Genomic DNA, 51,494 nt, shown 5'->3' on the forward strand with positions numbered 1-51,494 from the left:
TGCGCATGGTCTCTCCGCGATTGGTCGGGCAACCCGCCTATTGTGACCGCAGATGCGCTCCGCGCGCCGCACGGATGGGCTAATCGAGGTAGATCGAGCCGTCCTCCGTGCGCCGCACCTGGGTGATGCCCGGCTCCTCCTGTTCAAGCTTGCGCACCTCGAGCTCCTGCGCCGACAGCGCCGGCGGCCGGCGCAGCCGCATCGCCTCGTCGTGGCGCGCGAACGCCTGCAGGAAGATCTTTTGCAGCTCCTCGCCTTCCCACGGCTTGGCGACATAGCGGAACACCTCGGCGCGGTTGATCGCGCTCGACACCTCGGCGAACTCGGTCGAGGCGCTCAGCATCAGCCGCACCGCCTCGGGCTGCACGCCCTTCACCAGCTGCAGGAAATCGGCGCCGGTCAGGCCCGGCATCCGGTAGTCCGACATCACGATGTCGAACGTGACCTCGGCGCAGCGCAGCAGCGCCTGCTCCGGATCGGTGAACGCCTCGAGCTCCGCATCGTGCTCCTGCAGGAACGGGCGCAGGGTGCGTTGCAGCGCGCTCAGTACGCGCGCCTCGTCGTCGACCAACAGTACGCGCCTCATGCCGCCTCCGCTTTCAATTTCACATACACCAGGAACGTCGCGCCGGACGTGCGTTCGAAGTCGCCGATCTGGCGGATCATCCGCTCGGTCAGCAGGTGGTCGGCCGACAGCAGCAGCGAGCCTTCCTTCGTCACCAGGTCGCGCGTGGTGCGCATCCCGGGCTTCAGTTTGGCCACCGGCAGCCCGGTGTCGCGCAGGGATTCGACAGGACTCCTGCCGGTGGTGACCTCTTCGAAGGCGGCCACCACGGACGGATCGTAGCGCTTGCCGCGGCTTTCGATGACGATCTGCGCCGCCTGGTCGGGCCGCAACTGGCGCTCGCTCAGGGTGCCGATCTGCAGGTTGTCGTAATCGCTGGCCAGCGCCAGGATGCGCGCGCCGATCGGGATGTCGAGGCCCGCCAGACGGTCCGGAAAGCCTTCGCCGTCGAAGCGCTCCTGGTGCGCGCGCACCAGCGTGGCCGCCTCGCGCAGGTCCTCCAGCGGCATCAACAGCTGCTCGCCGCGCGCCGGATAGCTGCGGTACAGCCCGAGCAGGTCGCCGTTCATGCGCGGCACCGCCATGTCCAGCAGGCTGTCGGAGAAGCCGATCTTGCCGATGTTGTGCAGCAGGCCGGCGATGAAGATCTGCTGGGTTTCGCGCGCGTCGAGCCCCATCCGCAGCGCGATCCGGCGCGCCAGGTCGGCCACCCGGCGCGAATGGCCGGCCAGGTTTTCGCCGCGCAGTTCGATCAGGCTGGAAAACACCTGGATCGAGGTCAGGAAATTGCGCTTAAGCTTATCGTTCGATCCGACCAGCTCCTCGGTGCGGCTGGCCACCTTGGCCTCCAGGCTCAGGTTCAATTCGCGCAGCTGCTCGTTCTGCTGGATGCTGAGCGCCTCGAGCCGGCGCCGGTCGCGTTCCAGGCCCTGGCGCTCGAGCGCGTGGCGCACCACCAGCGTCATTTCGTGGTCGTCCCACGGCTTGGTGATGTAGCGGTAGATTTCGCCGCGATTGACCGCGTCGAGGATCTGGCTCACGTCGGCGTGGCCGGTCAGCAGGACGCGCATGGTGTCGGGACTATGCTGGCGCGCCTGCTCGAGGAACGCGACGCCGTCCATTTCGGGCATGCGCATGTCCGAGATGATCAGGTCGACCTGGCGCGACGCCAGCACTTCCAGGCCGGCGCGCCCGCTGTCGGCGGTCACGACCTCGTAGCCCTGGGTGCGGAACAACCGCCGCAGCGCCGACAGGATGTGCGGTTCGTCGTCGACGCACAGGACCGCGCCGGTAACATTCGCTTGCATCAGGCCTCCTGCTGCGCCGCGCGGCGGATCGGCAAGACGATGCGGAAAGTGGTGCCGCAGCCCGGCGCGCTGCGCACGTCGATCTGGCCGCCGTGCTTCTGGATGATCCCGTACGACAGCGACAGGCCAAGGCCGGTACCGCTGCCGATCGGCTTGGTGGTGAAGAAAGGATCGAAGATGCGCGACTGGATCTCCAGCGGGATGCCGCTGCCGGTGTCGGCGATCTCGATCCAGACCTGGTGCTCGTCGCAGCCGGTGCGGATGGTGATTTTGCCGCGCTCGCCGCTGATCGCGTGGGCGCCGTTGATCACGATATTCATGATCACCTGGTTGATGTGCGACGGCTGGCACTCGATGTCCGGGATCTGGCCGTATTCCTTGACCACGTCGGCCTTGTATTTGACCTCGTTGCTGACGATGTTCAGGGTCGAGTCGATCCCCGCGTGCAGGTTGGCCCACTGCCATTCCTGGTTGGCGTCCACCCGCGAAAAATCCTTCAGGTCCTGGACGATCTTGCGCACCCGGGTGATGCCCTCGCGCGATTCGGACATCAGCACCGGGATGTCCTCGATCAGGAATTCCAGGTCGGCCGTCTCGCGCTCGGCGCGCAGCGCGGCGCGCACGGCCGGGTCGGCGATGCTGTGCTCGGCGTCCTGGTACAGCTTGAACATGGCCAGCATGCGCCCGATGTAGGTGCCGAGCGTCTCGAAATTCGAGAACACGTAGCCGATCGGGTTGTTGATCTCGTGGGCGACGCCGGCGGCCAGCTGGCCGATCGACGCCAGCTTCTCCTGCTGCATCAGCTGCTGCTGCGCCATCGACAGGCGCGCGTTCAGCTCCGTCAGCTCGTGGTTGCGGCGCATTAGCTCGGCCTCTGCCGCCTCGCACTTGCGGATGTCTGCTTCCAGCCGCTGCATGGTTTGCTCGGGCTGCGAGCCCAGGGAAATGTCGGTAGGTGTCATGATTTTCTCAGTGCGCCGCGATCAGGATCTGGCAGGCGTTGTCGAATTCGGATTCGGTGTCGGCGAACACGCTGCGCAGGCCGGCAGCGTCGAGGCGCAGGCTGTCCCACGCGTTCTGCATGATGGCCGGCACCCGCTCGTCGGCCGCGCCGGCCAGGTCGAGCGCGTGAACGATGGCGTCGGCCACGTGCACCACGCTGGCGATGTCGCCCAGGTCCTGCCCCGCCGGCGCGTGGTGATTGGCGATCGCGCGGCGGATCAGTTCGGGGAACTTCCAGTGCTCGGCCAGCGCGCGCCCGACCCCCGCGTGGTCCATCGACAGCACCGCCCGTTCGGCCGACAGCATTTCGCAATCGTGCGCGGCGCGATATGCGATCGCCTCGTCGTACTCTTTCGGGCAGATCGTCACCAGCACCAGCCGGCCGATGTCGTGCAGAAGACCCGAGACGAAGGCGAATTCCTGGTTGCGGCCGGTGAGCCGCGCCAGGCTCTTGGCGCACAGCGCCGTGCCGACCGCGTGGCGCCAGAAGCGGGCCAGGTCGAAGCCGCCCGACTCGGCGCCGCCGAAGGTGCCGATGATGCCGGCCGACGTCACCAGCGCGCGCACGCTGTCGAATCCCAGCACCGCGATCGCCTGGTCGATCGTGCGCACCTTGCATTGCAGCCCGTAGAACGAGGAATTGGCCAGCCGCAGCGTCTTGGCCGTCAGCGCCTGGTCCTTCGACACCTTGGCGGCCAGCTCGCTGGTGCTGACGTCGTCCTGGTCGAAGGTGGCGATCAGTTCGGTGACAATCAGCGGCAGGGTCGGCAAGTCGCGCACGTTAGCGACCACTTGCTGAAGGGTGATCTGGGTCATTTCAGGCTTTCCATGCGATAGGCGGTCAGCTCGGCCCGCAGCAGTCCATTGGCCTCGTTCTGCGCCGGATCCCGGAACAGCTTCGCCATGCGCGCGTCAACCCGCTCGCGCTCGCGCGCCAGGTCTTCGCTGGAGATAGCGTCGTCGACCACGCTGACGCTGTCGATCGCCCGGCGCCGCATCGAGGTCAGCAGCGCCTCGGTCAGCGGCGCCCCGGCCGGCAGCAGCACGCTGCCCTGGTGGTCGAGGACGTCGGCGGCCAGGACCATGCCTGCTTCGGCGTCGTCCAGGTCGAGTTGTTTGCACCTGCTGATCATGCTGCTTCCTTGCTGATGTCGGCCGCCAGCACGGCCTTGAAGATGACGAGGCGGCCGCGCGCGCGCGTCCCCCTGCCCATGCTGTGCGCGACCACTTCGTAGTCGGCGCCGTTCAGCCGCTCGAGGCAGGAACTGCCCTCGCCGGCCCGTTCGAGCGATTCCAGCAGGCCCGGAATGAACTGCGCGGCGGGGCTGCCGAGCATCATGCCGTGCTGGCGGAACAGCTGCAGCGCAGCCGAATTGGCGAATGCCACCACCTGCTCCTCGTCCAGCCCGATCACCGGCAGCGGCACGTGCTGCAGCGCCTCGCGCACGATGTCGAGCGAGATGCCGGTGCGGGCGATCTGCTCCTGCTGCTGGCGCAGCACTTCTTCGAGCTGGCGGTTGGCCTGGGCCAGTCCGGCGTTCGCGGTGCGCACTTCCAGGTCGAGGCGGCGATTTTCGTCGGCCATCTCCTTGTGCAGCATCGCTTCCTGGATGTGGCCGCGCAACTGGGTGTCGTCCCACGGCTTGGTCAGGAACTTGTAGATGGCGCCTTCGTTGACCGCGTCGGTGACCGACTGCAGCTCGGTGAAGCCGGACAGCACGATGCGCACGGTATCGGGGTGCGAGGTCTTCACCGCGCGCAGGAAATCGACCCCGGTCATGCCCGGCATGCGCTGGTCGGACACGATGACGTCGACCGCCTCGCGATCGAGCAGCGCCAGTCCCTCGGCGCCGCTGGCCGCGGTGATGATGCGCAGGCCGGCGCCGCGCAACTGGCGCTTGAGCGCGGACAGGATGTTCGGCTCGTCGTCGACCAGCAGCAGCGTGCGCTCGCGCTTGTGCATGCGCAGCAGGTGCGGCGGCAGGCGCCGATCCTCGGTCAGCATGGTGCGCAGCGCCGACGCTTCGAGCGCCGGCGCGAACAGCCGGCCCTGGATCTCGTCGCACATGATCCGGGCCAGGGATTCGCACTGTGCCTCGGTTTCGACGCCCTCGGCGATCACCCTCATGCCGAGGTTGTGCGCCAGCGCGATGATCGCGTCCGGAATCGCCTCGTCGCTGCGCTGGCCCGAGATTTCGCGCACGAACGACGGGTCGATCTTGAGCGCGTCGAGCGGATAGTTCTTCAGCTGCGCGAGGCTCGACAGGCCGGTGCCGAAATCGTCGACCGCCACCGTCACGCCCAGCGCGCGCAGGCCGGCCAACGTGGCCGCGGCGCGTTCGACGTCGGTCATCACCATCCGCTCGGTCAGCTCCAGCTCCAGGCAGTTCGGCGCCAGGCCGGTGTCGTCCAGCACCTGCGCCACCAGCGCCGGCAAGTCGGGCTGGTTGAATTCGCGCGTGGCCAGGTTCAGCGCCAGGCGCAGGCCAGGACTGCCATCGTGCTGCCAGGCGCACACCTGGCCGCAGGCGCGGCGCATCGCCCACATGCCGATCGGGACGATCAGGCCGGTGTCCTCGGCCAGCGCCAAGAAGCGCCCCGGCATCAGCAGGCCCAGCTCCGGGTGGCGCCAGCGCAGCAGCGCCTCGACGCCGACGATGCGGCCGCTGCGCAGGTCGAGCTGCGGCTGGTAATGCAGTTCGAATTCGTCGCGCTCCAGGGCGCCGCGCAGCGCGACCTCGAGGCGCATCCGTTCCTGCGCCCGCTGGTTCATCTCCGGCAGGTAGAACTGGTAGTTGTCGCGCCCGTGCTGCTTGGCGCAGTACATCGCCAGGTCGGCGTATTCGATCAGCGCCTCGGGATCGTCGCCGTCGCGCGGGTAGCTGGCCACGCCGAGGCTGCAGCTCAGGTAGAAGTCCTGGCTGCCGATGGTCACCGGGCGCGCCAGCGATTCCATGATACGGTCCAGCACCGAGGTGCTGAGGTGGCCCCGGCCGCGTTCGGCCAGCACCAGCATGAATTCGTCGCCGCCGAGGCGTCCGACGGTGTCTTCCGGACGCACCGCCGCCACCAGCCGCTGCGCGACCTCGCGCAGGCAATCGTCGCCGGCGCGGTGGCCAACGCTGTCGTTGACGAACTTGAAGCGGTCGAGGTCGACGAACAGCACCCACACCGACTGGCCGTTGCGCGCGGCGGCGGCGATTTCCTGGCCCAGCCGCTCGTGCAGCAGCTTGCGGTTGGCCAGCCCGGTCAGCGCGTCGTGCGCGGCCTGGTGAACTAGCTCCGCCTGATAGCGGCGCTTCTCGGTAACGTCGGCCAGCACCGCGACGAAATGGGTGACGGCGCCGCCGGCGTCGCGCACCGGAGAAATCGAAGCGTGGGTCCACAGCTCGCTGCCGTCCTGGCGCCACATGCGCAGTACCGCGCTGCCCTCGCGCTGCTCGCGTACCATCGCCGTCATCTCGCGCACGCCCGTCTGGTCGCCGTCGGCTTCGAACAGCTGGCTGGCATCCTGGCCGCACACGTCGGCGCGCGAATGGCCCGTCATTTTCTCGAAGGCCGGGTTGACATAGTCGATCGGATAGGACGGCTTGCGCGCGGCGATGATGACGATGCCGTCGAAGCAGGCGTCGACCGCCTGCCGCATCAGTTGCTGCGAGCGGTTCGCCTGGGTCAGCGCGGCCGTGCGCTCCTTCACCAGCCGGTGCACGCCGCGGGTACGCGCCGCCAGCGCGCCGACGTAGGCGGCCGCCAGCGCGCTGCCGATGCAGCCGCACACCAGCATCAGCAGCGATCCCAGCCCGCCGGGCAGCAGCGGCGCCGGGCCGGCGGCGATGGCGATGTGCCACGGCCGCCCCGCCAATTCGAAGGTGGCGCTGGCCTTGCGCGGCGCGCCGCCGAAACGCGCGAACAGCGCCGATGGCGCGCTGGCCGGCGCCGAGTCCTGGTGAAATACCAGCATGTCCGGCGCCGCCGCGCGGTCCTGGAACACCCGCACGTCGAATCCGGGTTCGGCCAGCAGGCGCGCACTCGCCAGGCTCTGCCCGAACAAGCCATCGCTGACCACGCCGACCACTGCGTAGCCGGCGACCTGGTCGCAGCCTTTGCCGCCGGGGCGGTATACCGGCATCATGATCATGAAGCCCGGCTGCATCCGGTTGCCCAGCAGGACGTTGTACTGTGGCGTCATCGACGGCAGGCCGGTCGCGCAAGCGCGGTCGCGCGCCGCCAGCGACTCCTTGCGCGAGTCGGCGTTCAAGCCGAACGCGGTCTCGTTACCGGCCAGCGGCACCAGGAAATCGACAACCCGGTAGGCGGGACTGTGCGGCGCCGTCACCGCATTGCCGCCGACGACGTTACGGATTTCGAAGCCGGGCAGCGTGCGGCGTCGCTCCGCTTCGAAGCCCGGACGTTCGGCATCGCTCACCATGCGCTGGTAGCCGATAAACTGGATTTGCGGATTGTCCTTCAACAGCGGCTCGGCGAAACTGACGAACTGGCTTGGGCCGACCGGCTGCATCGCCGCGAACACGCGCTCCACCGACGACAGCACGTCCACCGCGCGCTGCAAGCCCTCGTGGATGGCGGCGATGCGGGTATTGGCGCGCCGCTCGAAGTCGTCGCGCGCGCGGTGCTGTTCGCCCGCGCGGATCGCGCTCGCCAGACCGATGGTCAGCAGAAGGCCAGCGAGCAGCGCCAGGGTCGCCGGCTGTTCCATCAGGATTTGCACGGTGCGCGCGTTGCGCACCCAATTGCGCAGGCGGCTCATGGCCGCGCGCGCAGCAGCTTGTCGAGCGCCAGCGATTTGCCTTCGCCGAGCAGGAGAGCGCACGCGTCCGCCGCCACCGGCCGGCTGAAGAAGTAGCCCTGCATTTCGTCGCAGCCGTGTTCGGCCAGCAGCCCCAGCTGGTCGGCCGTTTCGACGCCCTCGGCGATCACGGTCAGTCCCAGCCCGTGGCCCATCGCGATCACCGCCTTGGCGATCGACAGGTCGTGCGGGTCGGTGGCGATTTCGCGCACAAACGACTGGTCCAGCTTGAGCTTGTCGACCGGGAAGCGCTTCAGGTAGCTCAGGTTCGAGTAGCCGGTGCCGAAATCGTCGATCGCCAGCTGCACGCCCATGTCTTTCAGCTGTCGCAGGATCTCGAAGGTCTTCTTCGGGTCTTCCATCGACGCGCTCTCGGTCAGCTCCAGTTCCAGCAGGTGCGGCGCCAGACCGGTTTCGGCCAGGATGCGCTCGACCGTGCCAATGATATTTTCAGAGAACTGGCGTGCCGACAGGTTGACCGAGACCGGCACCGCCGGCAGGCCATCGCGCTGCCATTCGCAGCTTTGCTGGCAGGCGCGCCGCAGCACCCAGTCGCCGATCGGCAGGATCAGTCCCGTCTCCTCGGCCAGGCCAATGAAGCGGCCCGGCGCGATCAGGCCCAGCTCCGGGTGCTGCCAGCGCACCAGCGCCTCGACGCCGATGATCTTGCCGGTCGCCAGGCTGGCCTGCGGCTGATAGTGCAGCACGAACTCGCCGCGCTCGATCGCGCGTCGCAGCGCGCTCTCCATGCGGAAGCGTTCCTGCGCGCCCTGGTTCAGTTCGGGGCGGTAGAACTCGTAGCGTTCTTCGGTGCCGGCCAGCGCGCGCCGCACGGCCGCCTCGCTGCCTTGCAGCAGGGTGTCGTAGTCGTCGCCGTCGTTCGGATAAACGGCAATGCCGATTGCCGGGTCGAGATGCAGCTCCTGCCCTTCGTGCATGAACGGCAGGCTCAGTTCGGCCAGCAGCTCGCGCGCCAGCGTCGACAGCTCCTCGGGAGACTTGCGCAGCGCCGCGATGGCGAAGGTACGTTCGCCGATCCGCGCCACGCTGGCGGTGCCGTTCTCCCAGCGGCCCAGGCGTCGCGCGACCTGGCGCAGCATCGCCTCCTCGGCCTCGATCCCCAGGCTCTCACCGATCAGGCGCAGGCGTTCCGGCTTGAGCATCAGGTAGCCGACCAGCTCGGACCCGCCGGCCGCCTGTTCCTGCAGCTGGCGCACTCGGTCGCGCATCAGGAGACGGTTCGGCAGGCCGGTCAGCGTGTCGAAGCTGCTCAGGTAGCGCACCTGCTCCTCGGCGCCGCGCAGTTCGGTGACGTCGACGCCAGTGCCGAGGAAGTACTCGATCTCGCCGTCGCCCTTGCGCAGCCAGGTGGTCGACCAGATGATCGCGCGCTTGCTGCCGTCGCGCGCGCGCCATTCGCCGCTGACCTGGCTGGGCCCCTTGTTCTCGGGCGGCTGCTCGAAGAACTGGCGCAGGCCGGAACTGCCGCTGGCCTTTTCGAACACTTCCCAGCATGGGCGGCCGATCGCCTCCTGCGCCGGCCAGCCCATCGCCTGCTCGCAGGCCGGGTTGAACAGCCGGATCACGCCGGCCGCGTCGACCATGCACACCAGCGCGCCGCTGGTGTTGACCACCGCCGACAGCAGCTTGCGCTCGGACTGCCAGGCGTCGGTGCGGTCCTTGACCTGCGCTTCCATGCTGCCGTACAGGCGCGCGCGCTCGACCGCCACGGCGATCTGGTTGCCGACCGTCTCGAGCACCTGCCACTGGTCGGCGGCCAGCTTGCTCTCGGTCGTCATCAGGCACAACACGCCGCGCGTGCCGGCGCCGGTCGCCAGCGGGATGCAGGCATGCGGCCGGTTCATCTGCTCGCAGGTCATGATGAACTGGGACTCCGTCAACTGGCCGGATTGCAGCTGTCGCTCACAGTGGCAGGTCGCGCAGGCGTCGCTGGCGTGGCTGTCGGTGGCGAAGTCGCGCGCGGCGACCAGGCGCAGCTTGCCGTCTGCGCCGAACAGCTTGATGCAGGCGCCCAGCACGCCGGGGAAATCGAGCAGGCGCTCGAGCGCCAGTTCGCCCACCGCCTGCTCGGTCAGCGCCGGATTGAGCGCCTCGGCGATGCGGAACAGGCCTTCGAGCGACTGGTAGTTGTGGGCGATGCGTTCCTGCTGCGCCTTGAGCTGCTCGGCCATCTGGATCGCTTCCTCGTAGGTCGAGATCAAGAGGTCGAAGATCTGCTGGCGCTCGGCCGTGATGAAGTGGGTCTGGCCTCCCAGGTTGACCTGCATGCCCAGCTGGACCCGCTCGGCGCCGCGCATGCCGCGGTTGGCCAGGATCACGCGGATCCGGCCCAGCAGGTAGTGGCCGTCGAACGGCTTGCGGATGAAATTGTCGGCGCCGCAGTCGAGGCCGCGGATCACGTCGTGCAGGCTGGTGAGCGAAGTCAGGAGAATGACCGGGATGTCGCGCAGGGCGGCGTCCTTCTTGATTTCGCGGCACATCGCGAAACCGTCCATGCGGGGCATCGCGATGTCGCTGACGATCAGCGCGGGCGCCTGCTCGCGCGCCGCGCACAGGCCGTCGCGGCCGTCGACGGCGATGCGCACACGGTAGCCGCCCGTTTCGCGCAGCATCTGCGCCAGGAATTCGGCCTGGGTGGGACTGTCTTCGACGACCAGGATCTCGATCGCCGGTTCAGGGGGGGTGGGCATCATTTTCATGGGCGGCCTTGCGCCGGACGGGCCGCCAGCGCGTCGAGCTGGCCGCACAGCGCCAGCGCCTGGTTGCGGATGCGGCCAGCCGGCTGGCCGATCAGTTGCGGCGCCAGCGCGAGCGCCGCGGCGATGGCCTCGCGCAGCAAGGGCGCGGCGCCGGGCGCGCGCGCGGCGCCGAACACGCGTTCCAGCGCGTGGCACAGGCATTCGAATTCGAGCAGCTCGACCGAGCGCGCGGCGCCGGCCAGCGTGTGCAGGGCGTCGAGGATCGTGCCCAGCGCCGCGCCGTCGGCACCCAGGTCCGGCGACGCCACGGCGGCCGCGATCCGGCCGAGGTGGCCAGCCGCCTCGGCGGCGAACAGGTCGAGCAGCGCGGCGTCGTCGGAAGCGGCGCGCATCATCGGGCGCACCCGCGCGCCGGGGCGTGACAAGCAATCAACGGAATTCCCTGAAGCATCTTGGCATTACCTTATCGATCAAATCGCGTGGAAATGTTTATTGCGCAACAGCAATAAATCACCCACCTCCATCGTACCGAAAATTCACAGCCGAGTTCGCTTGTCAAATGAACCGTGCGCAGGCCTCATGACACATATTTGCACGGACGATACGAAGGCAAGCCGTTGATTTTTAAAGGAACTTAGGTTTTAGGAAATAGTTCTTGCAAAGAAACGGTCACATATTTCGTTTAGGCTTGTCGCCAAATGAACGACAAGGAATGACCCTATAACGTTGCGTACAAATCACATGCCCGTAAGCAATTAACTAACCAGCCCGCTCTTCAGTGCGTATCGGATGACAGCCGCGTTCGACGACAGGCCCATCTTGCGGAAGATCCGGTTGCGGTAGGTGTTGACGGAACTGACACTGATTCCCAGTTCGGCGGCCACCTGCTTGACCTGCATGCCGGCGCCGATCAGGGCGACGATTTCGGCCTCGCGCGCGGTCAGGTTGTGGTGCGACGGCTGCGGGTCCGGTTCCAGCGCCTGGCGCGCCATCAGCTCGGCCAGCCGGGGCCCGATGTAGGTGCTGCCGGCCACCACCTGGCGGATCGCCTTGACCAGCTCCTCGGCGGCCATCGCCTTGGTGATGTAGCCGGCCGCGCCGGCGCGCAGCGCGCTCACCGCGTAGCGTTCTTCGGCGTACATGCTGAGCATGACCACCTTCTGTTCGGGGAACTGGCGGCGCAGTTCGGCCAGCCCTTCCAGCCCGTCGTGTTCGGGCAGGCTGATGTCGAGCACCACCACGTCGGGCCGGTGCTGCGTCACCAGCGCCAGCGTTCTGGTCATGTCGGCCGCCTCGCCGACGATGCGCAAGTCGGCGCTGGACCGGATGATTTTCTTGACGCCTTCGCGGATCAGCTCATGGTCGTCGGCGATAACGATGCGGATCATGCCAGTTCTCCTGGTTCGTTTTGTTTGTCGTCCATCGGGATCAGCGCCGACACCAGGGTGCCGCGCGGGCGCAGCGGCCCGACCCTCAGCCTGCCGTGCACCAGCGCGGCGCGTTCCTGCATGCCGGTGATGCCAAGCGAGCGCACCGCGCGCCCGTGCTCGCGCGCGATGCCTGCGCCGTCGTCGCGCACCCGCAGCAGCAGCGCGTCGCCGCGCCGCTCGACGCTGACCCAGATCCGGCTGGCGTGGGCGTGGCGCAGCACATTGGTCATCGCCTCCTGGAAAATGCGCAGCAGCGCTTCGGCCGCCGGGCGCGCCGGCTGCCGCAGGCCGGCCGGCAGTTCGACGCTGGTGGGAAGGCGCGTGCGCCGCTCGAAGTCGCGCGCGTGCCACTCGATCGCCGCGTACAGGCCCTGGCCGTCCAGCTCGGGCGTGCGCAGCTCGGTGGCGATCTCGCGCACCAGCTGCATCGCCCGGTCCAGCGTGGCGCAGGCCGAGTGCAGCTCGGGGATCACCTTGTCGGGCTCCAGCGCGGCGCCGTGCACGCCGATGTCGTGCTCCAGCAGTTTCAGGTCGATCTTGGCCGCCGACAGCGTCTGTCCCAGCTGGTCGTGCACTTCGCGCGCCAGCGCGTTGCGCTCGGATTCGCGAACCGTCTGCAGGCGTTCGTACAGCACGTTCAGTTCTTCCTGCGCGGCGCGGCGTTCCGCCTCAACGCGTTTGCGTTCGGTGATGTCCTTGGCGATGACGACGAAGTAGCGCGGCTGGCGCGCCTCGTCCTCAATCATCGAGATGAAGTTGTGGACCCAGATCACGCTGGCGTCGGCGCGCCGCGCGCGCGCCTCTATCTGGGCCAAAGCGACGGCGCCGTCGAGCACCGTGCGCAACTCCCATGCGGCAGCCGGAAAGTCCTCGGAGACGGTGACGTCGGCCAGGTTGCGCCCGGTCAGCTCGGCCTCGCTGTAGCCGACCAACTCCTGGTAGGCCGGGTTGGCGCGCACGAACACGCCGTTGATGTCGGTGATGGCGATGCCGCCGGGGGCACGGTCGAACACTGCCGCCAGCAGGCGGTTGGCCTGTCGCAGCTGCTCGGTGCGCAATTCGACGCGCCGTTCCAGGTCGATCTTGGCGCCGATCAGCATCTGCTCGGCCAATTTGACCTCGGTGATGTCGTTGGCCAGCACGAGCGCGCCGTGCGGGGCCGGGTAGCAGCGCACGTTGAACCAGCGGTCCGAGGTGCGCTGCAGGTATTCGACCGGCGCCGGGTGCTTGCCGGCGAGCGCGGCCCGCATCGCCTCCTCCAGCGCGCTGCCGGCGACGAACGGCGCGATCTCGAACACGGTGCGCCCCACCAGTTCCTGTTTCGGCGCGCCCAGGTTGGCCGCCGCGGTGTCGTTCGCCGCCACCACGCGCAGCCCGGCGTCGATGCCGATGAACGTGTCGCTGGTCGCTTCCAACACGCTGGCCAGGTCGCTGCGCACTTCGGCGATCTCGCGCTTGAGCGCCACTTCCTGTTCGAAAGCGGCGCGCCGTATGCGGGACATGCGCACGTGGGCGGCGACCCGCGCCACCAGTTCGCGGCCGCTGAACGGCTTGCCCATGTATTCGTCGGCGCCGGCGGCCAGCGCGTCGAGCCGGGCGTCGGCGCCGGCGCGCGCCGACAGCACGATGATCGACACGGTGCGGATCGCCGGGTCGGCGCGGATCGCGCGCACCAGGTCGAGGCCATCCTCGCCCGGCATCATCAGGTCGACCAGCACCAGTTCGGGATTGGTCGCGCGCACCGCGGCCAGCCCGCCGGCGGCGTCGCGCGCCGATTCGACGCTGCAGGAATCCTTCAGCAGGCGCTCGATGTAGTGCACGATGTCGGCGTTGTCGTCGACCACCACCACGCGCATCGGCTGAGCGCCCGGCGGCGGCGCCATCATGTGCCGCGCCGGCAAGGCCCCGGCCAGGTGCACCGGGCGCACCAGGCGCGCGGCCGGCGCGGGCCGCGGCGCGGCCGGGTCGGCCAGGCGCAGCGGCAAGGTCACGGTGAAGGTGCTGCCCTGGCCCGGCACGCTGGCGGCATCGATCCGCCCGCCCGACAGGCGTACCAGCTCCCGCACCAGCGCCAGGCCGATGCCGGTGCCTTCGACCGGCCGGCCGGCGCGGTTGCCGCTGCGGTAGAAGCGCTCGAACACGCGTTCCAGTTCGTCCTGCGCGATGCCGACGCCGGTGTCGCGCACCGCCAGGCGCAGCATGCCGCCGGCGCAATCGAGTTCCAGCGCGACTTCGCCAGCCAGCGTGAATTTGTAGGCATTCGACAGCAGGTTCGACACCACGGTCTCCCACATGTCGCGGTCGATCATGAGTTCGCCGGGAGGGAGTGCGTTGCGGATCGTCAGGCGCAGGCCCGCGGCCTCGATCGCAGAGCGGAACAGGCTGGCCACTTCGGCGGTCAGCGCACCCAGGTCGAGCGGTTCCAGCCGCAGCGGCAGCTGGCCGGCCTCGATGCTGGCGAAATCCATGATCGCGCTGACCAGCTTGTGCAGGCGCTGCGCGTTGCGGTGGGCCAGCTCGATGAAGTCGCGCACGCCCGGCGCCAGCACGGCGTCGGACTGCTCCAGCAGCTCCGACAGCGGGCCGAGGATCAGGGTCACCGGGGTGCGCAGCTCGTGGCTGGCGTTGGCGAAGAACTGCGACTTGGAGCGGTCCAGCTCCGCCATCGCCTCGCTGCGGCGCCGTTCCGCCGCGATCGCCTCGATGCCGGCGACGGCGGTGCCGACCAGGCCGGCGATGGTGTCGATGAAGTGGCGGTATTCCTGGTCGAGCGGCGCGCGCGGGTTGGCCGCGACCAGCAGGAAGCCATGCGGCGTGGCGTAGCCGGGCACCATGAACGGTACCGCAATGATCTGGCGCGGCGGCTCCGGCCACACGCCGCACTTGTCGCCGGGCGCGAGCAGATCGGCGGCGGCGTAGGTGCGCGGCTCGAACGAATGGGCCAGGCGCGACAGCGGGTGCGCGCCCCCGCCAGCGCCGGCGCCCGGCCAGGGAACGCGCTTGTCGATGCCGATGCAGTCTTCGTGCAGGCCGGCGCAGAACACCTGCGCCGCGTAGTCCTCGCCCGGCACCGCCAGGTACAGGGCGCACAGCGGCACGTCGAAGGGATTGTCGGCCAGCGCCGCGCGCACCAGCTCCAGGGTCCGCTCGTCGCCGCGGCGCAGCGCGACCTGGGTGGCCAGGTGATTCAGGGTACGCAGGCGCCGCTCGTTGATGAAGCGGCGGCTGGTCTCCATGGTCGCGACGAACACGCCGACGGCGCGGCCCTCGTCGTCGCACACAGGGCTGTAAGAGACCGAGAAATAGCATTCTTCCGAAAAGCCGCGGCGCTGGAGGATCAGCTGCCAGTCGTCCATCCGCACCGCGCGACCGGTGTCCATGACGGAAGTCAGCACCGGCCCGAGCGCGGCCCAGGCCTCCGGCCAGACGTCGGCCACGGTGCGGCCCAGCGCTCCCGGATGCTTGTCGCCGAAGATCGGCGCGGTGGCGTCGTTGTAGACGTAGACCAGCTCGCGCCCAACCAGCACACTGAGCTGGAAATCCGAATTCAGGCAGATGCTGACGGCGGCCCGGATGCAGGCCGGCCAGCCGGACACCGGTCCGATCGGCGTGGCGCTCCAGTCCATCGCATGCACCGCGCGCACCATCTCCCCTTCGCCAGGAAAGTAGGTTGCAGCGGAACGGGATTGTTGGTCATCCATGCATGCTCGCTTAAGAATGTGTGTAAATGTTAAACCAATGGCAAATTTTTGGGCGCGGGAAATGGATCCGGCGGCCTCTCGCAGAACGGAGCGGAATTCTACGAGCGCCCGCTCCCGGCGGCAAACGGGTCCCCAGCCCCCGTCGCGGCCATCCTTGCCCGGCCGATGCCATCCCTCCCATCCGCCCACACCCTGCGCAAAGGTTTTTACCGGCCCCATTGATGTCGCAGATTTAATGACGCCGCTGTCGCCATTTGCCTTACGCCCGGGAACGTGGAAGATTGTCAATAAGTACAACTAAACAGGCGTAAAAATTACCTCTTTATTCTTCGCAATAGAACCGTACCCTTATGCAAAAAACATGTATGGTGTGCCTTTCAGGCATATTTACGTACAGGACAACACAGAACAGGACAGCCATGAATCATCCCGATCCAGAAAACCATCCACGGGTGCGCGCCTTATGACTTCCTCCTCGCCGACCGAGGAGGCAAGATTGCGCGTCGGCGACGCTGCTGTACCCCATTTCGCCGGAATTGAAGTCGATCTGCCGACCCGCTCGACCTGGTGGTCGCGGCCGGCACTGGAACTGCTCGATCTGCCGGCGGGCGCCCGCCCCGGGGCGGACGACCTCATCGGCATGGCCGCGCCGGAATCACGCGCCATGGCGGGCGAGCTTTTCGAGCGCTGCGCGCGCGACGGCGCACCCTGGGACGCGAGGTTCGACATGATCACTGCCGATGGGCGCCGCGTCCGGGTGCAGTCGAGCGGCCGTGCGGTGCGCCTGCCGGACGGCTCGCTGACGCGCATCCAGCTCGCGCTGCGTGCAGCGGCGCAGGACGCGCACCACCACGACGACCCGGCCAAACTGGTGGCGCGCCTGGCCAATGCGCTCGACACCATGAGCGAAGCGTTCCTGACGATGGACACCGCGCTGCGCTTCACCTACCTCAATCCGGAAGCCGAGGCGCTGCTGCACCGCAGCCGCGGCGACTTGCTGGGCAAGCTGGCGTGGGAAGAATTCCCGGGCGCGATCGGCGGCCCGTCGTACCGCGAATACGGCCGCGCGCTGCGCGAACAGCGCGTCACCGCATTCGAAGAATACTTCCCGCCGCTGCGCACCTGGTTCGAAGTGCGCTGTTACCCGATCGACGACGGCCTGGCCGTGTACTTCCACGACATCACCGAGCGCAAGGAAGCGCGGCTGGCGCTGAAGCAGGCGCACCGCGCGCTGCAGATGCTCAGCCGCTGCAACCATCTGGTGGTGCACGCGGCGCGCGAGCCCGAACTGATCGCCGAGATCTGCCGCATCGCCGTCGACGTGGGCGGCTACCGCATGGCGTGGGTCGGCTATGCCGAGCACGACGCGGCCCAGTCGATTTCGATCGCGGCCCACGCCGGCAATCCGGACGACGTGTCCTGCCTGCGCGACCTCACGCTGGGCTGGTCCGACCATGCCGACAGCGGGCGCGGCCCGGCCGGCGTGGCGATCCGCAGCGGCGAGCCGGTGGTGGTCGAGGACATGGCCCAGGATTTCCGCTTCGCGCCCTGGCTCGCTTCCGAGGCGGCGTGCGGCTACGGCGGCGCCGTCTACCTGCCGCTCAAGGACGGCGCGCGCGCGTTCGGCGTGCTGGCGCTGTACACCCTGGAAGTGGAAGAAAGCGACACCGACGAAGCGCGCCTGCTGCAGGAGCTGGCCGACAACCTCGCGTTCGGCATCACGGCCGTGCGCCTGCGCCTAGAGCAGGAGCACCTGCAGGCGGCCTTCACCAAGATGGCTACCAGCGTGTCGACCGCCAGCGGCGAGCATTTCTTCGAGCAGCTGGCCACCACCATGGCCGAGGCGGTCGGCGCCGACGGCGGCGTGATCGCGCGCCTGCTGCCGGCCGAGCCCGGGATGGCGCGCACCGTGATCGCCGTGATCGACGGCGTGCGGGTGCCCGACTTCAAGTACGTGGTGGCCGCCGCCCCGTGCCAACTGGCGCTGAACAACGAACACATCTTCATCCCCGACGGCGCCGGAGAGCGGTTCCCGGGTTCGCCGCCGGACATCATCGGCGCCCGCGCTTACGGCGGCTGGCGCCTGCGCGACTCGGCCGGGAAGCTGCTCGGCATCGCCTTCGTGGTGTTCAGGCGGCCCATGAGCCGCTCGAGTTTCGTCACGTCGACCTTGCGCATCTTCGCCGCGCGCGCCGCGGCGGAGCTGGAACGCCAGGACGCCGACGCCAGCCTGCGCACGCAAGCGGCGCTGCTCGACAAGGCGCAGGACTCGATTATCGTGCGCGACCTCGACGACCGCATCCAGTACTGGAACAAGAGCTCCGAGCGAATGTACGGCTGGAGCCGCGACGAAGTGCTGGGCAAGAAGGTCGACCAGATACTGATCGACGACCCGGTAAAGTTCACCGCGGTGAAGGACATTTTGCTGCAGACCGGCCACTGGAACGGCGAGACCACGCGCCAGTGCAAAGACGGCACCAGGCTCGCAGTGCAGGTGGCGCTGTCCCTGATCGCCGACGACGACGGCAAGCCCGAGGGCATCCTGTCGATCAACACCGACATCACGGCGCGCAAAGCGGCCGAACGCGAAATCGAGCGACTGGCGTTCTACGACCCGGTCACCACCCTGCCGAACCGGCTGCTGCTGCTCGACCGGCTGCAGCATGCGGTGACGGTGTCCGCGCGTACCGGCGCCATCGGGGCCCTGCTGTTCATCGACCTCGATCACTTCAAGGCCATCAACGACACACTGGGGCACGAAAAGGGCGACCAGCTGCTGCTGCAGGTGGGGCAGCGCCTGCGCGAATGCGTGTTCGAGATCGATACCGTGGCGCGCTTCGGCGGCGACGAGTTCGTGATCCTGCTCGAAAATCTCAGCAAGCAGCCGGCCGAAGCGGCCACCATCGCGCGCCAGGTCTGCGAGCGCATCGCGCGCGCCTGCGCCGAGCCGGTGCGCTTCGACGGCTACGCGCGCCACACCACCGCCAGCATCGGCGTCACGCTGTTCCACAACCAGGAGTGCGCGCCCAACGAACTGCTCAAGCAGGCCGACCTGGCGATGTACGAAGTCAAGGCGGCCGGGCGCAACGGGGTGCGCTTCTTCGATCCTGCGATGCAGACCGTGGTCAGCGCGCGCGCCGCGCTCGAGGCCGACCTGCGCGACGGCCTGGAGAACGGCGAATTCCTGCTGCACTACCAGCCGCAGCTCGACCGCGCCGGCAAGGTGACCGGCGGCGAAGCGCTGATCCGCTGGCAAAGCCCGGGCCGCGGCATGGTTTCGCCGGTGGCCTTCATCCCGATCGCCGAGGAGACCGGCCTGATCCTGCCGATGGGGCGCTGGGTGCTGGAACAGGCGTGCGCGCAATTGGCGCGCTGGGCCGGCGACGCGCAGCTGGGGCAGCTGTCGATCTCGGTCAACGTCAGCGCGCGCCAGCTGCGCCAGCCGAACTTCGTCGACGAGGTGTTCGACGTGCTCGACAGCGCCGGCGCCCCGTCCGATCGGCTGAAGATCGAAATCACCGAGAGCCTGCTGGTCGACGACACCGAAACGACGATCGGCACCATGCACAAGCTGAAATCGCGCGGCGTGTGCTTCTCGCTCGACGATTTCGGCACCGGCTACTCTTCGCTCAGCTACCTCAAGCGGCTGCCGCTCAACCAGCTGAAAATCGACCGCTCCTTCATCAGCGACGTCATGACCGACGCCAGCGACGCGGCGATCACCCGCACCATTTTCGCGCTGGGCCGATGCCTCGACCTGAACGTCATCGCCGAAGGGGTGGAGACCGCGGCGCAGCACCGCTTCCTGATGGAGCAAGGGTGCGACGCCTTCCAGGGCTATTTGTTCAGCCGGCCTGTCCCTGTCGGAGAATTCGAAGCATTCGTGCGGCGCACCGCCGGCGCGGGGTATTGACGCGCGCACATCGTGCTTTACTTGCAGGCAACAACTCGCTATCCTCGCGGTATCGCTCCAGCTACCAATCGCATACCAGATGATTCGCCGAAACAACGCGTTCCTGCCCTTCCCGCTCACCCTGCTGTCCGCATCCCTGATCGCCGCCGTTCCGGCGTTCGCCCAGACCGAGCCGCCGCCGCCCGCCAAGCCGGCGGCCAAGGAAGCGCCGCCGGCCGAGGTTCCGGTGGCCACCGTCACCGTGCCCGCCAGCCGGCCGTCGAACCAGATCGACCGCCAGGTCTACGAGACCAAGTCCGACCTCGGCTCGTCGAACAATTCGGCCGCGGACGCGCTCAATAACGTGCCCTCGGTCACGGTCGACCCGGACGGCACGGTGCTGCTGCGCGGCAGCCCGAACGTGCAGATCCTGATCGACGGCAAGCCGTCGGCCATGCTGCAGGGCGATAACCGCGGCCCGACGCTCGCCTCGATGCCGGCCGAGGACATCGAATCGATCGAAGTGATCAACAACCCCGGCGCGCAATTCGGCAATGAGGCCGGCGGCGGGCCTATCCTCAACATCATCATGAAGCGCACCCGCAAGCCGGGCGGCTTCGGCACGCTGAACGCGAACATCGGCAGGGACGGCCGCTACAACGCATCGAGCGGCGGCAGCTACAACTCGGGCCGCTTCGGCGCCCAGGGCAGCGCCTACTACCGGCACGACGGCCGCAACAGCTGGAGCGACGCCGAGCGCCAGCGCATCGTGCCGTCGACCGGGGTCTTCAACCGCAGCCGCCAGTTGTCGCAATCGAGCGGACTGACCGGCGCCGCGGGCGTCAACGGCACGCTGCACTACAACTTGGGCGACAAGGACACGCTGGCCGCCAGCGCCGGGTATGCGCGCAACTCGAACGCCCTGGATGCGCTCGATCGCTACACCGCGTTCGGCACCGACGACATCGCCGACAGCGACTACCTGCGCACCACGCGCCGCGGCGGCGCCTCCGACAAATACACCTTGGGAGCGCGGGTCGACCACAAGGGCTTCCAGCCGGGCGAGTTGATCAAGTTCGACCTGCGCGTGTCGTCGGCCATCAACGCCAGCGAGAATGCGTACGCGAACGCGTACACGCTGCGGCCGGCGGGCGCGCGCGACAGCCAGGGGCGCCAGGCCAACCTCAACGAGATCCGCATCGTCGATTTCACCGCCGACCTCGAACAGCCGGGCGAGCATGGCATGCTCAAGGCCGGCTACAAGGTCGCGTCGAACAGGAGCAGCTTCGACACGCGCTACACCAACATCGATCCCTTGTCGCAGGTCGAGAGCCCGAACCTGCTGCGCACGAATCAGTACGAGCTCAATGAGACGACCCTGGCGTTGTACGGCTCCTGGCAGGTCCGGCTGAACGAGCGCTGGGGCGTGCTGGGCGGGCTGCGCGCCGAGTACACCGGCATGGACATCGCCCAGCGCACCAGCGGGATCGACGCCAGCAACCACTACCTGAACCTCATCCCGAGCGCCTTCGTCAGCTACAAGGCGTCCGAGGACACCAACATCCGCTTCAGCTACGCGCACCGGATCCGCCGTCCGGGCGCCGGCGACCTGAATCCCTTCGTGGTGTATCGCGACGAGTTCAACGTCTCCTCGGGCAATCCCGCGCTGAAGCCGACACAGACCGATTCGATCGAGTTGGGCTACGAGACCCGCTTCGGCAAGCTCGATACCAACCTGCGCGGCTACTTCCGGCGCGACGGCGGCCTGATCTCCGAGCGCAAGGTGTTCATCAGCGACACGGTGCTGCTGACCACGCGCGACAATGCCGGCAGCAACCACGCGGGCGGGCTCGAATTCACGGTCAGCGGCAAGCTGCTGCCTTCGCTCACTATCAACACCAGCGGCAACCTGGCGTACACCGAGCAGCGCATCGCCACGCTGGTGCCGGGCGTGTACAAGATGCGCAGCGCCGAGTCGCTGACGGCGCGGGCGCGCGTGAACTGGAGCATCACCGAGCAGGACAAGCTGCAGGTGGCGGTGACCGCGGTCGGACGGGCGCTGCTGGGACAGGGCTATCGCCAGCCGTATTCCAACACCACGCTCAATTACCGGCATGCGATTACGCCGATGCTCGATGTGGTGTTCAACGTGACCGACCTGTTCGAGACCAACCGGATCGAGACCGTGACGGACAACGACATCCTCAAAGAGACCACCGTCCGGCGATTTGACGGGCGGGTGATGTACCTCGGGCTGTCGTACCGGTTTGGCGGAGTGACGGGTGCAAGGCGCGGGCCGCCGGGCGGCATGGGTCCTGGAAGCCGTGGGAGCTAGAGCGAACCGCTACGCCCAGGTCTGACCCTGATGCCGTGAGGTTAAGGTGTCGTACCTGCGGTGGTGTTGAAGGCGCCAGCGTCAAGACATGGGGTGAGGTCCGCCGGACCTGACCCCGGGGTTGGCGCCGCAGCTTGTTTCACCGCCAACTTAACGGCATCAGGGCCTTCCCCGCCGCGACTAGGCGTCCCCGTCATACCCATCCTGCCTCCAGCGCCTGCCGATTCCAGCGGCCCAGGTCTGCGGCCGCTTCATAAGTCGACTGAAAGAAATCGAGCAGCACCGCATCGGGCGATGCGGCCGACCTGACCTCCTCGTAGGGCAGCACAAACTCGCCGAACGTCTCCTCGAAATACGCCTTCGCCGGCCGCACCATCGCATCCTTGAATCCAGGCGGCGCGGGATAGGCATAGGCATAAAACAGCGGCATCGGCAGCGCATCGTTGCCGGGCCAGAAACCGCAACTCGACACCTCATGCGAATACGCCTCGCGCGTCACCCAGTCCGGACAATTTGGGATGCCGCCCGGATGCTCTGGCGCTGGCGCGCCGGAGAAGCGCGTGACGGCCAGGTCGAAACTGCCCCAGAACAGATGGACCGGGCTGCACTTGCCGATGAAGCGCGCGCGGAATTGCTTCATCACCCGGTCGGCCTGCACCAGCAGCTGCCAGTAGCGCTGCGCGTACTCGGCGTCGTAGGACGCATGGATCTCGTCTTGCGCGAACGGCGTCGAATCGGGCAGTTCGTTGGGCGCGCCATGGATCTGGACTGGAAGGCCGAGGTCGTCGAGCTGCGCGAACAGCTCGCGGTGGAAGTCGGCGACTGAGCGCGGGCGCAGCTCGATCGAGCGCGTCATCGCGTCGCTGGTGCGTATGTGCAGGCGATGGTCGACGAAGTCGAATTCGATGTCGAAGCTGCGCTCGCCGTGCGGTATCGGCGAAGTCGTGATGCCGCGCGCTGTGACGTAGAAAGTGGCGTGCCAGGAGTGATTCAGCCAGGGCGCCTGGTGCAGGCGAACCTTGCCGACGACCTGGCTCCACCGGTGCAGCGTGGCGCACGTGTCTTTCCAGTCGTTGTACGGCAACTCGGGCCAAATCGCGTTCATACCCGTAAGTATAGGTATAAGCGCGCCGCGTTCAACTTCGGCCGAACACCTGGCGCAGGTAATGGCTCCACCGAATATCAAACGGGTCTGACCCCAATATTTTGATTGTATACCATTGGCTCTACCGAATATTAAACGGGTCTGACCCCAATATTTTGATTGTTTTCATTCGCTCCACCGAATATAAAGCGGGTCTGACCCCAATATTTTGGAAGCGGATGTGGGTGCTTTCCTGCTGCACTGCACGATAAATATTTGCGCGAACCGCACTCCGGTGTACTGAACTATTTGTTATCCTTCTGGCGCACATCACCTTACCAAGGGGAAGTAACATGAGCCAGAGTAAGCCTCTGACACTGCACGTTCCGGAGCCAACAGGGCGTCCCGGATGCAAGACCGATTTTTCGTACCTTCACGTCACCGCCGCCGGCGCGGTGCGGCGCCCTCCCATCGACGTGGCGCCGTCCGACACCGGCGACCTCGCCTCGACGCTGATCCGCGTGCTCGACGACGACGGCAACGCCGTCGGCCCGTGGGCGCAGGAGATCGACAGCGAGCTGCTGCGCTTCGGCCTGCGCACGATGATGAAGACCCGCATCTTCGACGCCCGCATGGTCATCGCCCAGCGCCAGAAGAAGATGTCCTTCTATATGACCTCGCTCGGCGAGGAAGCCATCGGCACCGCCCACGCGCTCGCGCTGCAGGACGGCGACATGAACTTCCCCACCTACCGCCAGCAAAGCCTGCTGATGGCCAAGGAGTTCTCGCTGGTCGAGATGATCTGCCAGCTGCTGTCGAACGAAAAAGACCCGCTCAAGGGCCGCCAGCTGCCGGTCATGTACTCCGTGCGCGACAAGGGCTTCTTCACCATCTCCGGCAACCTCGCGACCCAGTTCGTGCAGGCCGTCGGCTGGGCCATGGCCTCGGCGATCAAGGGCGACACAAAAATCGCGTCGGCCTGGATCGGCGACGGCGCCACCGCCGAATCGGACTTCAACACCGCCCTCACCTTCGCCCACGTGTACCAGGCGCCGGTGATCCTCAACGTCGTCAACAACCAGTGGGCCATCTCGACCTTCCAGGCGCTGGCCGGCGGCGAGAGCGTCACCTTCGCCGCGCGCGGCGTCGGCAGCGGCATCGCCTCGCTGCGGGTCGACGGCAACGACTTCCTCGCGGTCTACGCGGCCTCGCAATGGGCCGCCGAACGCGCGCGCAGCAACCTCGGACCGACCCTGATCGAATGGGTCACCTACCGCGCCGGCCCGCACTCGACCTCGGACGATCCTTCCAAGTACCGCCCGGCCGACGACTGGTCGCACTTCCCGCTGGGCGACCCGATCGGCCGCCTGCGCCGCCACCTGCAGGGCCGCGGCCTGTGGTCGGACGCCGAAAACGAAGCCACCCAGCAGGCGCTGGAGGCGGAAGTGATCGCGGCGCAGAAAGAGGCCGAGCAGTTCGGCACTCTCGCCGACGGCCGCGTGCCGAGCGCCGCATCGATGTTCGAGGACGTCTATAAAGAGATGCCCGAGCACCTGCGCCGTCAACGTCAAGAATTGGGAGTGTGAGCGTGAAGCGAGATTCAGATACGAAGACAGTACCGATGACCATGATCCAGGCGCTGCGCTCGGCGATGGACATCATGCTCGAGCGCGACGACAACGTCGTCGTCTACGGCCAGGACGTGGGCTACTTCGGCGGCGTGTTCCGATGCACCGACGGCCTGCAGGTCAAGTACGGCAAGTCGCGCGTGTTCGACGCGCCGATCTCGGAAGGCGGCATCGTCGGCACCGCGGTCGGCATGGCCGCCTATGGCCTGCGCCCGGTCGTCGAGATCCAGTTTGCCGATTACTTCTATCCGGCCTCCGACCAGATCGTGTCGGAAGCGGCGCGCCTGCGCTACCGCTCGGCCGGCGAGTTCACCGCGGCGATGGTGATCCGCATGCCTTGCGGCGGCGGCATCTACGGCGGCCAGACCCACAGCCAGAGCCCGGAGGCGATGTTCACCCACGTGTGCGGCCTGCGCACCGTGATGCCGTCCAATCCCTACGACGCCAAGGGCCTGCTGATCTCGTGCATCGAGAACGACGACCCGGTCATCTTCCTCGAGCCGAAGCGCCTCTACAACGGCCCGTTCGACGGCCACCATGACCAGCCGGTGGTGCCATGGTCGAAGCATCCGATGGGCGAAGTCCCGGAAGGCTACTACACCGTGCCGCTCGATAAAGCCTCGGTGTTCCGCGAAGGCTCCGCGCTGACCGTCATCACTTACGGCACGATGGTATTCGTGGCCGAAGCCGCCGCTCGCGAGACCGGCATCGACGCCGAGATCATCGACCTGCGCAGCATCTGGCCGCTCGACCTCGACACCATCGTCAACTCGGTCAAGAAGACCGGCCGCTGCGTGGTGGTGCATGAAGCGACCCGCACCAGCGGCTTCGGCGCCGAACTGTGCGCGTTGGTCCAGGAGCACTGCTTCTACCAACTGGAAGCGCCGATCGAGCGCGTGGCCGGCTGGGACACGCCGTATCCGCATGCGCAGGAATGGGCGTACTTCCCCGGCCCCGATCGAGTCGGGGCGGCCTTCAAACGTGCGATGGGAGTTTAACGATGGGTGTTCATGTCATCAAGATGCCCGACCTGGGCGAAGGCATCGCGGAAGTCGAAGTAGTCGAATGGCGCGTCAAGCCGGGCGACAAAGTGGTTGAGGACCAGGTACTGGCCGACGTCATGACCGACAAGGCGACGGTGGAGATTCCGTCCCCCGTGCACGGCATCGTGACCACGCTCGGCTGCGAGATCGGCCAGGCGCTGTCGGTGGGCGCCGCGCTGATCACGCTCGAAGTCGAAGGCGCCGGCAACGAGGCGACCATCAAGGCGGCGCCGGCATCGCGCCAGCAATCCGCGGCGCCAGCGCCGGCGCCGGCCGCGGCCCCAAAGCCCGCTCCTGTCCCTGAACCGGTCGCGAAGGCGGCACCCGCTCCCGCACCAGCGACCGCCAAGGTCACGGCGCTGCGTCCGGAAGGCGAGAAGCCGCTGGCCGCTCCCGCGGTGCGCCAGCGCGCCTGGGACCTCGGCGTCGAACTCCAGTTCGTCCACGGCAGCGGCCCTGCCGGGCGGATCACCCATTCGGACCTTGACGCCTTCGTGGCGCGCGGCCCGGCCCGGTCAAGCGGCGGCGGCAACGACGACCGCTACGCCCAGCGCGACGGCGAACACGCGGTGCCCGTTATCGGCCTGCGCCGCAAGATCGCCGAGAAAATGCAGGACGCGAAACGCCGCATCCCGCACTTCAGCTATGTCGAGGAGATCGACGTCACCGAAGTCGAAGCCCTGCGCACCCAGCTCAATGCGCGCTGGGGCAAGGAGCGCGGCAAGCTGACGCTGCTGCCGCTGCTGATGCGCGCCGTGGTGCTGGCCGCGCGCCAGTACCCGCAGGTCAACGCGCGCTTCGACGATGAGGCGGGCGTGGTCACGCGCTACGACGCGGTCCACATCGGCATCGCGACCCAGACCGACCCCGGCCTGATGGTGCCCGTGGTGCGCAACGCCGAAGCGCGCGATCCGTGGTCCAGCGCCGCCGAAGTGCTGCGCCTGGCCGAAGCGGCGCGCGCCGGCAAAGCGCTGCGCGAGGAACTGTCCGGCTCCACCATCACCATCACCAGCCTGGGCGCGCTGGGCGGCATCGTCACCACGCCGGTGATCAATTCGCCGGAAGTGGCCATCGTCGGCGTCAACCGCATGGTCGAACGCCCGATGATCCGCGACGGCCTGGTGGTAGCGCGCAAGATGATGAACCTGTCGTCGTCGTTCGACCACCGCGTCGTCGACGGCATGGTGGCCGCGCAGTTCGTGCAAGCCATCCGGGGCTATCTGGAATGCCCCGCCACCCTGTTCGTGGAGTAGCCGATGCAATCGACACATACAACGCTGCTGGTCATCGGCGGCGGTCCCGGCGGCTACGTCGCTGCGATCCGCGCCGGCCAGCTCGGCATCCCGACCATCCTGGTCGAAGGCGAGCGCCTGGGCGGCACCTGCCTGAACATCGGCTGCATTCCGTCCAAGGCACTGATCCACGCGGCCGAGGAATTCGAAAAGGTGCGCCAGTACGCCGACGGTTCGCCGCTCGGCATCATCGCCAACGCGCCGCGCATCGACCTGGCGCGCACGGTGGCGTGGAAGGACGGCATCGTCAAGCGCCTGACCGGCGGCGTCGGCGCGCTGTTGAAGAAGAACGGCGTGCAGGTGGTGAACGGGTGGGCGCGCATCATCGACGGCAAGACGGTCGAAGTGCAGCAGGCCGGCGACGCCGAGCCATTGCGCATCGGCTGCGAGCACCTGCTGCTGGCAGCCGGATCGCAGGCGGTGGAGCTGCCCTTCATGCCGTTCGGCGGCGCGGTCATTTCCTCCACCGAGGCCCTCTCTCCCGCTACCGTGCCGGACCGGATGGTGGTGGTCGGCGCCGGCTACATCGGCCTCGAACTGGGCATCGCCTACCGCAAGCTGGGAGTGGAAGTCACGGTGGTCGAATCGATGGACCGCATCCTGCCGGCCTACGACGCGGAGCTGTCGCGCCCAGTCGGCGCGGCGCTCAAGCACCTCGGCATGGACATCCGCCTCGGCACCAGCGTGCTGGGCATGAACGAAGCCGGCACCGCGGTGCGGATCAAGGATGCCGGCGGCGCCGAATCCGAACTGGCGGCCGACCGCGTGCTGGTGGCGGTGGGACGACGTCCGCGTACCGAAGGCTGGGGCCTCGAGAGCCTCTTGCTGGACATGAACGGCCGCGCCGTGAAGATCGACGACCAGTGCCGCACTTCGATGCGCAACGTGTGGGCGATCGGCGACCTGGCCGGAGAGCCGATGCTGGCGCACCGCGCGATGGCGCAGGGCGAGATGGTGGCCGACATCATCTCCGGCCGCAAGCGTCACTTCAAGCCCGCGGCGATGCCGGCGGTGTGCTTCACCGATCCGGAGATCGTGGTGGTCGGGATGACGCCGCAGGAAGCCGAGCAGGCCGGCATGAGCTGCCTGGTCGCGAACTTCCCGTTCGCCGCCAACGGCCGCGCCATGACCATCGAAAGTACCGACGGCTTCGTGCGCGTGGTTGCGCGCAAGGACAATCACCTGATCGTCGGCTGGCAAGCGGTCGGACGCGGCGTGTCGGAGCTGAGCACGGCGTTCTCGCAGTCGATCGAGCTGGGCGCCGTGCTGGAAGACGTGGCCGGCACCATTCACGCGCACCCGACTCTCGGCGAAGCGGTCCAGGAAGCGGCAATGCGCGCGCTGGGCCACGCCTTGCATATCTGACGAGGCCGGGGTCAGGTCCGCCGAACCTGATCCCGTTGTCAACGCCGGCGCAATTCCCTTCCCTGTTCGAAGAAACTTGCTCCCGCGCCGGCATAACCGGCGCAGCCATCGTCGCTCAAGACCACGGCGATGCCTGCGTCCACTTCGATCTTGAGCCTGCAGATGGCAGGGAAATCGGGTTTTCCGTCCGGCTGCAGGTTCTGCTTGACCAGCGTGAGGATGTCGCCGTCGCGGACGGCGACGCCATCGAGCTGCCCGGTATGGTGCGTCCGGTTGGGAGCGACAACGTGCAGGTCGAGCGAGTAATCCATTCCTCCCAGGCGACGCAGCTTGAGGACGCTGAGTTCTTCCGGATCGCGCGCGGTGACCGCCGAATAGCTTCCATCCAGGTCGTCCCGGATTTGTGCGCTGCCGTGCGCACTCGCCAGCACCATCATCAACCCTAAAACTGCTCGCAGCATATTTCTCCGGTTGCGGCCTCCGTTGGCCGCCTGATAATCCTATCAGTCGGCAACGCTTATTTGGCGACATGCGACAACTAATATTGCGCCCTGCTGCGCGAATAATCTGTTGCATTGGCGGAATGTTTGGTATCATGGACCCGTCTATTCCCCGGTCCCCGCCCAGCCCTGCTGGCGACCTCAGCGCCAGTTTCACTGGGCGCCCTCCCCGCCGCCCCATCCTGCCGGCATTCGCGCACTGTTTATTTGACCCGCTTGCCTGGCAAGCCGAGTCCGGAATCGCACTATGGAAAGCAATATGACTGGAGACGAGGATCGAGTCCGCGCCTTGTGCGCCTTGAATATCCTCGACACCCCGCAGGAAGAGCGATTCGATCGCCTCACCCGCCTGGCGCAGGCCGCCTTTTCGGTGCCGATCGCGATCGTCTCGCTGGTCGACGACGACCGCCAGTGGTTCAAGTCGCGCGCCGGCCTCGATGCGGCCCAGACCCCGCGATCGATTTCGTTCTGCACGCACGCCGTCGCCGCCAGCACCATGCTGGTGGTACCCGACGCAGACCGCGATCCGCGCTTTTCGCACAACCCGCTGGTGCTCGGCCCCCCCCACATCCGCTTCTACGCCGGCCAGCCGATCTACACGCTCGACGGCCACCCGATCGGCACCCTGTGCATTATCGACCGCGTCCCGCGCGAGATGAGCGACGCCGACCGGCGCCAGCTGCGCGACCTGGCGGCGCTGGTTGAAATGGAAATCAACCAGCGCGCCATGATCGCCGCGCGCGTCAAGGCCGAACAGTCGCTGAAGGAGCTCAACGCGGGCCTCGAGCAGCGCATCGCCGAGCGTACCGCTTCGCTGGAAATCAAGAACCGCACGCTGGAACAGGAGATCCGCCAACGCGAATCGGTCGAGGCCAACCTGCGCGCCAGCGAAGCGCGCATGCGCACCACCATCGCCACCTCGTTCAACGCCTTCGTCGGCATCGACGACCGCGGCCTGATCATCGACTGGAATGCCGCCGCCGAACAGACTTTCGGCTGGACGCGCGACGAAATCGTCGGCCGCGATTTCGCCGCAACGATCATCGCGCCGTTCGCGCGCGCTGGCGATCCCGAAGGCCTGGAGCAGTTCGTGCGCACCGGCGTCGACCCGTTCGTCGACCAGCGCATCGAGCTGCCGGCGGTGCGCCGGAACGGCGAGCAGCTGACGGTGGAAATGACCATCAATGCATTCATGGCCGGCGAAGCGATGTACCTCGGCGCATTCATGCACGACATCACCGACCGCCTCGAAGCGCACCGGGCCATCGAGCAGAAGCAGGAAATGCTCGACGCCATCCTCGACACGGTGGACATGGGTGTCATCGCCTGCTCCGCCCAGGCCGAACTGACGATGTTCAACCGCGCCGCGCGCAAGCTGCATGGCCTGCCGCCTGAAGCGATCAACCCGGAAGACTGGGCCTCGCACTACGACCTGTTCACCGCCGACGGCGTCACCCTGATGGAACGCGCGGACATCCCGCTGTTCCGCGCGTTTAACGGCGAGCGGGTGAAGGACGTCGAGATGGTGATCGCGCCGGCCGGCCAGCGCCGCCGCATCATGCTCGCCAGCGGACGGCCGTTGAAGAGCGCCAGCGGCGAGCCCCTGGGCGCCGTGGTGGCCATGAAGGACATCACCGACCTGTCCGAATCGCAGCGACAGCTGACGCTGAGCGAAGAACGCCTGCGCACGATCACCGACAATATGCCGGTGCTGATCGCCTACATCGACCGCGACCTGCGCTACCAGTTCGCCAACGCCTTGTACGAACAGTGGTTCGGGGTGCCGCGCGAGCAGATCATCGGCCGCACTGTGGAAGAGGCGTTCGGACGCGATTTTTACGTCAAACGCCGCAAGCACTTGAACAAATGCTTCGACGGCCACAAGGTGCATGTCGAGATCGACGTCGGCGATGGCGCCGCCCTGCGCGTGGTGCTGTCCGAATTCATCCCGCACATGCGCGACGGCGTCGTGCTCGGCGCCTACGTGCTGTCGACCGATGTCACCGCCACGCGCCAGTACGAGACACGTCTCAAGGCCTTGGCCAATACCGATCCGCTGACCGGCCTGTTCAACCGGCGCGGCCACGACATCGAGCTGTCCGCGGCACTCCACCACGCAAGGCGCGCAAACGGCTCCATGGCCCTCATGTATCTCGACATCGACCACTTCAAGCAGGTCAACGACACCCTCGGCCATGCGGCCGGCGACCAGATGCTCAAGGCCTTCGCCGGCCGCCTCAGCGCGACCGTGCGCGCCAGCGACATCGTGTGCCGGCTGGCGGGCGATGAATTTACCGTCATCCTCGAAGGCGTGCGTTCGCCGGCCGAGTGCGGCGCGATCGCCGCCACCATCGTCGCGGCAATGCAGAGCCCGTTCTCGGTCGGTGCGGAATTGCTGGTCGTCACCACCAGCATTGGCGTGGCCTGGGCTCGGGGCGAGGACGCCGTCGCCGAAGCGATGGCCCAGGCGGCCGACATCGCGCTGTACGCGGCCAAGTCGGCCGGGCGAAACCAGTTTCGGGTGGCCGGCGCCGACGAATGAATGACGCCTCCCGGCTTAGCGTTTATAGTAAGCTTACGTGTACCCTCCGACGACGAACCAACAGCCAAGCTCGGCCATGCCGGCGCCGCGACCAGTGACCGAATGGACAAACACTCCGCCAGCATGCCGCACGCCCCGGCGTTCGCCGCCCATATCGACCCGGCCAGCTCGATCATCTATGCCAACATGGAAGATATCGTGTTCCACCTGGTGGTCGAGGGCGAGGGACGCTACCGTTTCCTGCTGGTCAATCCGGCGTTCCAGAAAGCTACCGGCCTGCCGCCCTCGGCGGTGCTGGGCAAGCTGGTCGACGAGGTGATCCCCGAACCGTCGCGTTCGCTGGTGCTGGCGCAATACCGCGACGCCATCGCCGGCCACGCCACCCGGCGCTGGGAGGAAGTGACCGATTACCCGAGCGGGCGCAAGGTCGGCGCGGTGTCGGTGACGCCGGTGTTCGACGGCTTCGGCCGCTGCACCGACCTGATCGGCACGGTGCACGACATCACCGAGCTCAAGCTGCGCGAGCAGCAATTGTCCGACGCCAACGAGGAATTGCGCCGCAGCCACGAACTGCTCGCCAAGCTGGCCCAGCAGGTCCCCGGCGCCCTGTTCGAACTCGAGATGAAGCCGGACGGCAAGCTCCATTGCAAATACATCAGCGCGATGGCGCAGGAGCTGTTCGACCTCTCGCCCGACCAGATCCGCGCCGACTGCACCCAGATGCTGGCGCGCGCCACGCCGCGCGACCGCGCCCGGGTGCGCCGCGCGCTGCGCCATTCGGCCGACACCCTCACGCCCTGGCACATCGAGTTTCCCATCGACCTGCCGGGCCAGGGCGTGCGCTGGCGCGAATTCAACGCCAAGCCGACCCGCCACGACGACGGCTCGACCGTCTGGCACGGCTTCATCCACGACATCACCGAGCGCAAGCAGAACGAACGGATCATCCGCGAATTCAACGAAACGCTGGAAAAGCGCGCCCACTACGATTCCCTGACCGGGCTGCCCAACCGCGTGCTGTTCCGCGACCGCCTGGAGCAGGCCATCGAGCACGCGCGCGGCGAGGCGTGCGGGATGGCGGTGCTGTTCATCGACCTGGACCGCTTCAAGCAGGTCAACGACCTGCTCGGCCACGCGGTCGGCGACGCCCTGCTGGTGCAGGCCGCGCGCCGCATCGAGCAATGCCTGGCGCCGGGCGACACGGTGGCGCGGCTGGGCGGCGACGAATTCATCGTGATCCTCACCGACACCGCGCAGCTGGCCCACGTCGAGCGCACCGCCCAGCGCATCATCGACAAGCTGGCGCGCCCGTTCCAGCTCGACGAGGAGTCGGCCTTCGTCTCGGCCAGCATCGGCATCGCACTGTACCCGGGCGACGCCCAGCAGCCGGAAGCGCTGATGCGCAGCGCCGACCAGGCCATGTACCGCGCCAAGGCGTCCGGGCGCAATCAGCTCAGCTTCTTCGAGCCGGCCATGCAGGACGCGGCGATGCGCCGCATGGTGCTGGCCGTCGCGCTGCGCCAGGCGGCGCCGAACGACGAACTGCTGCTGCATTTCCAGCCGGTGATGGACCTCGCCACCGGCCGCATCGCGAAAGCCGAGGCGCTGCTGCGCTGGCGCCGTCCCGGCAAGCCGCTGGCCATGCCCTGCGAATTCGTCGACATCGCCGAGGAGACCGGCCTGATTCACACGATCGGCAACTGGGTTTTTACCGAGGCGGTGCAATGGTCCAGGCGCTGGAGCGCGATGCTGGGCCACTGCTTCCAGATCAGCATCAACAAGTCGCCGATCCAGTTCCAGGGCAGCATGCACACGATGAACTGGATCGAGCACCTGCGCGGCCTGGGCATGCCGGCCAACAGCATCTCGGTGGAGATCACCGAAGGGGTGCTGCTGAACCTGTCGTCCGACGTGCTCGACAAGCTGCACGAGCTGCATTCGGGCGGGGTCGAGGTGTCGATCGACGACTTCGGCACCGGCTACTCGTCGATGTCCTACCTGAAGCGGCTCGAAATCGACTACCTGAAGATCGACCGCTCCTTCATCGCCGGCATGCTGCGCGAGCCGACCAGCCGCACCATCACCGAGACCATCATCGTGATGGCCCACAAGCTGGGACTGAAGGTGATCGCCGAGGGTGTCGAGACCGAGGCCCAGCGCGACTGGCTAAGGCGCAAAAAATGCGACTACGCCCAGGGCTACCTGTACGCCGAGCCGATGCCCGCCGAGGAATTCGAACGGCTGCTGGAGCAGCAGCCGCCCACATCGCACTTACGCTGATTTCGCCGCGGCGCGCGACGCCAGCCGCTGCGACACGCGCGCGCGCAGCGGCGCCAGCAGCGACCACGCCAGCCCGAACACCGCCAGCGTCATGATGGTGCCGACCAGGCCATTGGCCCAGAAGATATCCAGCCCGCCGCGCGAGGCCAGCATGCTCTGGCGGAAGGCGTCCTCGGCGCGGTCGCCCAGCACCAGCGCCAGCACCAGCGGCGCCAGCGGATAGTCGAGCTTCTTGAAGACGTAGCCGACGATCCCGAAGGCCAGCATCAGCCAGATGTCGAATTCCGCGTTGTGCACCGTGAAGGCGCCGATCGCGCACACCACCAGGATCACCGGCGCGATGATCGAGAACGGGATGCGCAGGATGGCGGCGAACAGCGGCACCGACGCCAGCACGATGATCAGCCCCGAGATATTCCCGAGGTACATGCTGGCGATCAGGCCCCAGACGAAATCCTTCTGCTCGACGAACAGCAGCGGGCCTGGCTGCAGGCCCCATATCATCAGGCCGCCCAGCAGCACGGCGGCGGTGGCCGAACCCGGGATGCCCAGCGCCAGCATCGGCAGCAAGGCGCTGGTGCCGGCCGCGTGCGCCGCGGTCTCGGGCGCCAGCACGCCTTCGACGTTGCCCTTGCCAAAGCTGTTCGGATCCTTCGACATGTTCTTGGCCACGCCGTAGCCCATGAACGAGGCCGCGGTGGCGCCGCCAGGCGTGATCCCGAGCCAGCAGCCGATCGCAGAGGAACGCAGCAAGGTGCCGAAGTGGCGCGGCATCGACTTCCAGGTCTTGATCACCACCTTCAGGTCGATCGCGCCGTTCTTGCCGCGGAACGCCAGGCCTTCTTCGATCGTCATCAGGATTTCGCTGATGCCGAACAGGCCGATGACGGCGACCAGGAAGTCGAAGCCGCGCAGCAGCACCGGCATCCCGAAGGTCATGCGCAGCGAGCCCGAGATGGTGTCGAGGCCCACCGCCGCCAGCACGAAGCCGACGCACATCGCGATGACGATCTTCGCCTTCGGCTCCTTTCCCATGCCGATGAAACTGCAGAAGGTCAGGAAGTACACCGCGAAGAATTCGGGCGGTCCGAATCGTAGCGCGAACCTGGCCACCAGCGGCGCCAGGAAGGTGATCATCAACACGCCGACCAGGGCGCCGATGAACGAGCCGGTAAAGGCGCTGGTCAACGCCTCGCCCGCGCGCCCGTTCTGCGCCATCGGATAGCCGTCGAAGGTGGTGGCGACCGACCAGGCCTCGCCCGGTATGTTGAACAGGATCGAGGTGATCGCCCCGCCGAACAAGGCGCCCCAGTAGATGCAGGACAGCAGGATGATCGCCGAGGTCGGGTTCATCGTGAACGTCAGCGGCAGCAGGATCGCCACGCCGTTCGGGCCGCCGAGGCCGGGCAGCACGCCGACCACGATGCCGAGCAGGATCCCGACAATCATCAGGCCGGTGTTCTGCCACGACAGCACAATCGAAAAACCGTGCATCAATGCGTTGAAATCGTCCATGCGCCTACCCCGTCAATAACCCAGCAAATGTTCCAGCGGCCCTTTTGGCAGCGGCACCTTGAACGCAATTTCGAACACCCAGAACATCACGGCGTTGATGGCCACGGCAATCAGGACCGATTTCAGCCAGCTGAACTTGCCCACCAGCGCCATGAAGATCGCGATGAACAGGGCCGACGCCACGTAGATGCCGGTGAACCTGATCGCTGCGATGTAGACCACCAGCGGCAGCAGCACGGTGAACACCAGTTTCAGCTGGCCGCGCTCGACGAAGGCCGAGCGGTCGTTCTTGCGAAGCGCCTGCCAGATCACCACCAGCGACGCGGCGAAGATCGCGATCCCCATCCGCATCGGGAAGTAGCCGGCCTGCGGGCCGTCCTCGGCCCAGCCGGCGCCAATCTTGTAGTTGCTGACGATCGCCAGCAAGCCGAACGCTGCGACCACCACGCCCACCGCCAGTTCGGCGGTGCGCCTGGTGATCGCGACGACGCCCTCTTCCGCCTGTTCCGCGCTCATGATCTTATTGCGCCAGGAAGCCGGCGGCCTTCATGATTTCGCGGTGCGCCTGTTCGTCCTTGCCCATGTAGGCGCGCAGCTCTTCGCCCACCATCACGGTCGACTTCAGCGCGTTCTTCTCGACGTAGGCCTTCCACTCAGGCGTCGCCACCACCTTCTGCAGCAGCTCGGTGTAGTATTTGGTCACCTCGGCCGGCACCTTCCCCGGCAACATGAACACGCGCAGCATCTGGTACTGAACGTCCAGTCCCTTTTCCTTGCAGGTCGGGACATCGGACCAGCTCTGGGTCTCGGTCACCTTCTCCTTGAACGAGCTGCGCTTGTCGGCGAACAGGCACAGCGCGCGATGCTGGCCGGCGCGCCACTGGGCGATCGACTCCGAAGGGTTGTTGGTGTTCGAATCGATATGCTTGCCCGACAGCTGGGTGGCCGCCTCGCCGCCGCCCTTGTACGGGATGTAGATGAACTTGACGCCTGCCTTCTTCTCCACCAGCGCGGTGATGATGTGGTCTTCCCGTTTCGAGCTGGTGCCGCCCATCTTGTACTTGGCCGGCTCCTTCTTCACCGCAGCGAGGTAGTCGGCCGGCGACTTGAACGGCGTGTCGCTGTTCACCCACAGCACAAATTCATCCTGCGCCACCATCGCCACCGGGGTCAGGTCGCGCCAGTTGAACGGCAGGCCGGTCGCCAGCGGCACCGTGTACAGGCCGGACGAGGAGACCACCAGCCGGTGCGCGTCGCCCGGCGTATTCTGGATGTCGAGCAGGCCTTCCGCGCCGCTGGCGCCAGCCTTGTTCTGCACCACGATCGGCTGTTTCATCAGGCCGTGCTTGGCGATGATGCCCTGGATCGAGCGCGCCATCTGGTCGGTGGCGCCGCCCGCGCTGAACGGCACGATGAATTCGACCGGCTTGGTCGGCTCCCACGCGTTGGCAACGGCGGCGTGACACATGCCGATGGCTAAACCTGCGATCGCGAGCGAGTGCTTGAAGGTGAGGCTGTACATGGTCTGTCTCCTGTTCGGCTTTGGCCGTTTTTATGTGAAGTGCTACGTAGTTCGAAACTCTCCGTGCGGATCAAGCCGCGTTGTTCGCCACCGCCGACTGCTGCAGCGAGCGCATCGCCGCCGCCACGCCGCCGGCCTGGTGCGGCACGCCAGCCAGCACCATGCCCATCTCGACGCCCGCCAGGGTGCCCATCAGGGTCAGGTCGTTGAAGTCGCCCAGGTGGCCGATGCGGAAAACCCAGCCACTCAGCTTGCTCAGGCCCTGGCCCAGCGACATGTTGAAATTGGCGAGGATGACCTTGCGCAGCGCATCGGCGTTGCAGCGCTCGCCGTTGGCGCCGTACGGCATCACCACCGCGGTCAGCGCATCGCTGTATTCGGCCGGGTTCTGGCACAGGATCTCCAGGCCCCAGGCGCGCACGCATTCGCGGGTCGCCTCGGCATGGCGCTTGTGGCGGGCGAACACGTTCTGCAGGCCCTCCTCCAGCAGCATGTCGCACGCTTCCGACAGTCCATACAGCAGGTTGGTGGCGGGCGTGTACGGCCAGAAGCCATTCTTGTTTGCCTCGATGATCTCGTCCCAGCCCCAGAACGCGCGCGGCAGTTTCGCATCGCGCGAAGCGGCGATGGCTTTTTGCGACACGGCGTTGAAAGACAGCCCGGGCGGCAGCATCAGCCCCTTCTGCGAGCCGGAAACGGTGACGTCCACGCCCCACTCGTCATGCCGGTAGTCGATCGAGCCGAGCGAGGAAATCGTATCGACCAGCAGCAGCGCGGGATGGCCGGCGCGGTCGATCGCGCGGCGCACCGCCGCGATGTCGGTCGTCACGCCGGTCGAGGTTTCGTTGTGCACCACGCACACCGCTTTGATCTGGTGGGCGGTGTCGTCGGCCAGGCGCGCGTGCACCTTGTCGGCGTCGACGCCGCTGCGCCAGTCGTCGCCGATGAATTCGGGTTTCAGGCCAAGCTTGTCGGCCATCTTCTTCCACAGCGAGGCAAAGTGGCCGGTCTCGTACATCAGCACAGAGTCGCCGGGCGACAGCGTGTTGACCAGCGCCGCCTCCCAGGCGCCGGTGCCGGATGCGGGAAAGATGACGACTGGTTGCTCGGTCTGGAAGATCTGGCCGATCTCGCCGATGATCTTGCGGCCCAGGCGCTGGAACTCGGGGCCGCGGTGATCGATGGTGGGATAGTCCATGGCGCGCAGGATGCGGTCGGGGACATTGGTCGGCCCCGGAATTTGCAGGAAATGGCGGCCGGACGGATGGGAATTCAACTTCAACATGGCGACTCCAAATGATTGGACGGACGAATCCGGACTGCCTTGAAATAATTCAACCAACAACGACGTTTTTGCATACAATATACTTAAACGAATTCAAGTCAAGCAATATTTGCAGTTGGCTCCATGCATAAGAAAAACTAAGTCGTTGATTTACTTGACCTTTCCGTTTTATAGCCTAAAATACAACTAACCGACATCATATACAAATGGACGTGATCAGCTCAGATCCAACCCTCCAGGCGATCCCCATCGACCGCCAGGGACTCGCGTCCGCCGTCACCGCGCGCCTGCGCGAGATGATCACCGAAGGCACGCTGGCGCCGGGAACCCGGCTCAACGAACGTGTTCTGTGCGAACAGCTGATGGTCTCTCGCACGCCGCTGCGTGAAGCATTCAAGGTGCTGGCCGGAGAAGGCCTGGTCGAACTGCTGCCGAACCGCGGCGCCGCCGTCGCCGAACTGTCGGCCGACGACGTCGCGCAAACCTTCGAAGTGATGGGCGCGCTCGAAGGCCTGAACGGCCAGCTGGCGTGCGAGCGCATCACCGACGCAGAAGTCACCGAGATCCGCGCGCTGCATTACGAGATGCAGGCGGCGCATGCGCGGCGCGACCTGGCCGCATACTACAAGATCAATCACGAGATCCACGACCGCATCAACGCGGCCGCCGGCAACGCGGTGCTGACCACCACCTACCAGCAGATGAACGCGCGCATCCAGAACCTGCGCTTTCGCTCCAACTTCAACCAGGACAAGTGGGACGCCGCAATGAAAGAGCACAGCGCCATGCTCGAAGCGCTTGACCGGCGCGACGGCGCCGCCTTGCGCCACATCCTCGAGCATCACCTCCAAACCAAGCGCGACACGGTCCTCGCCGACCTGCGCCCAGCCAAGGCCACGCCCTAGCCCATGAACGCCCCAGCCCCCGCCCCGGTCCAGTTGAGCGATGTCCTCGCCTCCCGCATGAATGCGCAAGACCTGGCGCGGCGGCTGCGCGCCGAGACCGGCGGCGAGGTGCTGTTCGACGCCGCCTCGCGCGGGCGCTACTCCACCGACGCCTCGATCTACCAGGTCGAGCCGGTCGGCGTGTTCGTGCCGCGCACCGAGGAAGACGTGAAGCGGGCGATGGCCATCGCGCGCGAACTGCGCGTGCCCATCCTCTCGCGCGGCGCCGGCACCAGCCAGTGCGGCCAGACCGTCGGCGCGGCGCTGGTCATCGACAACAGCAAATACCTGAACCAGGTCACCGATTTCGATGCGCGGGCGCTGACGGTAACGGTGCAACCGGGGCTCGTGCTCGATCACCTGAACGCCTGGCTCAAGCCGCACGGCCTCTGGTTCCCGGTCGACGTCAGCACTGCCGCACAATGCACGATCGGCGGCATGGCCGGCAACAACTCCTGCGGCTCGCGCTCTATCGCCTACGGCAACATGGTGCACAACGTCGCCGCCATCGACGCCATCCTGTCCGACGGCACCGAAGCGCGTTTCGGCGACGAGCTGTCGATGGCCGATGCGCCGGAGCGCGTGCGCTCGCTGGTGGCCGGCCTGCGCGCCCTTGCCGCGCGCGAGCACGAGGAAATCGAACGCATGGTGCCGAAGGTCATGCGCCGTGTCGGCGGCTACAACATCGACATCTGGCATCCGCAGAGCGAGCGGCCTTACACCACTGACGGGAGCGTCAACCTGGCGCACCTGCTGGTCGGCAGCGAAGGCACGCTGGCCGTCACGCGCCGCATCACGCTGCGCCTGCAGCCGCTGCCGAAGCACAAGACGCTCGGCGTCATCAACTTCCCGACCTTTCACCAGGCGATGGACATGACGCGCCACATCGTCACGCTCGGTCCGTGCGCGGTCGAGCTGGTCGACCGCACGATGATCGACCTCGCGCGCGGCAATCCGGCGTTCCGCCCGGTGATCGACAAGGCGCTGACCGGCGAGCCGGAGGCCATCCTGCTGGTCGAATTTGCCGGCGAGTCGCGCGACGAGCAGTTGGCCAGCCTGCGCAAGCTGGTCGAGCTGATGGCCCACCTCGGCCTGCCGGGCAGCGTGGTCGAGATGACCGACGCCGCCGCCCAGAGGGCGCTGTGGGAAGTGCGCAAGGCTGGCCTGAACATCATGATGAGCATGCGCGGAGACGGCAAGCCGGTGTCCTTCATCGAAGACTGCGCGGTGCCGCTGGAGCACCTGGCCGAATACACCAGCCGCCTGACCGAAGTCTTCGAGCGCCACGGCACGCGCGGCACCTGGTACGCCCACGCCTCCGTCGGCACGCTGCACGTGCGGCCCATCCTCGACATGCGCCGCGGCGGCGCCCACAAGATGCGCGCCATCGCCGAAGAAGCCGGCGCGCTGGTGCGCCAGTACAAGGGCGCGTTCTCCGGCGAGCATGGCGACGGGCTGGTACGCAGCGAATGGGTCGCGTGGCAGTTCGGTCCGCGCCTCGTACGCGCCTTCGAAGAGATCAAGGACCTGTTCGACCCGGCCGGCCTGATGAATCCCGGGAAAATCGTGCGCACCACGCGCATGGACGACAGCTCCCTGTTCCGTTACAAGCCCGGCTACGAACCGATGGCGATTGCGCCGGCGCTCGACTGGTCGGCCTGGAACGTGCAGGCCGACCCGGCGACCGAACAGGTGTCTGCGCCCGGCACCGGCGGCGATCCGGCCGGCGGCTTCGCCAAGGCGGTCGACATGTGCAACAACAATGGCCACTGCCGCAAATTCGACGCTGGCACCATGTGCCCGAGCTACCGCGTGACGAAGGACGAGCAGCACCTGACGCGCGGGCGCGCCAACACGCTGCGCCTGGCCCTGTCGGGACAGCTCGGCCCCGATGGATTCACGTCGGATGCCATGAAGGACACGATGGACCTGTGCGTCAGCTGCAAGGGCTGCAAGCGCGATTGCCCGACCGGCGTGGACATGGCGCGCATGAAGACCGAATTCCTCTACCACTGGCAGAGGAAGCACGGCCTGAGCCTCAAGGACAAGCTGATCGCCCACCTGCCGCGCTGGGCGCCGATGGCCGCGCGCATGCCGTGGCTGGCCAACCTGCGCGACACATTGCCGGGCGCCGCGCGCCTGTCCGAAAAGCTGCTGGGCTTTTCCGCGCGCCGCACGCTGCCGGCATGGCGCGGCGATACGTTCAACTCCACCGGCGTTCCGCCCGAACTGGCCGACGTGGTGCTGTTCGCCGACACCTTCAACCGCTATTTCGACTCCGAGAATGCGCACGCGGCCTTGCATGTGCTGGAAGCGGCAGGCTACAAGGTCCACGTCGCACACCCCGCGGATGGCGACACAAGACCTCTGTGCTGCGGCCGCACCTACCTCGCCAGCGGGCTGGTGGACGAAGCCAGGGCGGAAGCGAGCCGCGTGATCGAAGCGATGCGGCCCTTCGTCGCGCGCGGCGTGCCGATCGTCGGCCTCGAACCTTCCTGCCTGCTGACCCTGCGCGACGAGTTTCTCGTCATGGGTCTGGGCGCGGACGCCGACGCGCTCAGTGCGCAAGCTTTCCTGTTCGAGGAGTTCCTGGCGCGCGAACACGGCGCCGGGCGCCTGCAGCTGGCGCTCAAGGCGCTGCCGGCGACGCACGCGCTGTTGCACGGCCATTGCCACCAGAAGGCGTTCGACGCGGTGCGGCCGATCCAGACCGTGCTGGGGCTGATCCCCGGACTGAAGGTGGACCTGATCGAATCGAGCTGCTGCGGCATGGCCGGCAGTTTTGGCTACGACGCCGCGCACTACGACGTGTCGATGCAGATGGCCGAAGCGGCTTTGCTGCCGGCGATCCGCGCGGCGGCGCACGGCACCTTGCTGGTGGCCGACGGCACCAGCTGCCGCCACCAGATCGCCGACGGCGCCCAGCGCGAAGCCATCCACGTGGCGCGCGTGCTGCAGCAAGCGTTGGCGTGACAAATGGGGTCAGGTCCGCCGGACCTGACCCCGCCTTTGAACGGAGCGAGGAAATGAGCGACAACAACGGCAAGGTCCATCTCACCATCAACGACGGCGTCGCCGCCATCCTGATCGATCGTCCAGCCGCGCGCAACGCGATGACCTGGGCGATGTACGAGCAGCTTGGCGAGATCTGCGAGCGGCTGGCCGCGGACCCGGCGATCAAGGTCGCGACGATCCGCGGCGCCGGCGGCGAAGCCTTCGTGGCCGGCACCGACATCGAGCAGTTCCGCGATTTCCGCACCGCCGACGACGGCGTCGCCTACGAAAAGGTGATCGACATGCGCATCGGCCAGATCGAGCGCCTGCCAATGCCGACCATCGCCATAGTCGAGGGCTGGGCAATCGGCGGCGGACTGGCGATCAGCGCCGCCTGCGACTTCCGCATCGCCACGCCATCCGCTTCGTTCGGCGTGCCGATCGCGCGCACGCTGGGCAACTGCCTGTCGATGTCGAACACGGCGCGGGTGGTGGCCGCGTTCGGCCTGCCGCGCGCCAAGCGCATGCTGATGCTGGCCGAAACCATCGGCGCCGAAGAAGCGAAATCCTGCTCCTTCGTCACCGAGATCGCCGAGCCAGGCGAACTGGAAGCCGCGGCCGCGCGCCTGTGCAAGCGCCTGGCCGGCCACGCGCCGCTGACGATGCGGGTCTCGAAGGAAGCGATCTGCCGGATCGCCAACGAAGGCCTGCCGCACGGCGAGGACCTGATCCGGACCGCCTACGGCAGCCGCGATTTTCGCGCCGGCGTGGAAGCCTTCCTCGCCAAGGCCCGACCAGAATGGAGCGGCACATGAAGAAACACACAGGCCCCCTCGCGGGCATGCGCGTACTGGAACTGGCGCAGATCATGGCCGGCCCTACCTGCGGCATGATGCTCGCCGATATGGGCGCCGACGTCGTCAAGGTCGAGAAGCTTCCCGGCGGCGACGACGCGCGCGCATACCGCGAGCCACGCGTCAACGGCGTATCGGCACCGTTCATGATCCTGAACCGGAACAAGCGCGGCATCGCGATCAACCTGAAGACCGAACAGGGGCGCCAGATCCTGCTGCGCATGGTGAAGGACGCCGACGTCCTGACCGAAAACTACCGCCGCGGCACGCTCGAAAAGCTGGGCCTCGGCTACGACGTCCTGAGCGCCGTCAATCCGGGCCTGATCTACTGCGCCGTCTCCGGCTATGGGCGCGATGGACCGATGGGCGACAAACCAGGCTTCGACCTGATCGCGCAAGGCTTCTCCGGCCTGATGTCGGTCACTGGCGAACCGGGACGCCCGCCCGCCAAGACCGGCAACTCGATCGCCGACATCAACGCCGGCATCCTGGCGGTGGCGGGCATCACGGCGGCCTATGTGCACAAGCTGAAGACCGGCGAAGGCCAGGTGGTCGACACCTCGCTGATCGAGGCGGCGATTCAGCAGACCTACTGGCAGGCGGCGATCTACTTCGCCACCCGCGAATCGCCTGGTCCGACCGGGTCCGCGCATTTGCTGACGGCGCCCTACCAGGCGTTCCAGGCCAGCGACGGCTGGGTCAACATCGGCGGCGCCAACCAGGGCAACTGGGAGCGCATCGCGCATGCGCTCGGCCATCCGGAGTGGCTGGACGATCCGCGCTACGCGACCAATTCGGCGCGCATGGAAAACATGCAGGTGCTGGTGGAGTCGATGAACGCAGTGGTCGCGACGCGCACCAAGGCGGAGTGGATCGCCGTGCTCGATGCGGCGGGCGTGCCGGTCGGGCCGGTCAATACGGTCGGCGAGGCGCTGTCGCACGAGCAGACCCTGGCGCGCGGGATGGTGGTGGACCTTGTGCATCCGCAGGCCGGGGCCACCAAGGCGCTCGGCTGCCCGATCCACTTCTCGAAGACGCCGACGCGCATCGACCGGCCGGCGCCGATGCTGGGCGAGCATTCGCGCGAACTGCTGCGCGAGTACGGCTACGGCGACGCCGACATCGACGGCTTCATCGCCAACGGGGTGATCGAGGAAGCCGCAGCGTGAATACTTGATCGCTACTTGTTCTTGTGGCTTTGACGGCCCGCCGCGACATGCTGTGCGTGGGTGCCGCCCTGGCCGCCCGAACGGGAGCTACTCCCCTTCGAGGCTGACTGCCGGCTATCCGTGCGGTGGCTGGCGGTCTTGGTCTCGCCGTGCTCGGCGCGCTGCTTGTTGACGATCCGCGCCGCTACCTCTTCCTCGCGGCCCTTGTAGCGCCCTTCTTCCTTGATCTTGGCCTTGATTTCCTTGTATTCGCGCTCGCGCTTGGGACTGGCTCCGGTTGGCATGGCTTCCTCCGTGGTGACAACTCCGATGTCGCCAGCGTATCCACGCGTCCTCGCGCAGTAAGTGCGTTGGACCACATTCACCGCAAAAAAATGCCGGTCACTTTGCGAGGATGCGCGGCATGTGGGTGGTGCCGATTGCCTTCAGCCGCTCCCTAGGCGCGATCGACGCAAGATCCCAGGTGCCCACGGAGGTAGGCGCCGTCATTTGGCAGCGCCGCTTCGGTGGTGATGTGGCCCAGCATGTCGAAGCCCATGCGAGCTTCCAAGAATGGCGTGGCGCTGCGGTGCGTTCAAAAAGCAGCCGGACGCGCTGGCGCTGCGGGAAGTTCGCGGTGGTCGGACGACCGGGGCCCCACGAACGCCGTGGACGGCGCGCGCGGCAGGCGAACTTTATCGCACAGGATGGCAACCCGGTGGGGAGAAGTGCCGTTGAGCCGGCGTTCGACGCCATTCCACGGCGTCTGATTTTCCTGGGAGAATGTGTTCATCGCGTCTCGCTTTATTGCGGCTGAGCACCGCTTGTCACTCATTTTTAATATTAACGAAGCAACTTCGTTGTTATATTAAATCTATGTTTTCCATGCAATTTCACCTCTTGCCATACCGTCAGTATAGAACCGCATTTCCATGAATAAGCACAAGCTGGTGAGATTTTGTGAGTATCCGTCGTGACAACACAACAAGGTGAATTATCGTATCATCCTTACAACGAAAGTGTTTCATTATCCGTTTTGCATATATTCTTGTTGTCATCGGCGACGCCGAGACTTACCGTGAAGTCTTTAACAGGGAGATGAACATGAAGAGATTAGACGCAGCCGAGTCCGCACCGCTGCAGTACGATCCGAACCACTTTGTCGATCAGTTGTCGGCACGCCTGAAAGCAAAAAACGATGCGGCCCTGTGCCGACAGTTGGGAATCTCGCCCCCGCTGATCAGCAAGATCCGCCACCAGCGTCTGCCGATCGGCGCCTCGCTGCTGATTCGCGCCCACGAGGTGACCGGCATGGCGATTGCCGAGCTGCGCACGCTGATGGGAGACCGGCGCAGCAAGTACCGGATCGGCGAGGGTTTCGGAAAGGTCGCGTAAGCCCGCCGCCGCATTCACCATCGCGCCAGCCTCCTTTCGCCGGCGGCGCCGCGGCTGTATGCGCGCTCGTGGGCGTGGCCGCCCCGCTGGCCTGCTTCCTGGCCAGCGATTCCCTCACGGCCCAGGTTCTGATCAATCCCGTGCCAGTTCCGCATGCGCTACAACCTGCCGGTGCTGATCGCGCCGTCGGTTCCGGTGCAGACCGCGCTGCGCTGGAAAAGCTGCGCGACCCGCGTCGCCGCCAACGAGGCGTGCGTCAGCTTGCGCAATGCCGGCAACCGCCGCGTCAAGGTGCGCACGCTGAGCCTCGCCGGCGCCGACTGGCGCCCTGGCGCAGCGCTTGCGCCGCGTTGATGGCACCGACGCCAGCGTCAGCGTGGCCTGCGTCGCCATCGCCGCCGGCGGTACACGATCGCGCTCGGCCCGGGACAGGATCATTGCGGGAGGCGTACTGAATGGGACCGTACCTGTCTGCATGCGCCGGCAGCATGGCAACGCCGGCTGTGAGACACTGACGTCCCTCGCACCAACCGAAAACAACCTGCATGTGGAATGGAATTATGTGCGGCCTGCTGGCCGGGGCGCTGTGGGGCATGGTGTTCATCGCGCCCGAAGTACTGTCGGCGTTCTCGCCGCTCGAAATGGCGGTTGGCCGCTACATCGCGTACGGCCTGATCGCCGCCTCGCTGATGCTGCCGCGCTTGCCCGGCCTGCTGCGAAGGCTGGAGCGCAGCGATTACACGGCGCTGCTGCGGCACGCCTTGTCGGGCAACATCCTGTACTACATGCTGCTCGCGCTTGGCGTCAAGCTGGCCGGTGTCGCACCCACCTCGCTGATCATCGGCTTGCTGCCGATTACCGTCACCCTGTTTGGACATAAGGACCACGGCGCCGCGCCGCTGCGGCAGATGGCGCTGCCGCTGCTGACGGTCGGCACCGGCATCGCCTGCATCAACGTCGATGTGTTCACCCACGCGAGCGCCGCCGGATCCGACCTGGCGCGCACCTTTCTCGGCGTCCTCAGCGCGGCCGGCGCCCTGTTCTGCTGGACCTGGTACGCGATCGACAATGCCCGCTTCCTGAAGCGCAATCCTCATTTCAGCAGCGCCGAATGGTCGGCGCTGTACGGCATTTCGAGCGCGCTGATTGCGCTGCTGATCGGCGCGGTCGCCTTCGCCCTGTGGCATGGCGACGTCACTGGCGCCGCAGGCGTGGCAAGTGGCCGCGACTGGACGCTGTTCTGGATCGTCAATGGCCTGCTCGCGCTGGGCGCATCGGTGATCGGCAACCAGTTGTGGAATGTCGCCAGCCGGCGCGTGCCGGTGACCCTGTCCGGCCAGCTGATCTTATTCGAGACGCTGTTCGCACTGCTGTACGGTTTCATCTATCAGCAGCGCATGCCGCGCGCCATGGAAGTGGCGGCGATCGTGCTGCTGATCGCCGGGGTGCTGTGGGCGGTGCGCGTGCATGCGCTGGAAGACGAGCTGGCGCCGGCGTAGATCCCACATGGGGTCAGGTCCGCAGGACCAGACCCCTTTCGCGGCTGCTAATGGCGGGCCTTGGCGCCGGCTACCTGGTCGAGGATGTGCTTCGGCACCGCGGCGTAGTGCTTGAACTCCATCGTGTAGGTCGCCCTCCCCTGGGTCAGCGAGCGCAAGGTGGTCGAGTAGCCGAACATTTCGGCCAGCGGCACCAATGCTGCAATCAGCTTGCCGCCGCCACCAGGGATCTCGTCCATCCCCTGCACCATGCCGCGCCGCGCCGTCAGGTCGCCCATCACGTTGCCCATGAAGTCCTCGGGCGTCTCGACTTCGACCTGCATCATCGGCTCCAGCAGCACCGGGTCGCCGCGCCGCATCGCGTCCTTGAAGGCAATCGAGCCGGCCATCTTGAACGCGTTTTCGTTCGAATCGACGTCGTGGTACGAACCGAAGGTCAGCGTGGCTTTCACGTCGACCACGGGATAACCGGCCAGCACGCCGCTGCGCAGGCTCTCCTGCACGCCCTTGTCCACCGCCGGGATGAATTCGCGCGGCACCACGCCGCCCTTGATGGCGTCGACGAACTCATAGCCGGTACCGGGCGGCGTAGGCTCCAGCGTGAGCACCACGTGGCCGTACTGCCCTCGCCCGCCCGACTGCTTGATGAACTTGCCCTCGACGTCGACCGCCCGCTTGTGGATGGTCTCGCGGTAGGCCACCTGCGGCTTGCCGACCGTCGCTTCGACGCCGAACTCGCGGCGCATCCGGTCGACCAGGATCTCGAGGTGCAGCTCGCCCATGCCGGACATGATCGTCTGGCCCGATTCTTCGTCGGTGTGCACGCGGAACGACGGGTCCTCCTGCGCCAGCCGCTGCAGCGCGACGCCCATCTTCTCCTGGTCGGCCTTGGTCTTCGGCTCGACCGCCTGCGAGATCACCGGTTCCGGGAACACCATCTTCTCCAGCACGATCACGTGATCGGGTGAACTAAGCGTGTCGCCGGTCGTGACGCCTTTGAGCCCGACCGCCGCCGCGATGTCGCCGCAGTACACTTCCTTGATCTCCTTGCGCTCGTTGGCGTGCATCTGCAAAATGCGTCCCAGCCGCTCGCGCTGCCCCTTGGTCGGGTTGTAGACGGTGTCGCCGGAATTGACCACGCCCGAATACACGCGGAAGAACGTCAGCTGGCCGACGAAGGGATCGGTCATGATTTTGAAGGCCAGCGCGGCGAACGGATCGTCGTCGGACGGATGGCGCTCGATCACGCGGTCCTGCTCGTCGTGGCCGGCGATCGCGGGAATGTCCAGCGGCGACGGCAAATAGTCGACCACTGCGTCGAGCATCGCCTGCACGCCGCGGTTCTTGAAGGCGCTGCCGGCCAGCATCGGCACGATCTCGTTTCGGATCGTGCGCATGCGCAGGCCCTGCCTGATCTCGTCTTCGCTCAGGGCTTCGCCGTTCAGGTACTTCTCGGTCAGCTCGGGCGTCGCTTCGGCCGCCGCTTCGACCATCTGGTCGTGCCACTCCTGCGCGCTGGCCTTCAGCTCGGCCGGAATGTCCTCGTAGGCGAACTTGACTCCCTGGCTGGCGTCGTCCCAGCGGATCGCGCGCATCTTGACCAGGTCGACCACGCCGTGGAAGTCGTCCTCGGTGCCGAGCGGGATCTGGATCGGCACGGCGACGCCCTTGAGGCGCTCGAGGATCTGCTTGCGCACGCGGAAAAAGTCGGCGCCCACGCGGTCCATCTTGTTGATGAAGGCGATGCGCGGCACGGCGTACTTGTTCGCCTGGCGCCACACCGTCTCGGACTGCGGCTGCACGCCGCCGACCGCGTCGTAGACCATCACGGCGCCGTCCAGCACGCGCATCGAGCGCTCGACTTCGATGGTGAAGTCGACGTGGCCCGGGGTATCGATGATGTTGATGCGGTGCTCGGGGAAATTGCCGGCCATGCCGCGCCAGAACGCGGTGGTCGCCGCCGAGGTGATGGTGATGCCGCGCTCCTGCTCCTGCTCCATCCAGTCCATCGTGGCCGCGCCGTTGTGCACTTCGCCGATCTTGTGATTGACACCGGTGTAGAACAGGATGCGCTCGGTCGTGGTGGTCTTGCCGGCGTCGATGTGCGCGCTGATGCCGATGTTTCGATAGCGTTCGATAGGGGTCTTGCGGGTCATCACTAGCTCCTGTGGTGTCATGCGAGGTGCATGGTTTAACGGCGCGGCAGTAACGAATCCTCTATCATAAACCGCTTGCGGCGGTCGTGCGCGGATCGCCGCTCCCTCGTCGGTAGAACGTGGGAGCGGGGGTCTTCAGAGCAAGTATTGTATTTATTGAACGCGGCGATAGCGTTCAGCGCTCGCCCTGGCGGGCCAGCCATTCGGCGCGGGTGATTTCGTAGGCCAGGGTGGTCATCTGGTACCACGTCTCCTCGCCGCGAAAGCGCATGCCCAGGCGTTCCATCACCAGGGCCGACTTGCGGTTCTCGGGATGGCAGACCGCGGTGACCAGGCCGGCGTCGGTTTCCTCGAACGCGAAGGCGGCCAGACGACGCGCGGCCTCGGACGCATAGCCCTGGCCCCATCGGTCGGCGCGCAGGCGCCAGCCGAGTTCCAGCGGGTTGGCCGCATCGCGGCCCAGGTGCTGGACGCAGCCCATGCCGATCATTTCTCCGCTGGACTGCTCGATGAAGGCCCACCAGGAATAGCCGAACCGTGCCCACGCGGCCTTGACGCGCTCAATCGCGGCGTGGGTGTCCGCGCGGGTATCCGGCTTGCCGGTGATGTAGCGCATGACGGCCGGATCGCTGTTCAGGGCGAACAGGCCGTCAAAGTGCGCATCGCCGATTGGCTCGAGCCGCATGCGCGCCGTGGTCAATACCGGCAACATGCGATCAGCTGTGCGAATGGTGGGTCGCGGTCAGCCGGCGCATCAGCGGCAGCGCGGCCAGCGCGATCAGGGTGCAGGCGATCGCGGCGAAGCCCAGCTTGTTGAACAGGCTGGTGTAGATCGGCAGCGTGAGCAGCGGATCGGTGACGTCTTTCGGCACGCTGGCGTAATTGGCCACCACGCCGCCCAGGTACTGCGAGATACCCGATGCGACGAAATAGGCGCCCATCATGAAGCCGCCCATGCGCGCCGGCACGTAGCGCGCCATCATCGCCAGGCCGAGGCCCGAGACCAGCAGCTCGCCCAGCGAATACAGGCCATAGCCGGCGATCATGATCCACGACGAGGTCAGGCCATTGACGGCGAACTGGCCGGCGACGCCGTAGGTGAAGAAGCCCAGCGCGACGACGGCGAAACCGAGCGCGAATTTGCCGGCGATCGACAGGTCCGTGCCGCTCTTGCCGGCGCGCGTGTATACCCAGGCCAGCACAGGGCTCAGCACCATGATCCAGATCGCGTTGAGCGCCTGGAACTGCGCCGGCGACCAGGTCCACAGGTGGGCGCCGAGCACGTTGAATTCGAGGTCCACGTTACGCAGGGCGAACAGCGACAGCGAGGTCGACATCTGCTGGTAGAAGATGAAGAAGAACACGGTCTGCAGGGTCAGCACCAGTGCGGCGATCAGGCCGGCGCGCTCGCTCACTTCGCTCTTGTTGATCAGGTAGACGAAGATGCCCAGAACGACGAAGCCGGCGATGTACACGAAGGCGCGCGCGATGCTCTGGTATTCGAGGATGACGACCGAGGCGACGACGGCGACGGCGCCGCCGGCCAGCACCATCATCAGCTTGCCGACGTTGAGCGGCTCGGCGTCCGGCGGCGAGCCGATGTGGCCGATAGTGGCGCGCATCATCAGGCCGCTCAGGATGCCGACCACCAGGCCGACGCTGCAGAAAGCGAAGGCGGCATGCCAGCCGAGTTCATTGCCGTAGGTGGCGTTGACGTAGTCCTTGATCCACGGCGTGGCCAGCATCGACACGGTGGAGCCGACGTTGACGGCCATGTAGTACATCGTGAAGGCGCTGTCGATCTTCGAGTCGTCGCCTTCATAGATCTTGCGCACCAGGTTGGCGGTGTTCGGCTTGAACAGGCCGTTGCCGACGACGATGACGCCGAGCGCGACGAACAGGAAGCGGGTGTCCTGGGCCGGCACCGCCATCAGGCCGTAGCCGATCGACAGGATGATCGCGCCGATGAACATGCAGCGCTTGGTGCCGAGCACCTTGTCGCCGATCCAGCCGCCGATTGCCGGCGCGACGTAGATCAGGGCGGCGGCGGCGCTCCACACCAGGTTGGCGCGGCTGTCTTCGAAGCCCATGCGCTGGACCATGTAGTACACGATCAGCGCCTGCATGCCGTAGTAGCCGAAGCGCTCCCACAGTTCGATCATCCAGATCGTCATGAATGAGCGAGTCTGGGTGTAGGGTTGGAGTTGCATGTCCATTTTGTTGTTCCGTAGTATTAATTTTCGGTTAAGATTTCGGCACCCCAACTACGATGGTTGCGGCGGCGCGCATAGTATCGTCGGATTGTGGCGCGATGCCTACAAAATTTAATGTGCGGTTGCAACATTTTCGTATCAAAAGAATCAGGCTGCGGCGACAAACCCAGGGTCAGGTCCGACGGACCTGACCCTGGACCTTGGGCCGCGGCGTGTAAATGGCTAAGATGGGGTCAGGTCCGCAGGACTGAAGTGCCACCCAAATGTTGGACAGCGAGGATAACTAGCTGATCGCGTACCGAATCCTGTACTTCACAGGACTCAGGCCCTTCAGCCTCGATTTAATGCGCTTGCAATTATAGTATTCGATGTAGCTTGTGATCGCGAGCTGTAACTGGTCGACGCTGCTGAATTTCGTTCGATGAAACATCTCGCTTTTGAGGATGCCAAAGAAGTTCTCCATCACTGCATTGTCA

General features: G+C 66.5%; 38 protein-coding genes (1 of these 38 only partly in view). 15 read left to right on the plus strand and 23 right to left on the minus strand.

The features are described from left to right. The 11 genes from xth to AC1D02_RS12145 form a co-directional block, all read right to left on the minus strand. Positions 1-7: the 5' portion of an exodeoxyribonuclease III gene (xth, locus tag AC1D02_RS12095; RefSeq protein WP_477317071.1), read on the minus strand. 782 nt of this gene lie to the left of the window's left edge; only the first 7 of its 789 coding nucleotides appear in the window; the start codon lies at positions 5-7; its stop codon lies beyond the left edge, outside the window. A gap of 72 nt (positions 8-79) precedes the next feature. Then, on the minus strand, positions 80-586 hold the full coding sequence (locus tag AC1D02_RS12100) for a response regulator (protein WP_477317073.1): 507 nt from the start codon (positions 584-586) through the stop codon (positions 80-82). Further along, positions 583-1,872, minus strand: coding sequence for a response regulator c-di-GMP phosphodiesterase, NosR family (gene nosR / locus AC1D02_RS12105; RefSeq protein WP_477317075.1), 1,290 nt, complete (start codon positions 1,870-1,872; stop codon positions 583-585). The genes AC1D02_RS12100 and nosR overlap by 4 nt, the downstream gene beginning before the upstream one ends. Then, positions 1,872-2,834 (minus strand): ATP-binding protein, encoded by a 963-nt coding sequence (locus AC1D02_RS12110; protein ID WP_477317077.1) that lies wholly within the window; start codon positions 2,832-2,834, stop codon positions 1,872-1,874. Before AC1D02_RS12110 ends, nosR begins: the two co-directional genes overlap by 1 nt. 7 nt (positions 2,835-2,841) lie before the next feature. Further along, complete coding sequence (locus AC1D02_RS12115; RefSeq protein ID WP_477317079.1) at positions 2,842-3,690, minus strand: HDOD domain-containing protein; 849 nt, start codon at positions 3,688-3,690, stop codon at positions 2,842-2,844. Next, positions 3,687-4,007: a hypothetical protein gene (locus AC1D02_RS12120; protein ID WP_477317081.1), complete on the minus strand. Its 321-nt coding sequence runs from the start codon at positions 4,005-4,007 to the stop codon at positions 3,687-3,689. Before AC1D02_RS12120 ends, AC1D02_RS12115 begins: the two co-directional genes overlap by 4 nt. Further along, positions 4,004-7,642 carry an EAL domain-containing protein gene (locus AC1D02_RS12125; protein ID WP_477317083.1) on the minus strand — a complete coding sequence of 1,213 codons (3,639 nt, stop codon included), beginning with the start codon at positions 7,640-7,642 and terminating at the stop codon, positions 4,004-4,006. The genes AC1D02_RS12120 and AC1D02_RS12125 overlap by 4 nt, the downstream gene beginning before the upstream one ends. Then, positions 7,639-10,395 carry a GGDEF/EAL domain-containing response regulator gene (locus AC1D02_RS12130; RefSeq protein WP_477317085.1) on the minus strand — a complete coding sequence of 919 codons (2,757 nt, stop codon included), beginning with the start codon at positions 10,393-10,395 and terminating at the stop codon, positions 7,639-7,641. Before AC1D02_RS12130 ends, AC1D02_RS12125 begins: the two co-directional genes overlap by 4 nt. Before the next feature lie 2 nt (positions 10,396-10,397). Next, the gene (locus AC1D02_RS12135) at positions 10,398-10,796 is read right to left on the minus strand and encodes an Hpt domain-containing protein (RefSeq protein WP_477317087.1); all 399 of its coding nucleotides are present in this window, start codon (positions 10,794-10,796) and stop codon (positions 10,398-10,400) included. Between the two features lie 360 nt (positions 10,797-11,156). After that, complete coding sequence (locus tag AC1D02_RS12140) at positions 11,157-11,789, minus strand: response regulator (RefSeq protein WP_477317089.1); 633 nt, start codon at positions 11,787-11,789, stop codon at positions 11,157-11,159. Then, on the minus strand, positions 11,786-15,532 hold the full coding sequence (locus AC1D02_RS12145; RefSeq protein WP_477317091.1) for an ATP-binding protein: 3,747 nt from the start codon (positions 15,530-15,532) through the stop codon (positions 11,786-11,788). Before AC1D02_RS12145 ends, AC1D02_RS12140 begins: the two co-directional genes overlap by 4 nt. A 463-nt stretch (positions 15,533-15,995) precedes the next feature. Here AC1D02_RS12145 and AC1D02_RS12150 point away from each other — a divergent pair, with 463 nt between their 5' ends. After that, the gene (locus AC1D02_RS12150) at positions 15,996-19,445 is read left to right on the plus strand and encodes a bifunctional diguanylate cyclase/phosphodiesterase (protein ID WP_477317093.1); all 3,450 of its coding nucleotides are present in this window, start codon (positions 15,996-15,998) and stop codon (positions 19,443-19,445) included. A gap of 79 nt (positions 19,446-19,524) precedes the next feature. After that, entirely contained in the window at positions 19,525-21,759 is a 2,235-nt protein-coding gene (locus tag AC1D02_RS12155) for a TonB-dependent receptor domain-containing protein (protein WP_477317095.1), read from the plus strand. A gap of 193 nt (positions 21,760-21,952) precedes the next feature. Here AC1D02_RS12155 and AC1D02_RS12160 read toward each other — a convergent pair whose 3' ends face one another. Further along, the gene (locus AC1D02_RS12160) at positions 21,953-22,864 is read right to left on the minus strand and encodes a DUF5996 family protein (RefSeq protein ID WP_477317097.1); all 912 of its coding nucleotides are present in this window, start codon (positions 22,862-22,864) and stop codon (positions 21,953-21,955) included. 332 nt (positions 22,865-23,196) lie between these two features. Here AC1D02_RS12160 and AC1D02_RS12165 point away from each other — a divergent pair, with 332 nt between their 5' ends. The 4 genes from AC1D02_RS12165 to lpdA are packed head-to-tail and all read left to right on the plus strand — an operon-like array spanning position 23,197 to position 28,171. Beyond that, complete coding sequence (locus AC1D02_RS12165) at positions 23,197-24,429, plus strand: thiamine pyrophosphate-dependent enzyme (protein ID WP_477317099.1); 1,233 nt, start codon at positions 23,197-23,199, stop codon at positions 24,427-24,429. 35 nt (positions 24,430-24,464) lie between these two features. Further along, a complete protein-coding gene (locus AC1D02_RS12170; protein ID WP_477317101.1) occupies positions 24,465-25,469 on the plus strand; it encodes an alpha-ketoacid dehydrogenase subunit beta in 1,005 nt (334 codons plus the stop codon). A 2-nt stretch (positions 25,470-25,471) separates the two neighbouring features. After that, entirely contained in the window at positions 25,472-26,767 is a 1,296-nt protein-coding gene (locus AC1D02_RS12175) for a dihydrolipoamide acetyltransferase family protein (RefSeq protein WP_477317103.1), read from the plus strand. Between the two features lie 3 nt (positions 26,768-26,770). After that, complete coding sequence (lpdA, locus tag AC1D02_RS12180; protein ID WP_477317105.1) at positions 26,771-28,171, plus strand: dihydrolipoyl dehydrogenase; 1,401 nt, start codon at positions 26,771-26,773, stop codon at positions 28,169-28,171. Between the two features lie 38 nt (positions 28,172-28,209). Here lpdA and AC1D02_RS12185 read toward each other — a convergent pair whose 3' ends face one another. Beyond that, positions 28,210-28,632, minus strand: a complete 423-nt coding sequence (locus AC1D02_RS12185) for a hypothetical protein (RefSeq protein ID WP_477317107.1) — start codon at positions 28,630-28,632, stop codon at positions 28,210-28,212. Between the two features lie 298 nt (positions 28,633-28,930). Here AC1D02_RS12185 and AC1D02_RS12190 point away from each other — a divergent pair, with 298 nt between their 5' ends. Together AC1D02_RS12190 and AC1D02_RS12195 are read left to right on the plus strand one after the other, a co-directional pair. Then, a complete protein-coding gene (locus AC1D02_RS12190) occupies positions 28,931-31,213 on the plus strand; it encodes a sensor domain-containing diguanylate cyclase (RefSeq protein WP_477317109.1) in 2,283 nt (760 codons plus the stop codon). A 102-nt stretch (positions 31,214-31,315) separates the two neighbouring features. Then, positions 31,316-33,493, plus strand: coding sequence for a sensor domain-containing protein (locus tag AC1D02_RS12195; protein WP_477317111.1), 2,178 nt, complete (start codon positions 31,316-31,318; stop codon positions 33,491-33,493). Here AC1D02_RS12195 and AC1D02_RS12200 read toward each other — a convergent pair. From AC1D02_RS12200 to AC1D02_RS12215, 4 genes are all read right to left on the minus strand, one after another. Beyond that, the gene (locus tag AC1D02_RS12200; protein WP_477317113.1) at positions 33,485-35,008 is read right to left on the minus strand and encodes a tripartite tricarboxylate transporter permease; all 1,524 of its coding nucleotides are present in this window, start codon (positions 35,006-35,008) and stop codon (positions 33,485-33,487) included. The two genes, AC1D02_RS12195 and AC1D02_RS12200, sit on opposite strands and share 9 nt — an antisense overlap. 12 nt (positions 35,009-35,020) lie before the next feature. Next, the gene (locus tag AC1D02_RS12205; protein WP_477317115.1) at positions 35,021-35,524 is read right to left on the minus strand and encodes a tripartite tricarboxylate transporter TctB family protein; all 504 of its coding nucleotides are present in this window, start codon (positions 35,522-35,524) and stop codon (positions 35,021-35,023) included. Positions 35,525-35,528: 4 nt separating this feature from the next. Beyond that, entirely contained in the window at positions 35,529-36,530 is a 1,002-nt protein-coding gene (locus AC1D02_RS12210) for a Bug family tripartite tricarboxylate transporter substrate binding protein (RefSeq protein ID WP_477317117.1), read from the minus strand. A 70-nt stretch (positions 36,531-36,600) separates the two neighbouring features. Further along, positions 36,601-37,815, minus strand: coding sequence for a pyridoxal-phosphate-dependent aminotransferase family protein (locus AC1D02_RS12215; RefSeq protein WP_477317119.1), 1,215 nt, complete (start codon positions 37,813-37,815; stop codon positions 36,601-36,603). Positions 37,816-38,030: 215 nt separating this feature from the next. On the opposite strand from AC1D02_RS12215, the gene AC1D02_RS12220 reads away from it, so the two are divergent. Genes AC1D02_RS12220 through AC1D02_RS12235 form a run of 4 tightly spaced genes read left to right on the plus strand, consistent with a single transcriptional unit; the run spans position 38,031 to position 43,776 of the window. Then, on the plus strand, positions 38,031-38,720 hold the full coding sequence (locus AC1D02_RS12220; RefSeq protein WP_477317165.1) for a GntR family transcriptional regulator: 690 nt from the start codon (positions 38,031-38,033) through the stop codon (positions 38,718-38,720). Positions 38,721-38,723: 3 nt separating this feature from the next. Continuing rightward, a complete protein-coding gene (locus tag AC1D02_RS12225; protein ID WP_477317121.1) occupies positions 38,724-41,732 on the plus strand; it encodes an FAD-binding and (Fe-S)-binding domain-containing protein in 3,009 nt (1,002 codons plus the stop codon). A 53-nt stretch (positions 41,733-41,785) separates the two neighbouring features. After that, positions 41,786-42,568: an enoyl-CoA hydratase/isomerase family protein gene (locus AC1D02_RS12230; protein WP_477317123.1), complete on the plus strand. Its 783-nt coding sequence runs from the start codon at positions 41,786-41,788 to the stop codon at positions 42,566-42,568. Continuing rightward, a complete protein-coding gene (locus AC1D02_RS12235) occupies positions 42,565-43,776 on the plus strand; it encodes a CaiB/BaiF CoA transferase family protein (protein WP_477317125.1) in 1,212 nt (403 codons plus the stop codon). Before AC1D02_RS12230 ends, AC1D02_RS12235 begins: the two co-directional genes overlap by 4 nt. An 11-nt stretch (positions 43,777-43,787) precedes the next feature. Here the strand turns inward: AC1D02_RS12235 and AC1D02_RS12240 are convergent, their stop codons facing one another. Next, positions 43,788-44,060, minus strand: a complete 273-nt coding sequence (locus AC1D02_RS12240) for a hypothetical protein (RefSeq protein WP_477317127.1) — start codon at positions 44,058-44,060, stop codon at positions 43,788-43,790. Positions 44,061-44,350: 290 nt separating this feature from the next. Next, positions 44,351-44,548 (minus strand): hypothetical protein, encoded by a 198-nt coding sequence (locus AC1D02_RS12245; RefSeq protein WP_477317129.1) that lies wholly within the window; start codon positions 44,546-44,548, stop codon positions 44,351-44,353. Between the two features lie 311 nt (positions 44,549-44,859). Here AC1D02_RS12245 and AC1D02_RS12250 point away from each other — a divergent pair, with 311 nt between their 5' ends. From AC1D02_RS12250 to AC1D02_RS12260, 3 genes are all read left to right on the plus strand, one after another. Then, positions 44,860-45,150 carry a hypothetical protein gene (locus tag AC1D02_RS12250; protein WP_477317131.1) on the plus strand — a complete coding sequence of 97 codons (291 nt, stop codon included), beginning with the start codon at positions 44,860-44,862 and terminating at the stop codon, positions 45,148-45,150. 153 nt (positions 45,151-45,303) lie between these two features. After that, positions 45,304-45,504, plus strand: coding sequence for a hypothetical protein (locus tag AC1D02_RS12255; RefSeq protein ID WP_477317133.1), 201 nt, complete (start codon positions 45,304-45,306; stop codon positions 45,502-45,504). Between the two features lie 191 nt (positions 45,505-45,695). Next, positions 45,696-46,649, plus strand: a complete 954-nt coding sequence (locus AC1D02_RS12260; RefSeq protein WP_477317135.1) for a DMT family transporter — start codon at positions 45,696-45,698, stop codon at positions 46,647-46,649. A gap of 47 nt (positions 46,650-46,696) precedes the next feature. Here AC1D02_RS12260 and fusA read toward each other — a convergent pair whose 3' ends face one another. From fusA to AC1D02_RS12280, 4 genes are all read right to left on the minus strand, one after another. Next, positions 46,697-48,805: an elongation factor G gene (gene fusA / locus AC1D02_RS12265; RefSeq protein ID WP_477317137.1), complete on the minus strand. Its 2,109-nt coding sequence runs from the start codon at positions 48,803-48,805 to the stop codon at positions 46,697-46,699. Between the two features lie 175 nt (positions 48,806-48,980). Beyond that, entirely contained in the window at positions 48,981-49,517 is a 537-nt protein-coding gene (locus tag AC1D02_RS12270; protein ID WP_477317139.1) for a GNAT family N-acetyltransferase, read from the minus strand. A gap of 4 nt (positions 49,518-49,521) precedes the next feature. Further along, positions 49,522-51,015, minus strand: a complete 1,494-nt coding sequence (locus AC1D02_RS12275; protein WP_477317166.1) for a peptide MFS transporter — start codon at positions 51,013-51,015, stop codon at positions 49,522-49,524. Positions 51,016-51,301: 286 nt separating this feature from the next. After that, the coding region (locus AC1D02_RS12280; RefSeq protein ID WP_477317141.1) for an IS3 family transposase at positions 51,302-51,494 on the minus strand (193 nt) is incomplete at its 5' end.

The organism is Massilia sp. P1_C10, from assembly GCF_056406475.1.

Bases quoted from the DNA above. Each gene is read 5' to 3' on its own strand.
- AC1D02_RS12235 (WP_477317125.1), top strand. From the start codon at position 42,565: ATGAAGAAACACACAGGCCCCCTCGCGGGCATGCGCGTACTGGAACTG.
- AC1D02_RS12205 (WP_477317115.1), bottom strand. From the start codon at position 35,524: ATGAGCGCGGAACAGGCGGAAGAGGGCGTCGTCGCGATCACCAGGCGC.
- AC1D02_RS12115 (WP_477317079.1), bottom strand. From the start codon at position 3,690: ATGACCCAGATCACCCTTCAGCAAGTGGTCGCTAACGTGCGCGACTTG.
- AC1D02_RS12210 (WP_477317117.1), bottom strand. From the start codon at position 36,530: ATGTACAGCCTCACCTTCAAGCACTCGCTCGCGATCGCAGGTTTAGCC.
- AC1D02_RS12120 (WP_477317081.1), bottom strand. From the start codon at position 4,007: ATGATCAGCAGGTGCAAACAACTCGACCTGGACGACGCCGAAGCAGGC.
- fusA (WP_477317137.1), bottom strand. From the start codon at position 48,805: ATGACCCGCAAGACCCCTATCGAACGCTATCGAAACATCGGCATCAGC.
- AC1D02_RS12125 (WP_477317083.1), bottom strand. From the start codon at position 7,642: ATGAGCCGCCTGCGCAATTGGGTGCGCAACGCGCGCACCGTGCAAATC.
- AC1D02_RS12135 (WP_477317087.1), bottom strand. From the start codon at position 10,796: ATGATGCGCGCCGCTTCCGACGACGCCGCGCTGCTCGACCTGTTCGCC.
- AC1D02_RS12225 (WP_477317121.1), top strand. From the start codon at position 38,724: ATGAACGCCCCAGCCCCCGCCCCGGTCCAGTTGAGCGATGTCCTCGCC.
- AC1D02_RS12110 (WP_477317077.1), bottom strand. From the start codon at position 2,834: ATGACACCTACCGACATTTCCCTGGGCTCGCAGCCCGAGCAAACCATG.
- AC1D02_RS12200 (WP_477317113.1), bottom strand. From the start codon at position 35,008: ATGGACGATTTCAACGCATTGATGCACGGTTTTTCGATTGTGCTGTCG.
- AC1D02_RS12190 (WP_477317109.1), top strand. From the start codon at position 28,931: ATGACTGGAGACGAGGATCGAGTCCGCGCCTTGTGCGCCTTGAATATC.
- AC1D02_RS12140 (WP_477317089.1), bottom strand. From the start codon at position 11,789: ATGATCCGCATCGTTATCGCCGACGACCATGAGCTGATCCGCGAAGGC.
- AC1D02_RS12160 (WP_477317097.1), bottom strand. From the start codon at position 22,864: ATGAACGCGATTTGGCCCGAGTTGCCGTACAACGACTGGAAAGACACG.
- AC1D02_RS12240 (WP_477317127.1), bottom strand. From the start codon at position 44,060: ATGCCAACCGGAGCCAGTCCCAAGCGCGAGCGCGAATACAAGGAAATC.
- AC1D02_RS12195 (WP_477317111.1), top strand. From the start codon at position 31,316: ATGGACAAACACTCCGCCAGCATGCCGCACGCCCCGGCGTTCGCCGCC.
- lpdA (WP_477317105.1), top strand. From the start codon at position 26,771: ATGCAATCGACACATACAACGCTGCTGGTCATCGGCGGCGGTCCCGGC.
- AC1D02_RS12245 (WP_477317129.1), bottom strand. From the start codon at position 44,548: ATGAACACATTCTCCCAGGAAAATCAGACGCCGTGGAATGGCGTCGAA.
- AC1D02_RS12175 (WP_477317103.1), top strand. From the start codon at position 25,472: ATGGGTGTTCATGTCATCAAGATGCCCGACCTGGGCGAAGGCATCGCG.
- AC1D02_RS12155 (WP_477317095.1), top strand. From the start codon at position 19,525: ATGATTCGCCGAAACAACGCGTTCCTGCCCTTCCCGCTCACCCTGCTG.
- AC1D02_RS12130 (WP_477317085.1), bottom strand. From the start codon at position 10,395: ATGATGCCCACCCCCCCTGAACCGGCGATCGAGATCCTGGTCGTCGAA.
- AC1D02_RS12230 (WP_477317123.1), top strand. From the start codon at position 41,786: ATGAGCGACAACAACGGCAAGGTCCATCTCACCATCAACGACGGCGTC.
- AC1D02_RS12145 (WP_477317091.1), bottom strand. From the start codon at position 15,532: ATGGATGACCAACAATCCCGTTCCGCTGCAACCTACTTTCCTGGCGAA.
- AC1D02_RS12170 (WP_477317101.1), top strand. From the start codon at position 24,465: ATGACCATGATCCAGGCGCTGCGCTCGGCGATGGACATCATGCTCGAG.
- AC1D02_RS12100 (WP_477317073.1), bottom strand. From the start codon at position 586: ATGAGGCGCGTACTGTTGGTCGACGACGAGGCGCGCGTACTGAGCGCG.
- AC1D02_RS12250 (WP_477317131.1), top strand. From the start codon at position 44,860: ATGAAGAGATTAGACGCAGCCGAGTCCGCACCGCTGCAGTACGATCCG.
- AC1D02_RS12260 (WP_477317135.1), top strand. From the start codon at position 45,696: ATGTGGAATGGAATTATGTGCGGCCTGCTGGCCGGGGCGCTGTGGGGC.
- AC1D02_RS12185 (WP_477317107.1), bottom strand. From the start codon at position 28,632: ATGCTGCGAGCAGTTTTAGGGTTGATGATGGTGCTGGCGAGTGCGCAC.
- nosR (WP_477317075.1), bottom strand. From the start codon at position 1,872: ATGCAAGCGAATGTTACCGGCGCGGTCCTGTGCGTCGACGACGAACCG.
- AC1D02_RS12150 (WP_477317093.1), top strand. From the start codon at position 15,996: ATGACTTCCTCCTCGCCGACCGAGGAGGCAAGATTGCGCGTCGGCGAC.
- AC1D02_RS12270 (WP_477317139.1), bottom strand. From the start codon at position 49,517: ATGTTGCCGGTATTGACCACGGCGCGCATGCGGCTCGAGCCAATCGGC.
- AC1D02_RS12165 (WP_477317099.1), top strand. From the start codon at position 23,197: ATGAGCCAGAGTAAGCCTCTGACACTGCACGTTCCGGAGCCAACAGGG.
- AC1D02_RS12275 (WP_477317166.1), bottom strand. From the start codon at position 51,015: ATGCAACTCCAACCCTACACCCAGACTCGCTCATTCATGACGATCTGG.
- AC1D02_RS12215 (WP_477317119.1), bottom strand. From the start codon at position 37,815: ATGTTGAAGTTGAATTCCCATCCGTCCGGCCGCCATTTCCTGCAAATT.
- AC1D02_RS12255 (WP_477317133.1), top strand. From the start codon at position 45,304: ATGCGCTACAACCTGCCGGTGCTGATCGCGCCGTCGGTTCCGGTGCAG.